Below are 46,607 nucleotides of genomic sequence, written 5' to 3'. Positions count from 1 at the left end.
CTGCCAGTTCTACCGGGGCTCCGCTCCTCATGTCCGGCGAAACCGCCTACGGCCTCCTGGACAACCCCGCCAGGCCCATAACTTCACGGCCTTGGGACTAGAGCCCCGCGGTACGGAACAGAGGGAAAAGGCGGCGGCCCCCACTCGTCAGGCAGTGGGGGCCGCCGCCGGTCACGGGGAGGGCGGGGAGTCACCAGGTGACGGGGAGTTCGGTGAGCCCGCCGTTGAGCTGGCCGGACGTCACCTGGAGCTCCTCCACCGGGCGGGCCAGCTTCAGGCCGGGCAGCCGGGTGAACAGCTGCGTGTAGGCGGTCCTCAGCATCATCCGGGCCAGCGGGGCCCCGATGCAGTGCCACATGCCGTGCCCGAACGTCAGGTGCTCGTTGGGCGAGCGGCGGATGTCGAAGAGGTCCGCGTCGTCGAAGACCGCCTCGTCGAAGTTGACCAGCGTGAAGTCGAGCAGTACCAGATCGCCGGTGCGGATGGTGACGTCGGCGATCTCGATGTCGTCGGTGGCGTAGCGCGGCAGCGCGGCGCCCGAGCCGCCCGCCTTCGCGGCCCGCAGGATCTCCTCGACGCCGCTCCTCATCAGCTTCTCGTCGGCGAGTGCCTCCTTCAGCTGGTCCGGGTACTGCGTGAACAGCACGACGCCCAGGTCGACATGGGTGGCGACGCTGTCGAGGCCGGCGAAGAGCAGGCTCGCGGCGATGGGGCCGATGCGCTCGTCCTCCGGGACCGTCTCGCACAGCCGGGAGATCACGTCGTCGCCGGGTTCGGCCCGCTTGCGGCCGGCCAGGTCGGTCAGCAGCCCGAACAGCTTCGCCTGGCTCGTGGCGACGCTCTCCGCGTCGTTCAGCGTGGCCATCTCGCCCAGCACCGCCAGCAGTTGTCCCTGCTCCTGCAGCGGGATGCCGATCAGGGCGCACAGCACGGTCAGCGAGTACGGCAGCGAGAAGTTGCCCCGCAGGTCGGCGGGGCGCTCCTGGGCCGCGAAGCCGTTCAGGATGTGCTCCGCGATCCCCTCCACCATGGGCATCATGTTGAGCACCCGGCGGGCGGAGAACTGCGGGGTGAGCAGGGTGCGCAGCTCGGCGTGCGCGGCGCGGGCCGCCTCGATGTCGTCCATGATGAGCAGGTCCATCAAGGGGCTCTTGACGTAGCGGGGCGCGTTGGCCGGGTCGGCGTGCGCACGGGCCAGGCGCTCGTCGTGCAGCAGCTGCTTCAGCTCGGCGTGCCGGGTCACCAGCCAGCCCTCGTCGCCGGCCGGGGTGCGGATCTTGGTGACGGGAGCACGCATCTGGAGCTCGCGCAGCAGCGGGCTGAGGCGGAGCACCGAGGGGGCGGCGTCCTCGAGGGAGGGCGGCGGGGTGGGGTTGAGCATGGGACTGCTACTCCTTGGGGCAGTGGTGGTGTGCGCGGGTCCCCGGCTGGGGTCTTTCGTTCGGATCAGGCCGGATCAGGGAGCCCGGCATGATCCGAACGAGAGGCCCTGGGGGCCGCTGTCGCACCCGGGGCGGCGCCGTGGGAGAGGGCGGCGCCCCGGATGCGGTGGAGGGACAGGGAGGACCCGGCCGGGGCGGCGTGCACCGACCGGACCCGGCTCAGTCCTCGCCGGCCGGAAGTGCGGCGAGCCAGTTCTCGATGGCCTCGGCGGTCAGTGCCGAGTGCTCCATGGCCAGGGACAGATGGTCGGCCTCGATGTCCTGTACCGCGTCGGCCGGCACCGCCGAGGTGTCGAGCTTGAAGCCGTTGTTGGCCTGCGTGGCGCGCAGGAGCAGGGTGGGGGCGGTCGTGGCGGGTGCGTCGATGTCCGTCATCAGCATGAACCAGTGCGCCATCGCGGACATCCGGGCGCTGTTGAGCGTCACGGACGGCGAGTCGATGTCCGCCAGGTAGAAGCGGGTCGTCTGGTCGAGGTTGTTTCCTTCCGAGGGGTCGTACCGGATGGACGCCGTGTCGAGCAGGACGACCGCCTCCGGCTTCACGCCCCAGGTGTCCTCAAGGACACCGGCCGCGAGGTAGGCGAGGGAACCACCGGTGGAGTGGCCCACCATCACGAACGGTTCGCCGTCGCTCGCCATCAGGACGCTCTCGGCGACGATCCGGGCCGCCGCCTCGCTGGTGGCGGGCAGCAGCTCGCCGGGGGCGAACCCCATCAGCGGCAGCGCCGACACATGGCGCCTGCCGCGGAAGTGGGCGGCGATGCGGGCGTACTGGTGGACACCGCCGGTGGCGCCGGGCGCGCTGACGAAGATCAGCCGCGGGGTGCCGGGGCCGGTGGCCAGGGTGACGGCCTCGGACAGCTCCTCCAGGTCCGCGGGCGTCTCGAAGGCGGGCCGGGTGTTGGCGACGGCCTTCAGCATCCGCATCGCCTCGACGAGCTTGCCGCCGCGCACCGCGTTGTGGAACAGGCCGACCAGCGTGTCGTCGGGGTGCACCGTGGTGCCGGCGACGGCGGCGCCGGACGCCGGGCCGGAGGCGGACAGGTCGCCCAGTTCCTCGTTGAGGTGGCGGGCCAGCTTCACCGGCGTCTTGCTGTCGAAGACCACCGACGTCGGCAGGCGCAGCCCGAGGAGTTCGCCGAGCTGGTTGCGCAGGCTGACCGACACCAGCGAGTCGAAGCCCAGCTCCAGGAAGCCGCGCTCGGGGTCGACGGCGGCGGGGTCGGCGTGGCCGAGCAGGCCCGCGGTGAAGCCGACGACCAGCTCGGTGAGCAGCCTCTCCCGGCCCGCGGTGTCGAGCGTGCGCAGCCCGTCGAGCACGGTCTTGGGCGAGCGGTCCGCGGCGGCGGTGCGCCGGGTGCGCGGCACCAGGTCGCGCCAGAGTGCGGGCAGCGACTGCTGGACCTGGAGTCCGGCGACGTTGATCCGGGTGGGCACGACCACCGGCTCGGGGCGGGCGAGGGCGGCGTCGAACAGGGCGAGGCCGTCCTCGATGCTCATCGGCGGGGTGCCGCCGCGGTCCATCCGCCCGAGGTCGGTGTCGCTGATCTGACTGGTCATGCCGCTGCCGCGGCCCCAGGGGCCCCAGGCGAGGGACACGGCGGGCAGACCGGCCGCCACGCGCCGCTGGGCGAGTGCGTCGAGGCACGCGTTGGCTGCGGCGTAGTTGGCCTGGCCGGGGCCGCCGATGACGCCGGAGATCGAGGAGTACAGCACGAACGCGGCGAGGTCCCGGCCGAGGGTCGCCTCGTGCAGGTGCAGGGCCGCGTCGGCCTTGGGGCGCAGCACACCGGCCAGTTGTTCCGGGGTGAGCGAGCCGATCAGGGCGTCGTCCAGGACACCCGCGGTGTGCACGACGGCGGTCAGCGGGTGTTCGGCGGGCACCGACGCGACGAGCGCGTCGACCGCGTCGCGGTCGCCGACGTCGCAGGTGGAGACGGTCACCCGGGCCCCCAGTCCGGTCAGCTCGGCGACCAGTTCGGCCGCGCCGGGCGCCTGCGGGCCGCGGCGGCTCGCCAGCAGCAGGTGCCGGGCGCCCCGGGCGGTGACCAGGTGCCGGGCGAGCACTGCTCCGAGGCCGCCGGTGCCGCCGGTGATCAGGACGGTGCCGTCGGGGTTCCAGCCGGGGGCGGCGGGGGCGGCGTCGGCCGTGCGCGGCAGCCGGGCGAGCCGGGCGGCGCGCACCTGGTAGTCGCGGACCGCGAGTTGCTGCTCGTCGAGCGTCAGCACGTCGGGCAGTACGCCGGCGGACAGGAACGTGTCGTCGAGGTCGACGAGCAGCAGGCTCCCGGGGTTCTCGGTCTGCGCGGAGCGCACCAGGCCCCAGACGGCCGCGCCGGCCGGGTCGAGCACGTCCTCGTCGTCGAGGGCGACGGCGTGGCGGGTGACGAAGACGAGGCGGGTGCCCGCGAGCCGAGGCTCGGACAGCCACTCCTGGAGGTGTCCGAGGACCCGGGTGGTGAGGGCGCGCACCCCGTCCGCTCCGGAGTCCTTCTCCCCCACGAGCGGGATCAGGAACACGTCGGGCGCGACACCGCTGTCGCCGATGGCGCCGCCCAGCGACTCCGCGTAGGCGGTGACGGTCTCGTCGGCGCGGTGCATGGCGTAGCCGAGGTCGAGTTCGTCGGAGCCGACGACGGCCCAGCGGGTGCCGGTGGCGCGGGCGGGGGCCTTGACGGGTACCCACTTCAGCGCGAACAGGTCGCCCCGGCCGGTGGCGGCCGGGTTCCCGGCGGCGCCGTCCGGGGTGCCCAGGCGCACGGTCTCGGCGGTCAGGACGGGGTTGCCCGCGGGGTCGACGGCGGTGAGGGCGACCGTGTCGGGCCCGGTGGTGCTCAGCCGTACGCGCAGCGCGGTGGCGCCGGTGGCGTGCAGCGTGAGCCCGTCGAAGCCGGCCGGCTCGCCCGCCGTGGCGCCGTCGAGGGCGGCGGCGCGCAGGGCGGTGGACAGCAGCGCGGGGTGCAGTCCGAAGCCGCTGTCGGGGCCTGCGGGCAGCTCGGCCTCGGCGAACACCTCGCCCTCGTGCCGCCACACCCCGGTCAGGCCGCTGAAGAGCGGGCCGAGGGTAAGCCCGTCGGACTCCAGCTCCGTGAGCGGGACTTGGCGGGCGTCGGCGGGCGGCCACTGGACGAGCTCCGCGGCGATGTCCTCGGCGCGCTCGTCGGGGGCGAGAACACCACGGGCGTACGTGGTCCAGGGAGCGTCGTCCGAGGTCGCCGGGCGGGCATGCACGGAGAGCGGCCGGTGTCCTGAGGAGTCCGCGGGACCGACCCGCACCTGGAGCAGGACCGCGTCGCGGTCGCCTAGGGTCAGCGGTGCGAGCAGGTCGAGCCGGTCCAGGCGCGGGGTGCCGTTCTCGTCGCCCGCGCGGACCGCGATCTCCACGAAGGCCGCGCCGGGGACGGTGATCCGGCCGTCGACGCGGTGCTCGGCGAGCCAGGGGTGAGTCAGCGGCGAGAGGCGTCCGGTGAGGACGGACTCGTCGGCGTCGGCCAGCGCGACGGTGGCGGCGAGCAGCGGATGCGCGGCGGCGCCGAGGCCCAGTCCGGCGGGGTCGCCGGAGCGGGCGCGCACGGTCGGCCAGTACCGGCCGCGCTGGAAGGCGTACGTCGGCAGGTCCACGGGGGCCGGACGCGCGGGGAGGGTGCCCTCGAACACGGCGTCCCAGTCGGCCCCGTTGCCCCGGGTCCACAGGGTGCCGAGCGCGCCGAGCGCGGCGGCCTCCTCCGGCTGGTCCTTGCGCAGCGCGGGCACAGCGGTGACGTCGGTGGCCCGTGTGTTCTCGCCGACGAGCGCGGACAGCACGCCGTCCGGGCCGAGTTCGAGGAAGGTCCGTACGCCCTCGTCGACGAGGGTGCGCACGGCGTCGGCGAAGCGGACGGCCTGGCGGGCGTGGCACACCCAGTAGTGCGGCGTGGCCAGTTCCTCGGCGGTGACGACGTCGCCGGTGAGGGTGGAGACGACGGGGACCGACGGCTCGCCGAAGGTGAGCTTCGCGACGACGTCCCGGAACGCGTCGAGCATCGGGTCGACGAGCGGCGAGTGGAAGGCGTGGCTCACGGAGAGCCGCGCGGTGCGCCGGCCCTGCTCCCGGAAGTGGTCGGCGATGGCGAGGACGGCGTCCTCGGCGCCGGAGACCACCACGGACTCGGGGCCGTTGACCGCGGCGAGCGAGACCCGCTCGTCAAGGAGCGACCGCACCTCTGCCTCGGTGGCGCGCAGCGCGACCATGGCGCCGCCGGCCGGCAGGTCCCGCATCAGGCCGGCGCGGGCGGCGACCAGCGTGCAGGCGTCCTCCAGGGACAGCGCGCCGGCCGCGTGCACGGCGGCGATCTCTCCGACGGAGTGTCCGGCGAGGTGGTCGGGGCGCAGACCCCAGGAGGCGAACAGCCGGTAGAGGGCGACCTCCACGGCGAACAGCGCGGGCTGGGTGTGGCCGGTGTCGTCGAGGGCCGCGGGGTCCTCGCCCCACATGACGTCGCGCAGCGAGTGGCCGAGGCGCTCGTCGAGCAGGGCGAGGGTCTCGTCCAGGGCTGCGGCGAACACCGGGAAGCGGGCGTGGAGTTCACGGCCCATACCGAGGCGCTGGGCGCCCTGCCCGGAGAACAGGACGGCGAGGCCGGGGCGGTCGCCGGACGGGACGGTGCCGCGTGCGGCCTCGGTGAGCCCGCCGTCCGCGGCGACGAGCAGCGCCCGGTGTTCGAAGGGGGTGCGGGTGACGGCCAGCGCGTGGCCGACGGCGACGGGGTCGGCGCCGGACGCGGCGAGCGGCCGTACCCGCTCCAGCTGGGCGCCGAGGGCGGCGGCGGTACGGGCCGACACGGGCCACGGGACGGCGCGCGGGACGACCGGCACGGGCCGCGGCCCGGCGTCGGTGTCCTCCTCCTCGGCCGCGGGGGCCTCTTCGAGGATGACGTGGGCGTTGGTGCCGCTGATGCCGAAGGACGACACACCGGCCCGGCGCACCTGCTCGCCCTCGGGCCAGGGGGTGGCCTCGGTGAGCAGGCTGACGTGACCGGCGTCCCAGTCGACGTGCGTGGAGGGCGCGTCGACGTGCAGGGTGCGGGGCAGCAGCCCGTGCCGCAGGGCCAGCACCATCTTGATGACGCCCGCGGCGCCGGCGGCGGCCTGGGTGTGGCCGATGTTGGACTTCACGGTGCCGAGGCGCAGCGGGCGGCTCACGTCGCGGTCCTGGCCGTAGGTGGCGAGCAGGGCCTGTGCCTCGATGGGGTCGCCGAGGGTGGTGCCGGTGCCGTGCGCCTCGACGGCGTCGACGTCGGCGGGCGAGAGCCCGGCGGAGGCCAGCGCGTCGCGGATGACGCGCTGCTGGGCGGGCCCGTTGGGGGCGCTGAGGCCGTTGGAGGCGCCGTCCTGGTTCACGGCGGAGCCGCGCAGCACGGCGAGCACCGGGTGGCCCTTGCGCCGGGCCTCGGAGAGCCGCTCGACGAGGATCATGCCGACGCCCTCGGACCAGCCGGTGCCGTCGGCGGAGTCGGCGAACGCCTTGCAGCGGCCGTCCGCGGCGAGGCCGCCCTGGAGGCTGAAGCCGACGAAGCTGGAGGAGGTGGTCATGACGGTGACACCGCCGGCCAGCGCGAGGTCGGCCTCGCCGGAGCGTACGGACTGGGCGGCCAGGTGCAGGGCGACCAGGGCCGAGGAGCACGCGGTGTCGAGCGTGACGGCGGGTCCCTCGAAGCCGAGCGCGAAGGACAGCCGGCCGGACATCACGCTGGCGGCCAGGCCGTTGCCCGCGTAGCCGCCCATGTCGTCGTCGGAGGCGAGGACGAGATGGGCGTAGTCCTGCGAGTTGGTGCCGACGAACACACCGGTGCGGCTGCCGCGCAGGCTGCCGGGGGCGATCCCGGCACGCTCCACGGCCTCCCAGGCGGTTTCGAGGAGCAGCCGCTGCTGCGGGTCCATGGCCAGCGCCTCGCGGGGCGAGATGTCGAAGAAGCCCGGGTCGAAGTCGGCCACGTCGTGCAGGAATCCTCCCTTCTGCGTGCTGCTGCGGCCCTCTCCGTCACCGGCCAGCGTCTCCAGGTCCCAGCCGCGGTCGGCCGGGAACCCGCCGATGGCGTCACGGCCGTCGGCCAGCATCTCCCAGAGGTCCTCCGGGGATCGCACACCGCCCGGGAAGCGGCAGGCCATGCCGACGATCGCCACGGGCTCGTGGCGGCCCGCCTCGGCTTCCTGGAGGCGTCTGCGGGTCTGGTGGAGATCCGCCGTGACCCACTTCAGGTAATCGACGAGCTTTCTTTCGTCCGGCATCGTCCGTGAACCTTCCTCAAAATGTTTCGCGCGTAGTCTGGGTGGGCCCGGGTCAGGAGTTCGACGACCGGCCGAGTTCGTTGTCGATGAAGGCGAAGATCTCCTCGGCGCTCGCCGCCTCGATCCGTTCGCCGACGGCCGGTCCGTCCCCGTCCGGGCCGGTGCCGTCCCAGGCGGCCAGCAGACGCTGGAGCCGGCCCGCGACCCCGCGGCGGGTGGCCTCGTCCATGCCGTCGGCGGACAGTTCCGCCTCCAGCCGGTCGAGCGTCGCCAGCGGAGAAGCGGCGGTGCCGCTCCGGTCTCCGCCCGCCAGGGAGCCGGCCAGGTGCCGGGCGACGGCGGTCGGCGTCGGGTGGTCGAAGACGAGCGTGGACGGCAGCCGAACGCCGGTGGCCGCGGAGAGCCGGGTGCGCAGCTCGACCGCCATCAGCGAGTCGAAGCCCAGCCGGCTGAAGTCCCGGTCGGCGGGGACCGCTTCGGCACCGGAGTGACCGAGCACCCCGGCCGTCTCCTGGCGGACCAGGCCGACGAAGGTCTCGTGCCGCTGCTCGGCGCCGAGGCCGGCCAGCCGGCGCGCGAGCCCGTCGGCACCGGCCGTGGCCGCCGCGCGGCGCCGGGCGCGGACCAGGGAGCGCAGCACCGCGGGGACGTCGCCAGCCTCGGGAGCGGCGGCGGACCGGGAGACCCGGATCGCCACGGCGAGTGCCTCGTCCTGGCCGTTCGCCGCGTCGAACAGGGCGAGACCCTGGCGTTCGGTGAGCGGCGGCATCCCGGAGCGCTCCATGCGCTCGATGTCGGCGTCGGTGAGCGTGCCGGTCATGCCGGCGCCCTGGCCCCACGGTCCCCAGGCCAGCGACAGGGCGGGCAGGCCCTGGGCAGCGCGGTGCGCGGCGAGCGCGTCGAGGAACGTGTTGGCGGCGGCGTAGTTGCCCTGTCCGGGGCCACCGGTGACGCCGGCCACGGAGGAGTACAGGACGAATCCGGCGAGCGGCAGGGCCCGGGTCGCCTCGTGCAGGTGCCAGGCGGCGTCCGCCTTGGGCCGCAGCACGGTGTCGAGCCGGTCGGCGGTGAGCGTGCCGATCGTGGCGTCGTCGAGGACGCCCGCCGTGTGCACGACCGCGGTCAGCGGGTGCTCGGGCGGCAGCCCGGCGAGCAGCGCGTCGACGGCGGACCGGTCGGAGACGTCGCAGGCCCGTACGGTGACCTCGGCGCCCAGCGCGGAGAGTTCCTCGCTCAGGGCGGTGGCCCCGGGCGCGTCGGGTCCGCGACGGCCGGCCAGCAGCAGGTGCTTGATGCCGTGGCCGGTGACGAGGTGGCGGGCCAGTACGGCGCCGAGGCCGCCGGTGCCGCCGGTGATCAGCACGGTGCCGTCGCGGTCCCAGGCACGGACCTGGTCGGCGGCCGGGGCGGGCGTGGACTCGGCGCGGGTGAGACGGGCGACGGTGATCGCGCCGCCCCGGACGGCGGCCTGGGTCTCGCCCGCGTCGAACAGGGCGGGCAGCGAGGCCAGCACGGCGGCGTCGGTCGTGTCGGCGCCGTCGGCCGGGTCGAGGTCCAGGAGCAGGAAGCTGCCCGGGTTCTCGGACTGGGCGGAGCGGACCAGGCCCCAGACGGCTGCCGCCGCCAGGTCGGTCACGTCCTCCCGGCCGGCCGCGACGGCGCCACGGGTGACGATCGCGAGGCGGGAGTCCGCGGTGCGGGGGTCGGAGGTCCAGCGGCGCAGCAGGTCGAGCACCGGCACGGTGGCGGAGCGGACCGCGGCGGGCAGGTCGTACCCGGCGGCGGGGCCGCCCTCGACCGGCAGGAGCGTCAGCGACGGCAGGGGTGCCCCGCTGTCCAGCAGTTCGGTGAGCGAGTGCGCGCGGCCGGCGAGGACGCCGTCCGCCGCGGCGAGCGCGGTGTCCAGGCCGGGCAGCCCGTCGCCGAGCACGGTCCACGGTCCGCGGTCGCCGGGGCGCGGGGCCGGGGCGGGCGCGACCCAGTCCAGGGTGAGCAGCGCGGCGTCGTCCGCGGCGGTGGCGTCCGTGCGGGGTTCGGCGGTGGTGGCGCCCAGGGTGAGCGAGGCCACCGACAGCACGGGGCCGCCCTGCGGGTCGGTCGCCTCCAGCACCCGGGTGTCGTCGCCGGTGGCGGTGAGCCGTACCCGCAGGACGACGGGGTGCGCGGCGTGCAGGACGAGCCCGTCCCAGGCGACGGCGTCGAGGGTGTCGTCGCCGTCTCCGTCTCCGTCGAGGAGGACGGCGGCGCGGACCGCGGTGTCCAGGAGCGCCGGGTGCAGCGCGAACGCCTGCTCGGCCGGGCTCTGTTCGGTGATCTCGACCTCGGCGAAGAGGTCCCCGCCGCGCCTCCAGGCGGCGCGCAGCACGGCCGCGCCGGTGGGTTCGGGCAGGTCGTCGACCGGGGTGGCGTCCGCGGGCGGCCATACGGTGTCGGTCGCGGCAGGGGCGGCGGGCGCGTCGGTGAGCGTCGCGGTGGCCCGTTCGATCCACGGGGCGCCGTCGCCGTCGGCGCGGGTGTGCACGGCGAGGGTGCGCCGGCCGGTCCCGTCGGGGGCGCCCACCAGGACCTGGAGGCGCTGGGGGCGGTTCCCGGTGAGCGTCAGGGGCGCGCCGACGGTGAGGTTCTCGACGGTCGTGCGGTCGCAGGCCTCGGCGGCGTGCAGCGCGAGTTCGGCGAGGACCGCGGTGGGCAGGGTGGTGGCGCCGTCGCTTGCGCGGCCGGTGAGCCAGGGCTGTGCGACGGCGGACAGGCGTCCGCTGAGCAGCGTCTCGTCCGAGCCGGCGACCGCCGTGGCGGCGGTGAGCAGCGGGTGCCCTCCGGCGTCCAGGCCCAGTCCGCCCGCGTCGCCGGGAGCGGCGGTGGTGTCGGGCCAGAAGCGGGTGCCCTGGAAGGCGTACGTGGGCAGTTCGATGATGCGTGCGCCGGTGCCGGCGAAGAAGGCGCTCCAGTCGGTGTCCAGGCCGGCGGTGTGCAGCCGGGCCAGGGCGGTGAGGACGGACACGGTCTCGTCGCGGTCGTTGCGCAGCGCCGGCACGACGACGGTGCCGGTGTCGGGCAGGGAGGCGGCGGCGAGCGCCGAGAGCACTCCGTCGGGACCGACCTCCAGGAAGGCGGTGACACCCCGGTCGGCGAGCGCGCGGACACCGTCGGCGAACCGCACGGCCTCACGGACATGACGCACCCAGTAGCCGGCCTGGGTGTGCGTGCCCGTGGAGGCGACCTCGCCCGTCAGGTTGGACACGACCGGGATCCGCGGCTCGTCGTACGAGAGCGTCTCCGCGACCGCACGGAACTCCTCCAGCATCGGGTCCATCAGCGACGAGTGGAACGCGTGGCTGACGCGCAGGCGGGTGGTGCGGCGGCCGTCCGACTCCAGGAGGGCGACGAGCTGGTCGACGCCGTCCTCGGGGCCGGAGACGACGACGGAGGTGGGGCCGTTGACGGCGGCGACGGCGACGCCCTCGGCGAGCAGCGGCAGGACCTCGTCCTCGGTGGCCTCGACGGCGGCCATGGCGCCGCCCTCGGGCAGCGCGTCCATGAGCCGGGCACGCGCGGCGACCAGTCGGCAGGCGTCCTCCAGCGAGAACACCCCCGCGACATGCGCGGCCGCGATCTCACCGACCGAGTGACCGGCCACGAAGTCAGGGGTGACACCCCAGGACGCCACCAGGCGGAACAGGGCGACCTCGACCGCGAACAGCGCGGGCTGGGTGCAGCGGGTGCGGTTGAGCTGTTCCGGGTCGTCGCCCCACATGATCTCCCTCAGGGAGAAGCCGAGTTCGGCCTGGAGCAGGTCCAGCACGGTGTCCAGGGCCCCGGCGAACACCGGGAACCGGGCGTGCAGTTCACGGCCCATGCCGAGGCGCTGGGCGCCCTGCCCGGAGAACAGGAACGCAGGTGTACGTGCGGCGCCGGCCTCGGCGCGCGCGGCTTCGGTGACGCCGTCGGGGCCCGCCAGCAGGACGGCCCGGTGCTCGAAGGAGGACCGGCTCGTCACGAGGGACAGGCCGATGTCGGCGCGGGACGCCTCCGGATGTGCGGCGGCATGGGCGCGCAGCCGCTCCAGTTGGGCGTCGAGCGCCTGCTCGGAGCGGGCCGAGACGACCCACGGGGTGACGGCGGGGGTCGCGGTGTCCTCGGCGGGGCGCTCGTCCGCGGCGGGCTCGGGAGCGTCTTCCAGGATGACGTGGGCGTTGGTGCCGCTGATGCCGAACGACGACACACCGGCCCGGCGGACCCGACCCGTCTCCGGCCAGTCGGTCTCCTCGGTGAGCAGCCGGACGGCGCCCAGGGACCAGTCGACATGGGTGGACGGCTCGGTGACATGCAGGGTGCGCGGGAGCGTGCCCTGGTGCATCGCCATGACCATCTTGACGAGTCCGGCGGCGCCGGCCGCGGACTGGGTGTGGCCGATGTTGGACTTCACCGAGCCGAGCAGCAGCGGCTGCTGCGGGTCGCGGTCGGAGCCGTAGGTGGCGATCAGGGCCTGGGCCTCGATCGGGTCGCCGAGCGGGGTGCCGGTGCCGTGCGCCTCGACGGCGTCGACATCGCCGGGCCGCAGGCCCGCGTTGGCCAGCGCCTGCCGGATCACCCGCTGCTGGGAGGGGCCGTTGGGGGCGGTCAGGCCGTTGGAGGCACCGTCCTGGTTGACGGCGGAGCCTCGGACCACGGCGAGCACCCGGTGTCCGGCGCGGCGGGCGGCGGAGAGGCGTTCCAGGACGAGCACCGCCGCGCCCTCGGACCAGCCGGTGCCGTCGGCGGAGTCGGAGAACGCCTTGCAGCGGCCGTCCTGGGCCAGTCCGCCCATCTTGGTGAACCCGGCGAAGTTGGCGGGGGTGGTCATGACGGTGACACCGCCGGCCAGCGCCATGACGCACTCCCCCGCCCGCAGTGCCTGGGCGGCGAGGTGCAGGGACACCAGCGAGGAGGAGCAGGCGGTGTCGACCGAGAGGGCGGGGCCCTCCAGGCCGAGCGTGTAGGAGAGTCGGCCGGAGACGACGCTGACGGCGAGACCGGTGGTGGCGTGGCTCGCGATGTCGTCGCGGGAGCGCATGACCAGACCGGAGTAGTCCTGGCCGCTGACGCCCATGAAGACACCGGTACGGGATCCGCGCAGGGCGGTCGGGTCCAGTCCGGCGCGCTCCACGGCCTCCCAGGTGACTTCGAGCAGGATGCGCTGTTGCGGGTCCATGGCCAGGGCCTCGCGCGGCGCGATGCCGAAGAAGTCGGCGTCGAAGCCGGCGATGTCGCTCAGGAAGCCGCCCTGCCCGGACAGGTCGCCCAGCTCGCCGCCGATCGTCGACGACTCCCACTGACGGTCTGCGGGGAAGCCGGTGATGGCGTCGGTTCCGGACGCCACGAGGTCCCACAGTTCCTCGGGCGATCCGACACCGCCCGGGAAGCGGCAGCCCATGCCGACGATGACCACGGGGTCGTCGTCGGACGCGGCGGCAGCCATCTGATGGGCGGTGAAGGCCTCCGCGGCGTCGGCGCCGAGCAGTTCGTCGTGGAGGTACTCGGCGAGCTGCTGGGGTGTCGGGTAGTCGAAGACGAGCGTGGCGGTCAGGGTGAGGCCGGAGGCCTTGCCGAGCCGGTTGCGCAGCTCGATCGCGGTGAGCGAGTCGAAGCCGAGACCGCGGAACTCGCGGCGGGCGTCCACCGCGTCGGCGGAACCGTGGCCCAGAACCGCGGCTGCCTCGGCACGCACCAGGTCGACCAGGAACGGCAGGCGCTGCTCCTCGGGCAGAACGGCGAGACGCTCGGCGAGTCCGGCGCGGGCGACCGCGGCGGTGCCGGCCCGTGCCCGGCGTCCGCCGGTGCGGACCAGTCCGCGCAGGATCGCGGGGACGCTCATGCCGGGGGGCAGCGAGCCGCCACCGCCCAGGCCCAGCGGCACGACGAGCGGTTCGTCGGCGAGCGTGGCGGCGTCGTACAGGGCCAGGCCCCGCTCGACGGACAGCAGCGGCATGCCGCTGTTGTCGTTGATGCGGCGCATGTCCTCGTCGCTCAGTCCGCTCGTCATGCCGCTGCCTTGCTCCCAGGCGTTCCAGGCGAGCGAGGTGGCGGGCAGGCCGTGGGCCTGACGGTGGGCGGCGAGGGCGTCCAGGAAGGTGTTGCCCGCGGCGTAGTTGGCCTGCCCGGGGCTGCCGAAGACGCCGGAGGTCGAGGAGTACAGGACGAAGGCGGCCAGGTCGAGGTCGCGGGTGAGGTCGTGCAGGTGCCAGGCGGCGTCGACCTTCGGCCGCAGCACGGTGTCGAGGCGGTCGGGGGTGAGGGAGGCGAGGATGCCGTCGTCGAGGACACCCGCCGTGTGCACCACCGCGGTCAGCGGGTGCTCGGCCGGAACGGAGGCGAGCAGCGCGGCGAGGGCGTCGCGGTCGGCGACGTCACAGGCGGCGACCCTGGCCTCGGCACCCAGGTCGGCCAGCGCCTGGACGAGGTCTGAGGCACCGGGGGCGTCAAGTCCACGGCGGCTGGTCAGCAGCAGGTGCTTGACGCCGCGCTCGGCGGCCAGGTGGCGGGCCAGCTCGGAGGCGAGACCGCCGGTGCCACCGGTGACCAGGACGGTGCCCTCGGGATCCAGCGGCCGGGGCATGGTCAGCACGATCTTGCCGATGTGCTTGGCCATGCTCATGAAGCGGAAGGCCTCACGGGAGCGGCGGACGTCCCAGGCGCGGACCGGCAGCGGGGACAGTACGTCCTGCTCGAAGAGGCCGACCAGGTCGAGCAGCATCTGCTGGATGTGGTCGGAGTCGACCATGCCCAGGTCGAAGAACCGGTAGGTGATGCCGTCCGAGGCGGAGTCGGCGTCCCGGATGTCGGTCTTGCCCATCTCCAGGAACCGGCCGCCCGTGCCGAGCAGCCGCATCGACGCGTCGACGAACTCGCCGGCCAGGGCGTTCAGGACGACATCGAGACCCTTGTCCCCCGCGACCTCGGCGAACGCCGCCTCGAAGTCGAGGGTGCGCGAGGAGGCGATGTGGTCGTCGGCGACCCCCAGGGAGCGCAGCACATCCCACTTGCCCTCGCCGGCCGTCGCGAAGACCTCCGCACCGAGGTGACGGGCGATCTGGATCGCCGCCATACCGACACCACCGGCACCGGCATGGATCAGGACCTTCTCGCCCGCCTTCAGACCGGCGAGGTCCTTCAGCGCGTAGTAGGCGGTGAGGAACACCAGTGGCACGGACGACGCGGTCTCCCAGGACCAGTCGTCGGGGACGCGGGTCAGCAGTCGCTCATCGGCAGCGCCCGACGGACCGAACCCGCCGAACACCATGCCCATGACCCGGTCGCCGGGGGCCAGTTCGGTGACGTCCGGACCGACCTCGGTCACGACACCGGCGGCTTCGGAGCCGAACAGTCCCGCCTCACCGGGGTACATGCCGAGAGCGTTGAGCACGTCGCGGAAGTTGAGGCCCGCGGCACGGATCCCGATGCGCACCTGCCGGCCGACGAGCGGTTCCAGGGCCTCCGGATGCGGCAGCAGGGCGAGACCGTCGAGGCTGCCCTTGACGCGGCTGCCCAACCGCCACGGCGTCCCGGGCGGCGGAACGAGAGAGGAACCGGACTCCAGCCGGGCGAGCCGACCGACACGAACGGTGCCCTCACGGACCTGCGCCTGCGGTTCCTCCGCGTCGAACAGCCCTGCCAGCAGCGGAAGTCGGGCCATGGACTCGGCCGTGTCATCGACATCGGCCAGCAGCAGCCGGCCCGGGTTCTCGGACTGGGCGGAACGCACCAGACCCCACACGGGGGCAGCGGCCAGATCGAGCGGACCGCGCTCGCCGTCAGCGACGGCGTTCCGGGTGACCACGACGAGCCGGGAGGAGGCGAAAGCGGACTCGGCCAGCCACTCCTGCACCAGAGCCAGCACGTGAAGAGCCAACGCGTGGGCGTCTTCAGGTCGTTGGTCGAGGCCGCCACGGACCGTCACCGCGACCATGTCGGGTACGGCCCCGCTCCGGGCGGCCAGTTCCTCAAGCGTGGCAGCCGGGGCATGCACGCCCGCGACCGCCTCGGAGTCCGCGGCGAGCACGGCGGCCAGACCGAAGGGGTCGTCACCGAGCACCGCCCAGGTGGCGGGAGCGGCCGGGGCGGCGACCGTACGGGGAGTCCACTCGATTCGGAGCAGAGAGTTGGCGTCGTCACGGCGCGGCTCGGCACCGGCTTCCGGACCTGCGGCACGCAGCGTCAACGACTCCACGGAGACTACGGGTTGGCCCCCCGGGTCGACCGCCGCGATCCGCACCGCGTCCTCACCGCACGAGGCGATCCGCACCCGCAAGGTGCTCGCCCCGTCCGCGTGCAGGGACACGCCCTCCCAGGCGAACGGGAGCAGGCTGCGGTCGTCGCCCTCGGCGGACAGGAAGACCGTGCTGTGCAGGGCGGCGTCGAAGAGCGCCGGGTGCAGACCGAAAGCGTCGGCGTCCTCGACCGAGTCGGGCAGTGCGACCTCGGCGTAGACCGTGTCGTCCTGGCGCCACACGGCACGCAGTCCACGGAAGACCGGACCGTACTCCAAACCGTCGGCGGCGTAGCGCTCGAACATGCCCTCGATGTCGACGGCCTCCGCGTCACGCGGCGGCCACACGGCGGTGTCGAAGCCGATGACCTGCTCACCGGACCCGATGCGGCCGGTGGCGTGCTGGGTCCACTCGGCGTCGAAGTCCTCGCCGGGCCGGGTGAAGAACCGCAGTTCGCGCGAGCCGTCCTCGTCGGCGGCGCCGACGGAGATCTGCACCTGCACGGCACCCGTGGCGGGGAGTACCAGCGGCGCGGCGATCATCAGCTCCTCGACCCGGTCGCAGCCGGCCTGGTCGGCGGCGCGGACGGCCAGCTCCAGGAAGCCGGTACCGGGGAAGAAGATCATGCCGCCGACGACGTGGTCGGCGAGCCACGGATGGGTGGCGGCCGACAGGGAGCCGGTCAGCAGGAGTTCGCCGGAACCGGCCACCGACATGGCGGCACCGAGCAGCGGGTGGTCGGCCGAGGCCAGACCGAGGCCGGAGGCGTCCAGGGCGGCAGGGGCCGCCTTGGGCCAGTAACGCTCGTGCTGGAAGGCGTAGGTGGGCAGTTCGGCGATGCGGGCGCCGGTGCCGGACAGCGGGGCCGACCAGTCGACGTCGACACCGGTGACATGCAGTCGGGCGACGCCGCTGAGGACGGACACGGTCTCGTCGCGGTCCTTGCGCAGCGCCGGCACGACGACCGTGCCGGTGTCGGGCAGGGAGGCGGCGGCGAGCGCCGAGAGCACTCCGTCGGGACCGACCTCCAGGAAGGCGGTGACACCCCGGCCGGCGAGCGCGCGGACACCGTCGGCGAACCGCACGGCCTCACGGACATGACGCACCCAGTAGCCGGCCTGGGTGTGCGTGCCCGTGGAGGCGACCTCGCCCGTCAGGTTGGACACGACCGGGATCCGCGGCTCGTCGTACGAGAGCGTCTCCGCGACCGCACGGAACTCCTCCAGCATCGGGTCCATCAGCGACGAGTGGAACGCGTGGCTCACCCGAAGGCGGCTGGTACGGCGACCCCGCGCGGCAAGCTGCTCCGCGACCGCGAGAGTGGCCTGCTCCTCGCCGGAGACGACGACGGAGGTCGGACCGTTGACCGCCGCCACGGCGACACCCTCGGTGAGCAGCGGCAGCACCTCGTCCTCGGTCGCCTCCACTGCCACCATGGCACCGCCACGCGGCAGCGCCTGCATCAGACCGGCACGCGCCGCGACCAGCCGGCAGGCGTCCTCCAGCGAGAACACCCCGGCGACGTGGGCGGCGGCGATCTCACCGACCGAGTGACCGGCCACGAAGTCAGGGGTGACACCCCAGGACTCCAGCAGACGGTAGAGGGCGACCTCGACCGCGAAGAGCGCGGGCTGGGTGAACGCGGTGGCGTTCAGGGCGGTTTCGTCGGTGCCCCACATCACGTCGCGGACGGATGCGCCCTTCCCGGTCTCCAGGAGAGCGGCGACGGAGTCGAACGCTTCGGTGAACACCGGGAAGCGGGCGTGGAGTTCACGGCCCATGCCGAGGCGCTGGGCACCCTGCCCGGAGAACAGGAAGGCGGTACGGCGCGGTTCGGCGACGCCACGGGCGACCTCGGTGAGGGCGCCGTCGGCGGCGAGCAGGACCGCCCGGTGCTCGAAGTGGGAGCGGCCGGTGGCCAGGGTGTACGCGGTGTCGAGCGCGGGCAGCGCGTCGGCGGACTCCCGCAGCCGCTCCACCTGGGCGTCGAGCGCGGCCCCGGACTTCGCCGAGATGGGCCAGGCGAGCGCGCCGGGCACCGGACGGTCGGCAGCCGGCACGGGCACCGGCTCATCGGGGGCGCCCTCGAGAATGACGTGGGCGTTGGTGCCGCTGATGCCGAACGACGACACACCGGCCCGACGCGCCCGTCCCGTCTCCGGCCAGTCGGTCTCCTCGGTGAGCAGCCGCACCGCACCCAGAGACCAGTCGACGTGCGAGGACGGCTCGGTGACGTGCAGCGTGCGCGGGAGCCTGCCGTTGCGCATCGCCATGACCATCTTGACGAGCCCGGCGGCACCGGCCGCGGCCTGGGTGTGGCCGATGTTGGACTTCACCGAGCCGAGCAGCAGCGGCTGCTGCGGGTCCCGGTCGCTGCCGTAGGTGGCGAGCAGGGCCTGCGCCTCGATCGGGTCGCCGAGCGGGGTGCCGGTGCCGTGCGCCTCGACGGCGTCGACGTCGCCGGGCCGCAGGCCCGCGTTGGCCAGCGCCTGCCGGATCACCCGCTGCTGGGAGGGGCCGTTGGGGGCCGTGAGGCCGTTGGAGGCGCCGTCCTGGTTGACTGCGGAGCCACGCACCACGGCAAGCACGCGGTGTCCGGCGCGACGGGCGTCGGAGAGACGCTCGACGACGAAGACCGCCGCGCCCTCGGCCCAGCCGGTGCCGTCGGCGGAGTCGGAGAACGCCTTGCAGCGGCCGTCCTGGGCCAGTCCGCCCATCCGGGAGAACCCGGCGAAGTTGGCCGGGGTGGTCATCACGGTGACACCACCCACCAGCGCCATGCTGCACTCACCCGACCGCAGCGCCTGCGCGGCGAGATGCAGGGACACCAGCGACGAGGAGCAGGCCGTGTCGACGGACAGGGCGGGGCCCTCCAGGCCGAGTGCGTAGGAGAGGCGGCCGGAGACCACGCTGACGGCCAGACCGGCGGTGGCGTGGCCGGCGACGTCGTCGCGGGACCCCATGACCAGACCGGAGTAGTCCTGGCCGTTGACTCCCATGAAGACACCCGTGCGGCTTCCGCGCAGGGTGGCCGGGTCGACACCGGCGCGCTCGACGGCCTCCCAGGTGACTTCGAGCAGGATGCGCTGCTGCGGGTCCATGGCCAGGGCCTCGCGCGGCGAGATACCGAAGAACCCGGCGTCGAAGCCGGCGATGTCGCTCAGGAATCCGCCCTGTCCGGACACCGCACCGGCCTCACCGCCGACGAGCCTCGACGACTCCCACTCACGGTCGGCGGGGAAGCCGGTGATGGCGTCGGTTCCGGACGCCAGGAGGTCCCACAGTTCCTCGGGCGTCCCGACACCGCCCGGGAAGCGGCAGCCCATCCCGACGATGACGACAGGATCGTCCGTCACGTCGGCGGCGCTTTCCGGGGCGGCGAAGACCTCGACGGCGTCGGCGCCCAGCAGTTCGTCCAGGAGATGGTCGGCGAGCTGCTCGGGCGTCGGGTAGTCGAAGACGAGCGTGGCGGGCAGAGTGAGACCCGTTGCCTTGCCGAGCCGGTTGCGCAGCTCGATCGCGGTGAGCGAGTCGAAGCCGAGACCGCGGAACTCGCGGCGGGCGTCGACGGCGTCGGCGGAACCGTGGCCCAGAACCGCGGCTGCCTCGGCACGCACCAGGTCGACGACGAACGGCCGCCGCTGCTCCTCGGGCAGAGCGGCGAGACGCTCGGCGAGTCCGGCTCGGGCGACCGCGGCGGTGGCCGCCCGGGCCCGGCGCCCACCGGTGCGGACGAGTCCGCGCAGGATCGCGGGGACGCCGACACCGGCGGGCAACGGGCCACCGCCGCCCAGACCGAGCGGCACCACGAGCGGTTCGCCGGCGAGCATGGCGGCGTCATACAGGGCCAGGCCCCGCTCGACGGACAGCAGCGGCATCCCACCGGCGTCACTGATCCGGCGGGCGTCCTGGCCACTCAACCGGCCGGTCATGCCGACGCCTTGTTCCCAGGCGCCCCAGGCGAGCGAGGTGGCGGGCAGGCCGAGGGCCTGACGGTGGGCGGCGAGGGCGTCCAGGAAGGCGTTGCCCGCCGCGTAGTTGGCCTGCCCGGGGCTGCCCATGACACCGGCCGTCGAGGAGTACAGGACGAAGGCGGCCAGGTCGAGGTCACGGGTGAGGTCGTGCAGGTGCCAGGTGGCGTCGACCTTCGGCCGCAATACGGTGTCGAGGCGGTCGGGGGTGAGGGAGGCGAGGATGCCGTCGTCGAGGACACCCGCCGTGTGCACCACCGCGGTCAGCGGGTGCTCGGCCGGGACGGAGGCGAGCAGCGCGGCGAGGGCGTCGCGGTCGGCGACGTCACAGGCGGCGACCCTGGCCTCGGCACCCAGGTCGGCCAGCGCCTGGACGAGGTCTGGGGCACCGGGGGCGTCAAGTCCACGGCGGCTGGTCAGCAGCAGGTGCTTGACGCCGTGCTCGGCGGCCAGGTGGCGGGCCAGCTCGGAGGCGAGACCGCCGGTGCCACCGGTGACCAGGACGGTGCCCTCGGGATCCAGCGGCCGAACGGCAGAGTCACCGGTCTCCAGCCGGGCGAGCCGACCGACACGGACCGTGCCCTCACGGACGACGGCCTGCGGCTCCTCCGCGTCGAACAGCCCTGCCAGCAGCGGCAGTCGGGCCAGCGAGTCAGCCGTGTCATCGACATCGGCCAGCAGCAGCCGGCCCGGGTTCTCGGACTGGGCGGAACGCACCAGACCCCACACGGGGGCAGCGGCCAGATCGAGCGGACCGCGCTCGCCGTCGGCGACAGCGCCGCGGGTCACCAGAACCAGTCGGGAGGAGGCAAAGGCAGGCTCGGCCTGCCACCCCTGCACCAGAGCCAGCACCTCACGTACCAACTCATGAGCAGCTTGCGGCCGTTGATCGACGTCGCTACGAACCGTCACCGCGACCATGTCGGGTACGGCCCCGCTCCGGGCGGCCAACTCCCCAAGCGTCGCAGCCGGGGCATGCACGCCCGCGACCGCCTCGGAGTCCGCGGCGAGCACGGCGGCCAGACCGAAGGGGTCGTCACCGAGCACGGCCCAGGTGACGGGAGCGGCCGGGGCGGCGACCGTACGAGGGGTCCAGTCGATGCGGAACAGCGAGTTGGCGTCATCGCGGCGCGGCTGGGCACCGGCTCCCGCGTCCGCGGCACGCAGCGTCAACGACTCCACGGAGACGACCGGCTGACCTGCCGGGTCGACCGCCGCGATCCGCACCGCGTCCTCACCGCACGAGGCGATCCGCACCCGCAAGGTGCTCGCCCCGTCCGCGTGCAGGGACACGCCCTCCCAGGCGAACGGCAGCGGACTGCTGTCGTCGGACAGGAGGACGGTGCCGTGCAGGGCAGCGTGCAGAAGCGCCGGGTGCAGACCGAAGGCACCGGCGTCCTCGACCGAGTCGGGCAGCTCGACCTCGGCGTAGACCGTGTCGTCCTGGCGCCAGGCACCGCGCAGCCCACGGAAGACCGGGCCGTACTCCAAACCGTCGGAGGCATAGCGCTCGAACAGGCCGTCGATGTCGACGGCCTCCGCGTCGCGCGGCGGCCACACGGTGGTGTCGAAGCCGATGACGTGCTCGCCGGAGCCGATGCGGCCGGTGGCGTGCTGGGTCCACTCGGCGTCGAAGTCCTCGCCTGGCCGGGTGAAGAAGCGCAGCTCACGGTGGCTGTTCTCGTCGGCGGCGCCGACGGAGATCTGCATCTGCACCGCGCCCGTGGAAGGCAGTGCGAGCGGCGTGGCGATCGTCAGTTCCTCGACCCGGTCGCAGCCGGCCTGGTCGGCGGCGCGGACGGCCAGCTCCAGGAAGCCGGTGCCGGGGAAGAGGACCGTGCCGCCGACGCTGTGGTCGGCGAGCCACGGGTGGGTGGCGAGCGACAGGGTGCCCGTCAGCAGGAGTTCGTCCGAACCGGCCACCGACATCGCGGCGCCGAGCAGCGGGTGGTCGGCCGAGGCGAGGCCGAGACCGGTGGCGTCGACGGCGGTCGCGGTCGCCTTGGGCCAGTAGCGCTCGTGCTGGAAGGCGTAGGTGGGCAGTTCGGCGGTGCGGGCGCCGGTGCCGTCGTGGAACGCCGTCCAGTCGACGGTGACGCCGGCCGTGTGCAGCCGGGCGAGCGCGGTGACGGCACTGTGCTCCTCGGGGCGGCTCTTGCGCAGGAACGGGACGGTGACGGCGGTGGTGGACTGCTGGGCCAGGGCGGCGAGCACACCGTCGGGGCCGAGTTCGAGCAGGACGTCGGCGCCGGCCTCGGCGAGCGCGCGGACGCCGTCGGCGAACCGCACGGCCTCGCGGACATGACGCACCCAGTACTCCGGGTCGGTCAACTGCCCGTCGACGGCGACCGTGCCGGTCAGGTTGGAGACGACCGGGATCCGCGGCTCGTCGTACGAGAGCGTCTCCGCGACCGCCCGGAACTCCTCCAGCATCGGGTCCATCAGTGGCGAATGGAAGGCGTGGCTCACCCGTAGGCGGCTGGTACGGCGACCCTGCGCGGCGAGCTGCTCGGCGACCGCGAGAGTGGCCTGCTTCTCGCCGGAGACCACGACGGACGTGGGGCCGTTGACCGCGGCGACGGCGACACCCTCGCCGAGCAACGGCAACACCTCGTCCTCGGTCGCCTCCACGGCGACCATGGCACCGCCACGCGGCAGCGCCTGCATCAGACCGGCACGCGCCGCGACCAGCCGGCAGGCGTCCTCCAGCGAGAACACCCCCGCGACGTGCGCGGCGGCGATCTCGCCGATGGAGTGGCCGGCGACGAAGTCGGGGGTGACGCCCCAGGACTCCACCAGGCGGTAGAGGGCGACCTCGATGGCGAACAGGGCGGGCTGTGTGAAGCCCGTCTCGTTCAGCGGGGCTTCCTCGTCACCCCAGATGATGTCGGCCAGTCCGGCGCCGAGTTCCTCGTCGAGCAGGTCCAGGACGCGGTCCAGTGCTTCGGCGAACACCGGGAAGCGGGCGTGGAGTTCACGGCCCATGCCGAGGCGCTGGGCACCCTGCCCGGAGAACAGGAAGGCGCTGCGGGTACGGCCGAGGGCCTGCCCCTCGTGGGCGTCCGGGGCGGGGTCCCCCGCCAGCCAGGAGGTGAGCGCGTCGCGGCCGGCGGTGCCGTCCGCGTCGGTGACGACGGCGAGCCGGTGTTCCAGGGCCGCGCGGGTGGTGGCCAGCGAGTACGCGGTGTCCAGTGCGCCGGGGGCGCCGGGGGTGTCCAGGTGGGCGAGGAGGGCGGCGGCCTGCTCGCGCAGGGCGGCGGCGGAGCGCGCCGAGAGCATCCAAGGCAGGACGCCGGCGGTGCGGGGCTCGGCCCGTGCCTCTTCCGGCTGGGCGGCGGGGGTGTCGGGCGCCTGCTCGACGATGACGTGCGCGTTGGTGCCGCTGACGCCGAAGGAGGAGACGCCGGAGCGGCGGGGGCGGTCGGGCGCGGTGGGCCAGGGGCGGTTCTCGGTGAGCAGCTCGACCTTGCCCGCCGTCCAGTCGACGTGGGTGGAGGGCCGGTCGACGTGCAGGGTCTTCGGCAGCACCCCGTTGCGCATCGCCATGACCATCTTCATGATCCCGGCGACGCCGGACGCGGCCTGGGTGTGGCCCATGTTCGACTTGATCGAGCCGAGCAGCAGGGGCTGTTCACGGTTCTGGCCGTAGGTGGCGAGGATGCTCTGGGCCTCGATGGGGTCGCCGAGCGGGGTGCCGGTGCCGTGCGCCTCGACCACGTCGACGTCGCCGGTGTTCAGGCCCGCGTTGGAGAGGGCCTGCGTGATGACGCGCTGCTGGGAGGGGCCGTTGGGGGCCGTGAAGCCGTTGGAGGCGCCGTCCTGGTTGACGGCGGAGCCGCGGATGACGGCGAGCACGGGGTGGCCGTTGCGCTGGGCGTCGGAGAGACGCTCCAGGACGAGCACGGCCGCGCCCTCCGACCAGCCGGTGCCGTCGGCGGAGTCGGCGAACGCCTTGCACCGGCCGTCGCGGGCGAGACCGCCCTGCCGGCTGAACTCGACCAGGGAGCCCGGCGTCGACATCACGTTGACGCCGCCGGCCAGCGCCAGGGCGCACTCGCCGTTGCGCAGGGACTGCACGGCGAGGTGCAGCGCGACCAGCGAGGAGGAGCAGGCGGTGTCGACGGTGATCGCCGGCCCCTCCAGGCCGAAGGTGTACGACAGCCGGCCGGAGACGGCGCTGGCGGCTATGCCGGTGCCGACGTCGCCGGTGGCGTCGTCGAGGGACCGCACCAGCAGGTAGGCGTAGTCCTGCCCGTTGGTGCCGATGAACGTGCCGGTGCGGGTGCCGCGCAGCCGGGTGGCGTCGATGCGGGCGCGCTCGATCGCCTCCCAGGACGTCTCCAGGAGCAGCCGCTGCTGCGGGTCCATGGTGACGGCCTCGCGCGGCGAGATCCCGAAGAAGCCGGGGTCGAAGCCGGCGATGGAGTCGAGGAACCCGCCGCGCTGGCTGACGGAGGTGTCCCGGTCGTCGGTGCCGCTGGTGCGCAGCGCCTCCAGGTCCCAGCCGCGGTCGTCCGGGAATCCGGAGATCACGTCGGTGCCGTCGGCGACCATCTCCCACAGGGCCTGCGGGTTGTCGACGCCGCCGGGGAAGCGGCAGCCCATGCCGACCACGGCGATCGGTTCCCGGGCCGCGGCCACGATCGTGCGGTTGCGGCGTCGCAGCCGCTCGGTCTCCTTGACCGCGGCGCGCAGTGCCTCGACTACGTTCTCAGCGGGGGCGTTCATCTCTGCTCCATCACTTCGCGCTACAGGTCGGACTGGCCGCCGAGCGCGGCCCGCACCAGGTCTGCCACTGTCATCGAGTCGACGGACTCGCCGTCTTCGTCGTCGCCGGCTCCACCAGCGCGCCCGGCGAGCTGGAGCAGGGGCTCCAGGACACCGATCTCACGCAGCTGGTCGAGCGGGACGGAGGCCAGTACGGCCCTGATCTCGGTCTCCTCGTCGGACACGGCCGGCTCGTCGGGGACGAGCCGGGCGAGGACGAACTCGCCCAGCGCCAGCGGCGTCGGGTGGTCGAAGACCAGCGTCGCGGGCAGGCTCAGGCCGGTCGCGGCGCCGAGCTGGTTGCGCAGCTCGACGGCGCCGAGTGAGTCCACCCCGAGGTCCCGGAAGGACCGTTCGGCGCCGACGGCGCCGGTGTCCGGGTAGCCGAGGACCTGCGCGGCACGGGTGCGCACCAGGTCCACGACGGTGTCGAGGCGGCGGGCCGGCGGCATGCCCGCCAGCCGGTCGGCGAGGGTGCCCTCCGGGGACTCGGACGCCGCGGCGGCGACGGTCTCCCGGTAGCCGGGGAACTCCCGCAGCAGGGCGCTCGGCCGGGTGCCGCCGAAGGCGGAGGCGAACCGGTCGAGGGCGACCTCTGCGACCACCGCGGTCGGCTCCTTGCCGGTGACCAGCCGCAGCAGCGACTCCACGGCGAGGTCCGGGTCCATGGCGACGACACCGGCCCGGCGGGCCGCGTCGTCCGCGCCGTGGCCGCCGGCCATGCCGCCGCCGCCCCAGGCGCCCCAGGACACGGAGGTCGCGGGCAGGTTCCGCACCCGGCGGGCCTCGGCGAGGGCGTCCAGGACCGCGTTGGCGGCCGCGTAGTTGGCCTGGCCGGGGTTGCCGACCGCGGAGGAGGCGGACGAGAACAGGACGAACGCGGCCAGGTCGAGGTCGCGGGTCAGCTCGTCGAGCAGCAGCGCCGAGGTCACCTTCGCGCGGAACACCTGCTGGTAGCGCTCCGGGGTGAGCCGGTCGATGACGCCGTCGTCGAGCACGCCCGCCGCGTGGATCACCGCGGTCAGCGGCCGGTCGGCCGGGATCGCGTCGAGCACCGCGGCCAGCTGGTCCCGGTCGGAGGCGTCGCAGGCGGCGAGGGTGACGCCGGTGCCGAGCGCTTCGAGTTCGTCGCGCAGGGCGGTGGCGCCGGGCGCCTCGGGTCCGCGGCGGCCGAGCAGCACCAGGTGCTGTACGCCGTCCTTGGCCAGGCGGCGGGCCACATGGGCGCCGAGGGCGCCGGTGCCGCCGGTGATCAGCACGGTGCCGGTCGGGTCCCAGGCGCCGCTCTGCCCGCGGTCCGGGGCCGGTACGAGACGGCGGGCGAGGACGGCGGAGCCGCGCACGGCGACCTGGTCCTCCCCGTCGAGTCCGGCGAGGACGGCGGCGAGTCCGGCGGCGGCCCGCTCGTCGGCGCGCTCCGGCAGGTCCACCAGGCCGCCCCAGCGGTGCGGGTACTCCAGGGCTGCCACCCGGCCCAGGCCCCACACGGCGGCCTGGAGCGGCCGGCGCGGGCGGTCGGTGCGGTTCGCGGACACGGCGCTGCGGGTGACGCACCACAGCGGGGCCTCGATCCCGGCGTCGCCGAGGGCCTGGAGCAGCGTGCCGGTGAGCGCGACGCCCTCCGGCACGTCGCCGTGCACGGTCTCGCGCAGGGCGAGCAGGGAGACGACGCCGCCGAAGCGGGTGCCCTCCCCGGCGGACTCGCGCAGGGTGGCGGTCATGGCCTCCCGGTCGGCGCCGCCGACCTCGGCGCGCACCACCCGGGTGCCCAGGGCGTCCAGAGCGGTCGTCACCCACGGGTCCTCGCCGAGGCCCTCGGGGACGACGGCCAGCCAGGTGCCGGTGAGCGGCTTGCGGTGGGCCATCACCGCGCCGGTCAGACGCTTCCAGACGATGCGGTGGCGCCAGCTGTCGAGCCGCGTCTGCTCGGAATTGCGGCGGCGCCAGTCGAGCAGCGCCGGCAGCACCTTGGACAGGGCGTCGCCCTCGACGTCGAGGACGGACTCGAGCGAGCCGAAGTCCTCCTGCGCGACGGCGTCCCAGAAGGCGGTGTCGGTGCCGTCGGCCTCCCCGGCGGACACGCCGGCCTGCTGGGCGGCGGGCAGGGCGTCCGGCCAGAACCGGCCGCGCTGGAAGGCGTACGTCGGCAGGTCGAGCCAGGAGCCGGGGGCGGCGTCGAAGAAGGCGTCCCAGCGGGGTCCGGCGGCGTGTACGTGCAGCCGGCCGAGGGCGGCGACCAGGGTCTCCACCTCGTCGCGGTTGCGGCGCTGCGCGGGGATGCTGACGGTGTCCGGGGCGCTCTGCTCGGCGAGCGCGGACAGCACCGCGTCGGGGCCGAGTTCGAGGAAGACCCGGACGCCCCGGCCGGCCAGTGCGGTGACGCCGTCGGCGAACCGGACGGTGCCGCGCACATGGCGCACCCAGTAGTCGGCGCCGCACAGTTCCTCGGCGCCCGCCACGTCGCCGGTCAGGTTCGACACGACGGCGATGCGGGGCGCCTCGTAGCGCAGGCTCTCGGCGACCTTGCGGAACTCGGCGAGCATCGGGTCCATCAGCGCCGAGTGGAAGGCGTGGCTGACCTTGAGGCGGGTGGTGCGGCGGCCCCGCTCGGCGAGGACGGCGGCCACGGCGAGCACCGCGTCCTCCGCACCGGCGAGCACCACGGAGGTGGGGCCGTTGACCGCGGCGATCGACACCGCGTCGGTGAGTTCGGCGGCGACCTCCTTCTCGGTGGCCTCGACCGCGACCATGGCGCCGCCGCGCGGCAGTTCCTGCATCAGGCGGGCCCGTGCGGCGACCAGCCGGCAGGCGTCGTCCAGGGAGAGGACGCCCGCGACGTGGGCGGCGGCGATCTCGCCGACGGAGTGGCCGGCGACGAAGTCCGGGGTCACGCCCCAGGACTCCACCAGGCGGTACAGGGCGACCTCGAAGGCGAACAGCGCGGGCTGGGTGTGCCCGGTCTCGTTCAGGGTCTCCTGGTCGCCGTGCCAGACGATGTCCCGCAGCGAGGCGCCGAGGTGGCCGTCGAGCCGGGCGAGGACCGCGTCGAACGCCTCGGCGAACGCCGGGAACCGCTCGTACAGGTCCCGGCCCATGCCGAGTTGCTGGGAGCCCTGGCCGGAGAAGAGCACGGCGTGCTTGCCGGTGCGCTCCACGTGGTGCTCGACGACGTGCGCGGCGGTGGTGCCCTCCGCGACGGCGGTGAGTCCGGCGAGCAGCGCGTCCCGGTCGGCGGCGGTCACCGCGGCCCGGTGTTCGAAGACGGCGCGGGTGGTGGCCAGGGTGCGGGCCAGGTCGGTGACCGTCTCCTCGGGGTGGCCCGCCACGTGGGCCAGGAGTTTGCGGGCCTGGGCGCGCAGCGCGTTCTGCGAGCGGCCGGACAGCAGGACCGGGACGGGCGAGCCGTCGGGCGCGGGCCGCGCCGGCTGTTCGGCGGGCTCCGGCTGCTCCAGGATCAGATGGGCGTTGGTGCCGCTGGCCCCGAAGGATGAGACGGCGGCCCGGCGCACCCGCTCGGACTCGGGCCAGGGGGTGGGCTCGGCGAGCAGGCGGGCGTTGCCCGCGGTCCAGTCGACGTGCGAGGAGGGGTTCTCGGTGTACAGCGAGCGCGGCAGCAGACCGTGCCGCATGGCGAGCACCATCTTGATGACGCCGCCGACACCGGACGCGGCCTGCGTGTGGCCGATGTTGGCCTTGAGGGAGCCGACCAGCACGGGCCGCTCGCGGTCCTGGCCGTAGGTGGCGAGCAGGGCCTGCGCCTCGATCGGGTCGCCGAGCCTGGTGCCGGTGCCGTGCGCCTCGACGGCGTCGACGTCGGCGCTCTCGAGGCGGGCGTTGGCGAGGGCCTGGCGGATGACGCGCTGCTGGGCGGGGCCGCTGGGCGCGGTCAGGCCGTTGGAGGCGCCGTCCTGGTTGATGGCGGAGCCGCGCAGCACGGCGAGCACGCGGTGGCCGTTGCGCCGGGCGTCGGAGAGACGCTCGACGACGAGCATGCCGACACCCTCCGACCAGCCGGTGCCGTTCGCGTCCTCGGAGAAGGCGCGGCAGCGGCCGTCGGGCGACAGCGCGCCCTGGGCGCTGAACTCCACGAAGCCGACCGGGGTGGCCATCACGGTGACACCGCCGGCCAGGGCGATGGAGCACTCGCCCGAGCGCACCGCCTGGGCGGCCAGGTGCAGGGCGACCAGGGAGGACGAGCAGGCGGTGTCGACGGACACCGTGGGGCCCTGGATGCCGAAGGTGTAGGCGAGGCGGCCGGACAGCAGGCTGGCGGACTGGGCGGTCTGCCACTGGCCGTACTCGGCGGGCGGCCGGTAGTCGCCGGAGCCGCCGCCGACGAAGACGCCGGTGGTGCCGCTGCCCCGCAGGGCCGCCGGGTCGATGCCGGCCCGCTCCAGCGCCTCCCAGGACGCCTCGAGCAGGATCCGCTGCTGCGGGTCCATCACCATGGCCTCGCGCGGCGAGATGCCGAACAGGCCGGGGTCGAAGTCGGTGGCGTCGTAGAGGAATCCGCCCTGGTCGGTGGCGCTGCGGCCCGGGCCGTCGCCGGCGAGGGCGTCGAGGTCCCAGCCGCGGTCGGCCGGGAAGTCGCCGACGGCGTCGACCTCGTCGACGAGGAGCTGCCACAGGTCCTCGGGCGAGTTGACGCCGCCGGGGTAGCGGCAGGCCATGCCGACGATGACGACCGGGTCGTCGCCGGTGGCGACGGGCGCGGCCACCGGGGCGGCCGTGTCCGTGGCGCCGCCGAGGAGTTCGGTGCGCAGGTGCGCGGCGAGCGCCGCCGGGCTGGGGTGGTCGAAGACCAGGGTCGCGGGCAGGGTGACGCCGGTGGCCGCGGTGAGCTGGTTGCGCAGGTCGACGGCGGTCAGCGAGTCGAAGCCGAGGTCCCGGAAGGGCAGGTCGGGTTCGACGAGCGCGGTGTCCGCGTGGCCGAGGACCAGGGCGGCCTTCTCGCCGACGAGGGCGAGCAGGATGTCGTCCCGGTCGGCGGCGGGCTGCTCCAGGAGCCACTGGCCGTAGCCGCCGGAGGCGGCGGCCTCCTCGGTACGGGCGCGGGCCGCGCCGGCGAGGGCGGTCCTGGCCTCGGGCAGGCCGTCGAACAGCGCGGTGGGCCGGGCCTCGTGGTGCGCCGGGGCGAAGGTGTCCCAGCGGACGTCGGCGACGGTGACCGCGGCGGAGCCGTCGGCGACGGCACCGGCCAGCGCGGTCAGGGCGGCGTCGGCGTCCATCACCGGCAGGCCGTTGATCCGCAGGTGGGCGGTGGCCGACGGGTCGGCGAGCTCGGCCCAGGCGCCCCAGGAGACGGCCAGCGCGGGCGTCCCGTCGGCGCGCAGGGCGCGGGCGAGGGCGTCGACGTAGGCGCCGCACGCGGCCTCGTCGGCCCGGCCGCGCACGCCCCAGACCCCGGCTATGGAGCTGAAGAGCACGAACGCGTCCAGGGAGCGGCCGGTGACGGCCGCGGCGAGGGTGTCCACCGGGGCGAGGGCGGCGGCCGGGCCGTCCGCCGGGGCGTCGTCGGCGTGCACGACAGCGGTGAGGTCGGTCAGACCGTCCAGGAGGATGGTGGCCGCGTCCCGGTCGCCGCTGTCGTACGGCGCGACGGTGACCTCGGCGCCCAGTCGGGCGAGTTCGGCCCGCAGCTCCTCGGTGTCGGTGGCGCCGTCGGCGGGCGAGGTGGTCAGCACCAGGCGGGCGGCGCCCTCGCGGGCGAGCCAGCGGGCGGCGCGGGCGCCCATGGTGCGGGTGCCGCCGACGACGAGGACGGTGCCGTGCGGGCGCCATCCGGAGTCGCCGGGGGCGACCGCGGTACGCACCAGGCGGCGGCCGAACAGACCGGCGGCGCGGACGGCGATCTGGTCCTCGGCGCCGGGCTCGGCCAGGTGGGCGGCGAGCAGGCCCGCGGTGGTGGCGTCGGCGTCGGGCGCGAGGTCGGCGAGGCCGCCGAAGCGCTCGGGGTGCTCCAGCGCGGCGACCCGGCCCATGCCCCACAGGGCGGCCTGGCCGGCGGCGGGTGCCTCCCCGGCGACGGAGACGGCGCCGCGGGTGACGCACCACAGCGGGGCGTCGACGCCGGCGGCCCGCAGGGCCTCCAGGACGGCGGCCGGTGTGGCGTCGGGCGCCGGCAGGGTGCCGGTGCCCGCGGCGAGCAGCGAGACCACCAGGGTCCAGCCGGCCGCGTCGAGGTCCGCGAGTTCCCGGGCCAGCGAGCCGGGGGCCCCGTCGACGACGAGCGGGTCGGCGCCCAGGGCGGCGACGAGGGTCTCCGCCCAGTCGGCGCCGGCGTGTTCGGCGGGCACGAGGGCCAGGACACGGCCGGTGGGTGCGGCGTGCGCCGGGGTGCCGAGCGCGGTCCAGCTCTCGTGGTAGCGCCAGTCACGGGCGGTGGAGCGGGCGTCGGTGCGGCGGCGCCAGGCCGACAGCGCGGGCACCATCGTGGTGACGGTGTCGCCGTCCAGGCCCAGGGTGGCCGTGAGGCTCTCCAGGTCCTCCCGCTCGACGGCGGCCCAGAAGGCGGCGTCGACGGGGTCCGGCGTGCCGGTGGCGCCGGGCGCGGCGGGCTCGGGCCAGTAGCGCTCGCGCTGGAAGGCGTACGTCGGCAGCTCGACGCGGTGTCCGCCGGTGCCGGCGAACCAGGCGGTCCAGTCGGGTCCGTTGCCCCGCGCGTGCAGGGTGGCCAGGCCCTCCAGGAGGGTGGTCTCCTCGGCGCGGTCGCGGCGCTGGAGCGGGACGACGGTGGCGGGTGCCTCGTCGCCGGACGCGTCCAGGGTCTGCTGGGCGGCGGCGGTGAGCTGCCCGTCCGGGCCGATCTCGACGAAGGCGGTGACGCCGGCCTCGTGCAGGGCCCGGACGCCGTCGGCGAACCGGACGGTCTCGCGGACGTGCCGCACCCAGTAGCCGGGGGTGAGGAGTTCGGCTCCGGCGGGGGCGCCGGTCACGGTGGAGACCAGCGGGATGCGGGGCTCGTGGTAGGTGAGGGACTCCGCGACCCGGGCGAAGGCGGTGAGCATCGGGTCCATGAGCGGCGAGTGGAAGGCATGACTGACCCGCAGCCGGGTGGTCTTGCGGTCCTGAGCCTCGAAGTAGGCGGCGAGCGCGGCGACTTCGTCCTCGTCACCGGCGACGACCACCGACGACGGCCCGTTGACGGCGGCGATGGAGACCCGCTCCGTGAGGTGCGGAAGCACCTCCTCCTCGGTGGCCCGCACCGCGAGCATCGCACCGCCCCGCGGCAGCTCCTGCATCAGGGAGGCACGTGCCGCGACCAGCGTGCACGCGTCCTCCAGCGAGAACACCCCGGCGACATGCGCCGCGGCGATCTCACCGATGGAGTGACCGGCGACGTGGTCGGGGGTCAGGCCCCACGACTCCAGGAGGCGGTGGAGGGCGACCTCGACGGCGAACAGCGCGGGCTGGGTCCAGCCGGTCCGGTCCAGCAGCTCGGCGTCGGGCGTGCCCGGCGCGGCGAACAGGACCTGGCGCAGCGGGAAGTCCAGCGCGGTGTCGAACTGCGCGAGGACCGTGTCCAGCGCGTCGGCGAACGCCGGGTACCGCTCGTACAGTTCGCGGCCCATCCGGGCGCGCTGGGCGCCCTGGCCGGAGAACAGGAAGGCGGTACGGCCCCGGGTGCGGGACGCGACCGCGCGGGCCGTCTCGCGCACCCCGTCGGGGCCCGAGAGCAGCACGGCGCGGTACGGGAAGAGGGTGCGGTCGGTGGCCAGGGAGCGGCCGACGTCCAGCGGGGAGAGCTCCGGGTGGGCGGCTGCGTACGCGGTGAGCCGGTCGACCTGGTCCTGGAGGGCCTCGCGGCTGCGGCCGGAGACGATCCACGGGACGGTGGTGACGTCGGCGGCGGGGACGGGCTCGTCGGTGCGGGCGGGGGCGGGCTCGTCGGTGGGAGCCTGCTCCACGATGACGTGCGCGTTGGTGCCGCTGACGCCGAAGGCGGAGACACCGGCGCGCCTCGGCCGTCCGGTCCCGGGCCAGTCGCGTTCCTCGGTGAGCAGCGACACGGCGCCGCTGCTCCAGTCGACGTGGCTGGTGGGGCTGGTGACGTGCAGGGTGCGCGGCAGGGTCCCGTGCTGGATCGCCAGCAGCATCTTGATGACACCGGCGACGCCCGCGGCGGCCTGGGTGTGGCCGATGTTCGACTTGACGGTGCCGAGGAGCAACGGCTGGTCGGCGTCGCGGTCCCGGCCGTAGGTGTTCAGCAGGGCCTGCGCCTCGATCGGGTCGCCGAGGGTGGTGCCGGTGCCGTGCGCCTCGACCGCGTCGATGTCGGACGGCGCGAGGCGGGCGTCCGCCAGCGCCTGGCGGATGACGCGCTGCTGGGACGGGCCGTTGGGGGCGGTCAGGCCGTTGGAGGCGCCGTCCTGGTTGACGGCGGTGCCGCGGATGATGCCGCGGACCTCGTGGCCGTTGCGGATCGCGTCGGAGAGCCGTTCCAGGACCAGGATGCCGACGCCCTCGGACCAGGCGGTGCCGTCGGCGTCGTCGGAGAACGGCTTGCAGCGGCCGTCGGGGGCCAGGCCGCCCTGGGTGCTGAACTCGACGAAGGAGTCGGGGGTCGACATCACCGAGACGCCGCCCGTGACGACGAGGTCGCACTCGCCGGCGCTCAGCGCGCGGCCCGCCCAGTGCAGGGCGACCAGCGAGGAGGAGCAGGCGGTGTCGACGGTGACCGCGGGGCCCTCCAGGCCGAGGGCGTAGGAGAGGCGGCCGGACATCACGCTGGCGGTGTTGCCGGTGGCGACATAGCCGGAGACGTCCGAGGCCGAGCGGCGCAGCAGGTTCGGGTAGTCCTGGCCGTTGGTGCCGACGAAGACGCCGGTGGTGGAGCCGCGCAGCGCGGCCGGGTCGATGCCGGCCCGCTCCAGGGCCTCCCAGGTGGTTTCGAGCAGCAGGCGCTGCTGCGGGTCCATGGCGAGCGCCTCGCGGGGCGAGATGCCGAAGAAGCGGGCGTCGAAGTCGGCTACCCGGCTGAGGAATCCGCCGTGCAGTGTGTCGGAGGCGCCGGCGCCGAGCGCCGCCATGTCCCAGTCGCGGTCGTCGGGGAAGGGGGTGATGCCGTCGCGGCCCTCCGCCAGCAGCCGCCACAGCCCCTCGGGCGTGGTGACGCCGCCGGGGAAGCGGCAGGCGAGGCCGACGACCGCGATCGGGTCGTCGTCGACGGCCCGGGCGGCGACGGTGTGGGCGGTGGACTCCGGGAGCGTGCCGAGGAGTTCGGCGAGCAGGAAGTCCGCCATCTCGCGCGGAGTGGGCTGGTCGTAGACAAGGGAGGCGGGCAGGCTCAGGCCGGTGATGGCGTTGAGCGCGTTGCGCAGCTCCAGGACGGTGAGCGAGTCGAAGCCGAGGTCGCGGAAGGCCAGGTCGTCGTCGACGGTGCGGGCGTCGGCGTGGCCGAGGACGGCCGCCACCTGGGAGCGCAGCAGGTCGAGGACGTGTCCGGGGCGCTCCTCGGCGGGCAGGCCGGCGAGTCGCTCACGCAGTCCGGAGCCGGTGGCGGCGGCCGCCGCCGGGGCGGTGGCGCCGGCCGTCTCCGGGAGGTCGGCGACGAGCGGCAGCGGGCGGGCCGACGCGAAGGCGCGCAGGAAGCGTTCCCAGTCGATGTCGGCGATGGCGACGGTGGTGTCGCCGTTGTCGACGGCGCGCAGCAGCGCGGCGACGCCGGAGGCGGGGTCGAGCGGTTCGAATCCGCCGCGGCGCACACGGGCGGCGATCTCGGCGGCGTCGGCGACCATTCCGGAGCCGGCCCAGGGGCCCCAGGCCACGGACAGGGCGGGCAGGCCCTGGGCGCGGCGCTGCTCGGCGAGGGCGTCGAGCTGGGCGTTGGCGGCGGCGTAGTTGCCCTGTCCGGCGGCGCCGATGAGGCCGGCGGTCGAGGAGAACAGGACGAACGCGGCGAGGTCGTGGCCGGCCGTGAGGTCGTGCAGATGGCGGGCGGCGACCGTCTTGGCGTGCAGGACGGTGGCGAAGTTCGCCGGGGTCAGCTCGTCCACCACGTGGTCGTCGACGACGCCCGCGGTGTGGAAGACGGCGGTGAGCGGCGCGTCCTCGGGCACCGTGGCGAGGAGTGCGGCGAGCGCGTCGCGGTCGGCGGCGTCGCAGGCGGCGATCGTGACGCGGGCGCCCGACTCCTCCAGTTCGGCGCGGAGTCCGTCGGCGCCGGGGGCGTCGGGGCCGCGGCGGCTGGTGAGCAGCAGATGGGCGGCGCCGTCGCGGGCGAGGCGGCGGGCGAGGTGTCCGCCGATGCCGCCGGTGCCACCGGTGATCAGGACGGTGCCGGCCGCCGGGTCGAAGGCGGAGCCGACGGTGTCGGCGGCCGGGTTGTGGGCCAGCCGGCGCAGGAAGACACCGCCGGCGCGGACGGCGACGGCGTCCTCGCCGTCACCGGCGGCCAGGATCCCGCGCAGCCGGCGGGCGGCCTGGGTGTCGAGGTCCTCCGGGAGGTCGACGCTGCCGCCGACGCGGCCGGGCAGTTCGAGGGCGGCGGCCCGGAACAGGCCCCATACGGCGGCCTGTTCGGGTGCCGTGACCTGCTCGGAGCGGCCGACGGCGACGGCTCCGCGGGTGATGTTCCACAGCGGGGCGTCGATGCGGGCGTCGCCGAGCGCCTGGAGGGCGGTGGCGGTGAGGGTGAGCGCGGCCGGGGCGCCGGGGTGTCCGGCGTCGCCGGGCGCCAGCGGCAGCAGCGACAGCACGCCCTGGAAGGTGTCGCCGTCGGCGGCCTCGGTGAGCCGGGCGGCGAGGGCGGCGCGGTCGGTGCCGGTGACCTCCACGCGGACGGTGGCGGTGGCGAGGGCGGCCTCGACGTCGGCGGCCCAGGCGGCGATGGCCTCGTCGCGGTGCTCGGCCGGGACCAGGACGAGCCAGCGTCCGGTGGGTGCGGCGCCGGGGACGCCGCCGCGCGGCTTCCAGGTGACGCGGTAGCGCCAGGAGTCGAGCGCGGACTGCTCGCCGCGGCGCTGCCGCCAGGCGGTGAGCGCCGGGACCATCGCGGTGACGGTCGTGTCGTCCAGGCCGAGGGAGGCGGTGAGCGACGCGACGTCGGCGTGTTCCACCGCGGCCCAGAACTCGGCGTCGAGTGCGGAGCCGGGGACGGTGGCGGCGGTGCCGGCCGCGGTAGTGCCGGGCCAGTACCGCTCGCGCTGGAAGGCGTAGGTGGGCAGGGCCACGCGGCGGGCGCCTGCGCCCTCGAACCAGGCGGCCCAGTCGACGTCGAAGCCGTGGGCGTGGGCCGCGGCGACGGCGGTGACGAGGGCCTGCTCCTCCGGGCGGTCGCCGCGCAGCGTGGGCAGCAGCGCCGTGCGGGAGGCGTCGGTGAGGCTCTCGCGGGCCATGCCGGTGAGCACGCCGTCGGGGCCGAGCTCAAGGAAGGTCTGGACGCCGCCCTGGGTGGACAGCCAGCCGATGCCGTCGGCGAAGCGCACGGCGGAGCGGACGTGGGAGACCCAGTAGTCGGCGCCGCACACCTGCTCGGGGGTGGCGAGGGTGCCGGTCACGTTGGAGACGAACGGGATCGTCGGCGCGTGGTACGTCAGCGCGCGGGCCACGGCGGCGAAGTCGTCCAGCATGGCGTCCATGAGCGGCGAGTGGAAGGCATGGCTCACCCGCAGACGCTTGGTGCGGCGCCCCTGCTCGGCGAAGTGCGCGGCGACGGCGAGCACGGGCTCCTCCTCGCCGGCGACGACGACGGACCGGGGGCCGTTGACGGCGGCCACGGAGACCTGGTCGGCGAGGCCCTCCAAGTGCGGCAGCACCTCGTCCTCGGCGGCCTCCAGGGCGACCATCGCGCCGCCCTCGGGCAGCGCCTGCATGAGCCGGCCGCGGGCGGCCACCAGGACGCACGCGTCGTCGAGGTCGAGGACGCCGGCGACGTGCGCGGCGGCGATCTCGCCGACGGAGTGGCCGGCCAGGTAGTCGGGGGTGATGCCCCACGACTCCAGCAGCCGGAACAGCGCGACCTCGAGGGCGAACAGCGCGGGCTGCGCGTAGCCGGTGCGGTCGAGCAGGGCGGCGTCCTCGGAGGCCTCGGCGGCGAACAGCACGTCGCGCAGGGGGCGTTCGGTGGTGCCGTCGATCCGGGCGAGCACCGCGTCGAGGGCGTCGGCGAACACCGGGTGACGCTCGTACAGTTCGCGGCCCATGCCGAGGCGCTGGCTGCCCTGTCCGGTGAACAGGAAGGCGGTGCGTCCGCGGCCGGTGCGGCCCTGGACCAGTCCGGCGCCGGGCATTCCGTCGCGCAGCGCGGTCAGGCCGCGCACCAGTCCTTCGTGGTCGTCGGCGACGACGGCGGCGCGGTGCTCCAGCGCGGCGCGCGAGGTGGCGAGGGAGAACGCCAGATCGGTCGGGTGGACGCCGGGGCGCTCCGCCAGCAGGTCGAGCAGGGCTCCGGCCTGGGCGCGCAGAGCCGCCTCGCCGCGTCCGGAGACGAGGACGGGCACGAGGCCGTCCCGCGGCGCGGCAGTGTCCTCGGGGGCGGCCGGGGAGCTGTCGGCGGGGGCCTGTTCCAGGACGGTGTGGGCGTTGGTGCCGCTGAGGCCGAAGGACGACACGGCGGCGCGGCGCGGACGGCCGGTCTCGGGCCACTCGGTGCGCTCGGTGAGCAGCCGGATGGCGCCGGAGGACCAGTCGACGTGGGTGGACGGCTCGTCGATGTGCAGCGACTTGGGGACGACGCCCTCGTTGAGGGCGCGGACCAGCTTGATGACGCTGGCGACGCCGGACGCCATCTGGGTGTGTCCGATGTTGGACTTCACCGAGCCGAGCAGCACGGGCCGCTCGGGGTCGCGGTTCTTGCCGTAGGTGGCGAACAGGGCCTGCGCCTCGATCGGGTCGCCGAGGGAGGTGCCGGTGCCGTGGCCCTCCAGGACGTCGATGTCGTCCGCCTCGACGCCCGCGTTGGCGAGGGCCTGGCGGATGACGCGCTGCTGGGAGGGGCCGTTGGGGGCGGTCAGCCCGTTGGAGGCGCCGTCCTGGTTGATGGCGGAGCCGCGGATGACGGCGAGGACCTCGTGGCCGTTGCGGCGGGCGTCGGAGAGCCGCTCCAGCAGGATCAGGCCGACGCCCTCGGCGAGGGTCATACCGTCGGCGCCCTCGGCGTACGCCTTGCAGCGGCCGTCCTCGGCCAGCGCCCGCTGCCGGCTGAAGCCGATGAACGACATGGGGGTGGACATGATGCTGGCACCGCCGGCGAGGGCGAGGGTGCTCTCGCCGTTGCGCAGCGACTGGCAGGCCAGGTGGATGGCGACCAGTGAGGACGAGCACGCGGTGTCGAGGGTGACGGCCGGGCCCTCGAAGCCGAAGAGGTAGGAGACACGGCCGGACAGGACGCTGGGGAGCGAGCCGGTGATCATGTGGCCCTCGGAGCCCTCACTGCCGGGCACGGCGGCCCCGTAGTCCTGGTAGCTGGCGCCGATGAAGGTGCCGGTGAGGCTGCCGCGCCGGCCGACCGGGTCGATGCCGGCGTTCTCGAAGACCTCCCAGGCCGTCTCCAGCAGGAGGCGCTGCTGCGGGTCCATCGACAGGGCCTCGCGGGGCGAGATGCCGAAGAAGCCGGGGTCGAAGTCGGCGACGTCGCGCAGGAAGCCGCCCTGGACCGAGTAGGTGCGGCCGGACGCGTCCGGGTCGGGGTCGTAGAGGGCTTCGGCGTCCCAGCCGCGGTCGGCGGGGAAGACTGAGATCGCGTCGACCTCGTCCAGCGCGACCCGCCACAGCTCCTCGGCGGAGGTGACGCCACCGGGGTAGCGGCAGCTCATGCCGACGATGGCGATCGGGTCGTCGTCGACGGGCGTCCCGGCGGTGACGGCGACGGCGCCCGCGGAGTGGACGTCGGCCAGTTCGGAGTGGAGGAAGCCGGCGAGGGCGGCCGGGTTCGGGTAGTCGAAGACCATCGTGGACGGCAGCGTCAGCCCGGTGACGGACGCGAGCCGGTTGCGCAGCCCGACGGCGGTCAGCGAGTCGAAGCCGACGTCGCGGAAGGCGCGCTGGTCGGTGAGGTCGTCGGCGGAGGACAGGCCGAGCACGGAGGCGGCCTCGGTGCGGACGGTCTCCAGCAGCTTGCGCTGCTGTTCGGCGGCGGGCAGGGCCAGCAGCGCGGCGGCGAACTCGCCCTGGGCGGCGGTCCCGGCGCTCTGCGCGGCGGCGGCCGTGAGCCGCTGCACCTCGGGGACCTCGTCGAACAGCGGGGTGGGCCGGGCCGAGGTGTAGACGGGGTGGTACGTCTCCCAGTCGACGTCGGCGACCGCGATGACCTGCTCGTCGTCGTCGAGGGCCCGCTTGAGGCCGCTCAGCGCGAGCTGCGGGTCCATGAACTCCAGGCCGCTGCGGCGGATCATCTGCGGGTCGACGCGGCCGAGTTGGAGGTCGTCGGCCCAGATGCCCCAGGACAGCGACAGGGCGGTGAGGCCGCGGGCGCGCCGGTGCTCGGCGAGGGCGGCCAGATAGGCGTTGCCCGCGACGTACGCGGCGTGCGCGCCGCTGCCCCACATGCCGGCGGTGGAGGAGTACAGGACGAAGTCGTCCAGCTCCTCGTCGTCGAGGAGTTCGTCGAGGACCTGCGCGCCGGTGACCTTGGCGGCCAGGACGCGGTCGAAGTCGTCGAGGGTGGTGGCGTCCAGGGTGTGCAGTTCGATGGTGGCCGCGGTGTGCACGACCGTGCGGACGGTGCGGCCCTCCGCCTTCAGGCCGTCGAGCAGCGCGGCGACCGCGTCGCGGTCGGTGATGTCGCAGGCGGCGAGGGTCGTCGCGGTGCCGCGTTCCTCCAGCTCGGCGCGGAGTTCGGCGGCGCCGGGCGCCTCGGGGCCGCGCCTGCTGACCAGGACCAGGTGCTCGGCGCCCTGTTCGGCGAGCCAGCGCGCCAGGTGGGGGGCGAGGGTGCCGGAGCCGCCGGTGACCAGGGTGGTGCCGCGCGGCTTCCAGTCGCGGGCGGGGCCGTCGGGTGCGGCGTCGGCGCGGACGATACGGCGGGTGAAGACGCCGGAGGAGCGCAGGGCGATCTGGTCGTCGTCGCCGAGCGCGCCGGCGAGGACGGCCGCGAGCCGCTGACCGGCGCGCGCGTCGAGCGTCTCGGGCAGGTCGACGACACCGCCCCAGCGTCCCGGGCACTCCAGCGCGGCGGTCCAGCCGATGCCGGCGACCTGGGCCTGGACGGGCGCGGTGACCTTGTCGGAGCGGCCCGTGGACACGGCGCCGCGGGTCAGCGCCCACAGCGGGGTGCCGATGCCGGCGTCGCCGAGCGCCTGGACGAGGGCGACGGTGAGGGCGACCCCGAGGACGAGCCCGGTGCCGGGGACGGCACCGGTCCGCTCGGCTCCGGCGAGGACGGAGACGATGCCGGTGAGGCCGTCGGTGTCGGTCAGGCGCTCACGCAGGACAGCGCGGTCGGCGCAGGTCTCGTCGAGGACGAGACGGCGCACCTCGGCGCCGCCCGTCTCCAGCGCCTCGGCGACGTCGGTGTCGTCGACGCCGTCGGCGGTGACCAGCAGCCAGGTGCCGTCGAGGGTGCGCTGCGGGAGCTTGGTGACGGGCTTCCAGGTGGCGCGGTAGCGCCAGGAGTCGACGGTGGAGCGCTCCCGGCGGGCCCGGCGCCAGGAGGACAGCGCGGGCAGCACGGCGGCGACGGAGTCCTCGTCGGTGCCGAGGGCGGCGGTCAGGGTGGAGACGTCCCCGTCCTCGACGGCGGTCCAGAACGCGGCGTCCTCGGGGTCGGCCGCGGTGACGGTCTCCGGGGCGGCCGGGACGACCCACAGGTTCTCGTGCTGGAAGGCGTAGGTGGGCAGGTCGACGCGGGACGCGCCGGTCCCCTCGAACAGGGCGGCCCAGTCGACGTGGACGCCGCGGACGAACACCTCGGCGGCGGAGAGCAGGAAGCGGTCCAGGCCGCCGTTGTCGCGGCGCAGGGTGCCCGAGGCGACACCCGCCACGCCGGCGTCGTCGATCATGTCCTGGACGGACATCGACAGCACGGGGTGGGAGCTGACCTCGATGAAGGCGCGGTGCTCGGCGGCGATCAGACCGCGCACGGCGTCGGCGAACAGGACCCGGCCACGCAGGCTGCGGTACCAGTAGCCGGCGTCCATGACGGTGGTGTCGAGCCAGTCGCCGGTGACCGTGGAGAAGAACGGGATCTCGGACGCGGTCGGCGCGACCTCCGCCAGCAGCTGAAGGATCTCGTCGTGCAGATCCTCGACGTGGTGGGAGTGCGAGGCGTAGTCCACGGCGATCCGGCGGGCCCGGATCTCCTCGGCGGTGAGCTGCGCGTGCAACTCGTCCAGGGCCTCCGGCTCGCCCGCGACGACGGAGGAGCGGGGGCCGTTCTCGGCGGCGACGGACACCCGCCCGCCGAACGCCTCCAGACGGGCCTCCACATCGGCGACGGGCAGCGCCACCGACATCATCCCGCCCCGCCCGGCCAGCGTCCGCCCGATGGCCTGGCTGCGAAGCGCGACCACCCGCGCACCGTCCCGCAGCGACAGCGCACCGGACACCACGGCGGCAGCGATCTCACCCTGCGAGTGACCCACCACCGCGTCGGGTTCGACACCCTGGGCCCGCCACACGGCGGCCAGGGACACCATCACGGCGAACGAGGCGGGCTGGACGACGTCGACGCGATCCAGCGTCGGAGCGCCCTCCACGCCCCGCAGGACATCGATCAGGTTCCAGTCGGCGAACTCGCTGAGCGCGGCGGCGCACTCGGCGATCCGCTCCGCGAACACCGGCGACTCGTCAAGGAGTCGGGCACCCATGCCCACCCACTGCGAGCCCTGACCCGGGAACACGAAGACCGTACGGCCCTCGACGTCGGCGACACCGCGGGCGACGACGCCCGAGGGCCCGTCGGCGGCGACGGCGCGCAGCGCCTCCAGCGGGTCGGTGCCGGCGGGCGGCACGACCACGGCTCGCTGTTCGAAGAGGGCGCGGGAGGTGGCGAGGGACAGGCCGATGTCGATCGGGCGGGCCGCCGGGACGGCGGTCACGAGGTGGGTGAGGAGCCGGTCGGCCTGCTCGCGCAGTGCGGCGGCGCCACGGGCGGACAGGACCCATGGCACGACGCCGGCGGCGACCGGCACGGGCGCCACGGCGGGCTGCTCGTCGTCGGCGTCGGGCGCCTCGGTCTCCTGCTCCAGGATGATGTGGGCGTTCGTACCGCTGATGCCGAACGAGGACACGGCGGCCCGGCGCGGACGGCCGGTCTGCGGCCAGTCGGTGTTCTCGCCGAGCAGCCGCACGGTGCCGGGGCTCCAGTCGACGTGGCTGGAGGGCTCGTCGGCGTGCAGGGTCTGCGGCATCACACCGTGGCGCAGCGCCATGACCATCTTGATGATGCTCGCGACACCGGCGGCCGACTGGGTGTGGCCGATGTTCGACTTCACCGAGCCGAGCAGCAGCGCGGTCTCGGGGGTACGGGTGCGGCCGTAGGTGGCGAACAGGGCCTGCGCCTCGATGGGGTCGCCGAGCGGGGTGCCGGTGCCGTGGGCCTCCAGGAGGTCGATCTCGCCGGGGGCGACCCGGGCGTTGGCGAGGGCCTGGCGGATGACCCGCTGCTGGGAGGGGCCGTTGGGGGCGCTGAGGCCGTTGGAGGCGCCGTCCTGGTTGATGGCGGAGCCGCGGATGACGGCGAGCACCGGGTGGCCGTTGCGGCGGGCGTCGGAGAGCCGCTCGACGAGGACGATGCCGACGCCCTCGGCGAGGGTCATGCCGTCGGCGCTCTCGGAGAACGCCTTGCAGCGGCCGTCCTGGGCGAGGGCCCGCTGCCGGCTGAAGGCCACGAACGCGTTGGGGGTGGTCATGACGGTGGCGCCGCCCGCGACCGCGAGGTCGCTCTCGCCGTTGCGCAGCGCCTGGCAGGCCAGGTGCAGCGCGACCAGCGAGGACGAGCAGGCGGTGTCGACGGTGACCGCCGGGCCTTCGAGGCCGAAGACGTAGGCGAGGCGGCCGGAGAGCACGCTGGGGCTGGTGCCGGTGACCAGGTGGCCCTCGGTGCCCTCGCCGGCGCCCATTCCGTATTCCTGGTAGCTGGAGCCGATGAAGGTGCCGGTCAGGCTGCCGCGGAGGGTGTCGGGGGTGAGTCCGGCGCGCTCGAAGGCCTCCCAGGTGGTCTCCAGGAGGAGCCGCTGCTGCGGGTCCATGACGAGCGCCTCGCGGGGCGAGATGCCGAAGAACATCGGGTCGAACTCGTCGGCCTCGTGCAGGAAGCCGCCCTGGGTGGAGTAGGTGGTGCCGGGGTGGTCGGGGTCCGGGTCGTAGAGCCCGGCGGTGTTCCAGCCGCGGTTGACCGGGAAGTCGCTGATCGCGTCGGTGCCGGAGAGCACCAGGTCCCACAGCTGCTCCGGGGAGCCGACACCGCCCGGGTAGCGGCAGCTCATGCCGATGATGGCGATGGGCTCGTCGTCGGCGCCGCCGGTGGCGACGGGGCCCGCGACCTCCAGCACGGAGCCGACCATCTCGGCCCGCAGGTACTGGGCCAGCTCCAACGGGGTCGGGTAGTCGAACACCATGGTGCTCGGCAGGGAGAGGCCGGTGGCGGCGCCGAGGTGCTTGCGCAGTTCGACGGCGGTCAGCGAGTCGAAGCCGATGTCGCGGAAGGCACGGCCCTCGGGTACGGCGTCGGCGGAGGCGTGACCGAGCACGGTCGCGGCCTCGGTGCGCACCAGCTCGGTGAGCAGGCGCAGTTGCTCCGGCTCGGACAGCGAGCGGACCCGCCGCACGATCTCGGAGGCGTCGCCGGTGTCGGCGGGGGTGTTCTCGGCGGCCAGGGCGCGGACCTCGGGCAGGTCGCCGATGAGGGCGCTGGGCCGCGCGGAGGTGAACAGGGGGGCGTAGCGGGTCCAGTCGACGTCCGCGACGGTGACGGCGACGTCCTGGCGGAGGACGGCGCGGCGCATCTCGGTGAGGGCGGGCGCGGGGTCGAGCAGGCGCAGGCCCTGCCGTCGCAGGGTGCCGGAGACGGCGTCGTCGGCGGCCATGCCGGTGCCGCCCCACGGGCCCCAGGCGATGGAGGTCGCGGCGAGACCGCGGGAGCGGCGGGCCAGGGCGAGGGCGTCGAGGTAGGCGTTGGCGGCGCCGTAGGCGCTCTGGTCGCCGCTGCCCCAGACGCCGGCGATGGAGCCGAACAGGATGAAGAAGTCCAGTTCGCGGTCGCCGAGGAGGTCGTCGAGGTGGGCGGCGCCGGCCAGCTTGGCGGCGGTGAGGGCGGCGAACTCGGCGGGCGTCAGCCCGTCCAGCGGACCGTAGTGGCCGACGCCCGCGGTGTGGACGACACCGGTGAGGGGCTGGTCGGCGGGCAGTCCGTCGAGGACGGCGGCGAGGGCGTCGCGGTCGGCGACGTCGCAGGCCACGAGGGAGACGCTCGCGCCCAACTGCTCGAGTTCGGCTCGGAGTTCGGCGGCGCCGGGGGCGTCGGGGCCGCGGCGGCTGGTGAGGACGAGGTGGTCCGCGCCGGAGCGGGCCAGCCAGCGGGCGGTCTCGGCGCCGAGGCCGCCGGTGCCGCCGGTGATCAGCACGCTTCCGGAGGCGGTGAACTGATCGGCGGACGGCAACTCGTCGACGGTGTGGCGGACCAGGCGGCGGCCGTGCACACCGGTGGCGCGCAGGGCGACCTGGTCCTCGCCGTCGGGGGCGTCCTTGACCGCGAGGACCTCGGCGAGGCGCTGTCCGGCGCGGCGGTCGAACTCGGCCGGGAGGTCGACGAGTCCGCCCCACAGGCGGGGGTGCTCCAGGGCGACACCGCGGCCCATGCCCCAGGCGGTGGCCTGGGCGGGGCGGGTGACCGGGTCGGCGGGGCCGGTGGAGACGGCGCCGCGGGTGGCGGTCCACAGCCGGCCCCGGGCGCCGGTGTCGGCGAGGGCCTGGACGAGGGCGATGGTCAGGGCGAGGCCCTGGGTGAAGCCGGCGGGGCCGTCGGCGGGCCGCTCGTCGAGCGGCAACAAGGACAGCACATGGGCGGTGGTGTCGACGTCCTCGGTACCGGCGAGGCGGGCGCCGAGCACGGCCCGGTCGGCACAGTCGGCGTCCAGGACGAGGCGGCGGACCCGGGCGCCGTGCGCGCCGAGCGCCTCGGCGAGGCCGTCAAGGAGTTCGGTCTCGTCGTCGGTGGTGGCGTCGGAGGAGACGAGCAGCCAGGTGCCGTCGAGGACGGGCGCGGCGGGCTTGCCCAGCCGGGTCCACTCGACGCGGTAGCGCAGCGTGTCGAGGAGCGCCTTCTCCTGGTTGCCGCGGCGCCAGGAGCTGAGCGCGGGCAGCAGGGAGTCGAGCGGGGTGAGGCTGTCCTCGTCGAGGCCGAGGACGGCGGCGAGTTCGGCGGCGTCGCCGCGCTCGACGGCGGCCCACAGCTTCTGGTCGGCGGGGTCGCCGGCCGAGGAGGGCGCGGCGGAGGGCAGCTGGGGCCAGTAGTGGGCGTGCTGGAAGGCGTAGGTCGGCAGGTCGGTGCGGCGGGCGCCGGTGCCGGCGAGGTACGCGGTCCAGTCGAGGTCGACGCCGTGGACCTGGAGGCGGGCCGCGGCGGTGGCGGCGGCGGTCTCCTCGGGGCGGCCGGCGCGCAGCAGCGGGACGAGCATGGTGTCGTGCTCGTCGCCGAGGGTGTCCTCGGCCATGGCGGTCAGCAGTCCGTCGGGGCCGAGTTCGAGGAAGAGGGTGGCGCCGGCGTCGCGCAGGGTGCGCACGCAGTCCGCGAACCGGACGGCCTCGCGGACGTGGCGCACCCAGTAGTCGGCGGTGCGCACCTCGGCCTCGTCGGCCCTGCGGCCCGTCAGGTCGGAGACCAGCGGGATGCGGGGGGCGGCGTAGGACAGTGTCTCGGCGACCGTGCGGAACGCGTCGAGCATGGCGTCCATGTGCGGCGAGTGGAAGGCATGGCTCACCCGCAGCCGCTTGGTGCGGCGCCCGCGGCCGGAGAACTCGGCGGCGAGTTCCACGGCGGCGTCCTCGTCGCCGGAGACGACGACGGAGGTGGGGCCGTTGACGGCGGCGACGGACAGGCGGTCGCCGAGCAGCGGGGCGACCTCGTCCTCGGTTGCCTGGACGGCGATCATGGCGCCGCCGGACGGCAGCGCCTCCATGAGGGTGGCGCGGGCGGCGACCAGGCGGGCGGCGTCCTGAAGGGTGAACACCCCGGCGACGTGCGCGGCGGCGATCTCACCGATGGAGTGACCGGTGACGAAGTCGGCGCGGACGCCCCAGCTCTCGACGAGGCGGTAGAGGGCGACCTCGACGGCGAACAGCGCGGGCTGGGTGAAGCCGGTGCGGTCGAGCAGGGCGGCCTCTTCGGTGCCCTCGGCGGCGAACACGACCTCGCGCAGCGGCCGGTCGAGCATCGGGTCGAGGGCGGCGCACACCTCGTCGAACGCGGCGGCGAACCGGGGCTGGGTCTCGTACAGTTCGCGGCCCATGGCGGCACGCTGGCTGCCCTGGCCGGAGAACATGACGGCGATCCGGGCTCGCCCCGCGGCCTCGCCCTCGACGACGGCCGGGTCGGGGCGGCCGGCGGCGAGGGCGTTCAGGGAGGCGAGCAGTCCGTCGCGGTCCTGCGCGATCACCGCGGCGCGGCGCTCGAAGCGGGAGCGGGTGGTGGCCAGGGAGTGGCCGAGGTCGGCGAGGGACGGCTCGGGGTGGTTCTGGAGGTGGGTGAGCAGGCGGGCGGCCTGGGCGCGCAGGGCGTCGCGGGTGCGGCCGGACAGCAGCAGCGGGACGGCGCCGACGGTGCGCTCGGGGGCGGCCGGAGCGGAGCCGGGGAGGGCGGGCGCCTGCTCCAGGACGGTGTGGACGTTGGTGCCGCTGATGCCGAAGGAGGAGACGGCGGCACGGCGCGGGCGGCCGGTCTCGGGCCACGCGGTCTGCTCGGTGAGCAGTGCGACGGCGCCTTCGGTCCAGTCGACGTGCGAGGACGGAGCGTCCACGTGCAGGGTGCGCGGCAGCAC

The 46,607-nt window shown here is 74.9% G+C and carries 4 protein-coding genes; all 4 read right to left on the bottom strand.

Annotated features, from left to right (window positions below):
• Positions 1–190: 190 nt before the first annotated feature.
• Positions 191–1,381, bottom strand: coding sequence for a cytochrome P450 (locus ACWC91_RS39465; protein WP_450644392.1), 1,191 nt, complete (start codon positions 1,379–1,381; stop codon positions 191–193).
• A gap of 220 nt (positions 1,382–1,601) precedes the next feature.
• Positions 1,602–7,709 (bottom strand): type I polyketide synthase, encoded by a 6,108-nt coding sequence (locus ACWC91_RS39460; protein ID WP_450644394.1) that lies wholly within the window; start codon positions 7,707–7,709, stop codon positions 1,602–1,604.
• Positions 7,710–7,761: 52 nt separating this feature from the next.
• Positions 7,762–24,654 carry an SDR family NAD(P)-dependent oxidoreductase gene (locus tag ACWC91_RS39455; RefSeq protein WP_450726270.1) on the bottom strand — a complete coding sequence of 5,631 codons (16,893 nt, stop codon included), beginning with the start codon at positions 24,652–24,654 and terminating at the stop codon, positions 7,762–7,764.
• Between the two features lie 20 nt (positions 24,655–24,674).
• Positions 24,675–46,607: type I polyketide synthase (locus ACWC91_RS39450; protein ID WP_450726268.1), on the bottom strand; the 21,933-nt coding region annotated here is incomplete at its 5' end.

It is taken from the genome of Streptomyces sp. NPDC001204 (assembly GCF_053598035.1).
Note: the sequence above shows the minus strand (reverse complement) of the source record. Positions and strands in the feature narration are given on the sequence as shown.

Bases quoted from the DNA above. Each gene is read 5' to 3' on its own strand.
- ACWC91_RS39455 (WP_450726270.1), bottom strand. From the start codon at position 24,654: ATGAACGCCCCCGCTGAGAACGTAGTCGAGGCACTGCGCGCCGCGGTC.
- ACWC91_RS39460 (WP_450644394.1), bottom strand. From the start codon at position 7,709: ATGCCGGACGAAAGAAAGCTCGTCGATTACCTGAAGTGGGTCACGGCG.
- ACWC91_RS39465 (WP_450644392.1), bottom strand. From the start codon at position 1,381: ATGCTCAACCCCACCCCGCCGCCCTCCCTCGAGGACGCCGCCCCCTCG.